General features: G+C 70.3%; 45 protein-coding genes (2 of these 45 cut by a window edge). 15 read left to right on the top strand and 30 right to left on the bottom strand.

The window, feature by feature from the left end:
* From GQR16_RS09195 to GQR16_RS09180, 4 genes are all read right to left on the bottom strand, one after another.
* Window positions 1–1,519: the 5' portion of a glycosyltransferase gene (locus GQR16_RS09195; RefSeq protein ID WP_157414841.1), read on the bottom strand. The gene continues 464 nt to the left of window position 1, outside the view; only the first 1,519 of its 1,983 coding nucleotides appear in the window; it begins with the start codon at window positions 1,517–1,519; its stop codon lies beyond the left edge, outside the window.
* A gap of 52 nt (window positions 1,520–1,571) precedes the next feature.
* Window positions 1,572–2,729, bottom strand: a complete 1,158-nt coding sequence (gene glf, locus GQR16_RS09190) for a UDP-galactopyranose mutase (RefSeq protein ID WP_157414840.1) — start codon at window positions 2,727–2,729, stop codon at window positions 1,572–1,574.
* Window positions 2,730–2,902: 173 nt separating this feature from the next.
* Window positions 2,903–3,769, bottom strand: a complete 867-nt coding sequence (rfbA, locus tag GQR16_RS09185; RefSeq protein WP_157414839.1) for a glucose-1-phosphate thymidylyltransferase RfbA — start codon at window positions 3,767–3,769, stop codon at window positions 2,903–2,905.
* Complete coding sequence (locus GQR16_RS09180) at window positions 3,769–4,377, bottom strand: dTDP-4-dehydrorhamnose 3,5-epimerase family protein (protein ID WP_157414838.1); 609 nt, start codon at window positions 4,375–4,377, stop codon at window positions 3,769–3,771. Before GQR16_RS09180 ends, rfbA begins: the two co-directional genes overlap by 1 nt.
* Window positions 4,378–4,532: 155 nt before the next feature.
* Here GQR16_RS09180 and rfbB point away from each other — a divergent pair, with 155 nt between their 5' ends.
* Both rfbB and rfbD read left to right on the top strand, forming a co-directional pair.
* Complete coding sequence (gene rfbB / locus GQR16_RS09175) at window positions 4,533–5,528, top strand: dTDP-glucose 4,6-dehydratase (RefSeq protein WP_157414837.1); 996 nt, start codon at window positions 4,533–4,535, stop codon at window positions 5,526–5,528.
* A 2-nt stretch (window positions 5,529–5,530) separates the two neighbouring features.
* The gene (rfbD, locus tag GQR16_RS09170) at window positions 5,531–6,379 is read left to right on the top strand and encodes a dTDP-4-dehydrorhamnose reductase (protein WP_157414836.1); all 849 of its coding nucleotides are present in this window, start codon (window positions 5,531–5,533) and stop codon (window positions 6,377–6,379) included.
* Between the two features lie 79 nt (window positions 6,380–6,458).
* Here rfbD and GQR16_RS09165 read toward each other — a convergent pair whose 3' ends face one another.
* Together GQR16_RS09165 and GQR16_RS09160 are read right to left on the bottom strand one after the other, a co-directional pair.
* Complete coding sequence (locus tag GQR16_RS09165) at window positions 6,459–7,298, bottom strand: glycosyltransferase (RefSeq protein ID WP_343032902.1); 840 nt, start codon at window positions 7,296–7,298, stop codon at window positions 6,459–6,461.
* Window positions 7,298–8,245, bottom strand: coding sequence for a glycosyltransferase (locus tag GQR16_RS09160; RefSeq protein ID WP_157414835.1), 948 nt, complete (start codon window positions 8,243–8,245; stop codon window positions 7,298–7,300). The genes GQR16_RS09165 and GQR16_RS09160 overlap by 1 nt, the downstream gene beginning before the upstream one ends.
* Window positions 8,246–8,392: 147 nt before the next feature.
* Here GQR16_RS09160 and GQR16_RS09155 point away from each other — a divergent pair, with 147 nt between their 5' ends.
* Entirely contained in the window at window positions 8,393–9,532 is a 1,140-nt protein-coding gene (locus GQR16_RS09155) for a glycosyltransferase (protein ID WP_157414834.1), read from the top strand.
* A gap of 85 nt (window positions 9,533–9,617) precedes the next feature.
* Here GQR16_RS09155 and GQR16_RS09150 read toward each other — a convergent pair whose 3' ends face one another.
* The 3 genes from GQR16_RS09150 to GQR16_RS09140 form a co-directional block, all read right to left on the bottom strand.
* Entirely contained in the window at window positions 9,618–10,937 is a 1,320-nt protein-coding gene (locus GQR16_RS09150) for an LCP family protein (protein WP_246200675.1), read from the bottom strand.
* A gap of 50 nt (window positions 10,938–10,987) precedes the next feature.
* Window positions 10,988–11,455 (bottom strand): 5-(carboxyamino)imidazole ribonucleotide mutase, encoded by a 468-nt coding sequence (gene purE, locus GQR16_RS09145; RefSeq protein ID WP_157414958.1) that lies wholly within the window; start codon window positions 11,453–11,455, stop codon window positions 10,988–10,990.
* Between the two features lie 161 nt (window positions 11,456–11,616).
* A complete protein-coding gene (locus GQR16_RS09140) occupies window positions 11,617–12,849 on the bottom strand; it encodes a 5-(carboxyamino)imidazole ribonucleotide synthase (RefSeq protein ID WP_157414832.1) in 1,233 nt (410 codons plus the stop codon).
* 22 nt (window positions 12,850–12,871) lie between these two features.
* Between GQR16_RS09140 and GQR16_RS09135 the strand changes: the two genes are divergently transcribed.
* Window positions 12,872–13,537 carry a GtrA family protein gene (locus GQR16_RS09135; RefSeq protein ID WP_246200673.1) on the top strand — a complete coding sequence of 222 codons (666 nt, stop codon included), beginning with the start codon at window positions 12,872–12,874 and terminating at the stop codon, window positions 13,535–13,537.
* Here GQR16_RS09135 and GQR16_RS09130 read toward each other — a convergent pair.
* The 3 genes from GQR16_RS09130 to GQR16_RS09120 form a co-directional block, all read right to left on the bottom strand.
* Window positions 13,524–14,342, bottom strand: coding sequence for a DarT ssDNA thymidine ADP-ribosyltransferase family protein (locus tag GQR16_RS09130; RefSeq protein ID WP_157414831.1), 819 nt, complete (start codon window positions 14,340–14,342; stop codon window positions 13,524–13,526). The two genes, GQR16_RS09135 and GQR16_RS09130, sit on opposite strands and share 14 nt — an antisense overlap.
* A gap of 191 nt (window positions 14,343–14,533) precedes the next feature.
* Window positions 14,534–15,265: a PH domain-containing protein gene (locus tag GQR16_RS09125; RefSeq protein WP_157414830.1), complete on the bottom strand. Its 732-nt coding sequence runs from the start codon at window positions 15,263–15,265 to the stop codon at window positions 14,534–14,536.
* A gap of 7 nt (window positions 15,266–15,272) precedes the next feature.
* The gene (locus GQR16_RS09120; RefSeq protein ID WP_157414829.1) at window positions 15,273–16,124 is read right to left on the bottom strand and encodes a biotin--[acetyl-CoA-carboxylase] ligase; all 852 of its coding nucleotides are present in this window, start codon (window positions 16,122–16,124) and stop codon (window positions 15,273–15,275) included.
* A gap of 108 nt (window positions 16,125–16,232) precedes the next feature.
* Between GQR16_RS09120 and GQR16_RS09115 the strand changes: the two genes are divergently transcribed.
* Window positions 16,233–17,831 carry an acyl-CoA carboxylase subunit beta gene (locus GQR16_RS09115; protein ID WP_246200671.1) on the top strand — a complete coding sequence of 533 codons (1,599 nt, stop codon included), beginning with the start codon at window positions 16,233–16,235 and terminating at the stop codon, window positions 17,829–17,831.
* A 13-nt stretch (window positions 17,832–17,844) separates the two neighbouring features.
* Complete coding sequence (locus GQR16_RS09110; RefSeq protein ID WP_157414827.1) at window positions 17,845–18,090, top strand: acyl-CoA carboxylase epsilon subunit; 246 nt, start codon at window positions 17,845–17,847, stop codon at window positions 18,088–18,090.
* A 295-nt stretch (window positions 18,091–18,385) separates the two neighbouring features.
* Here the strand turns inward: GQR16_RS09110 and GQR16_RS09105 are convergent, their stop codons facing one another.
* Genes GQR16_RS09105 through GQR16_RS09090 form a run of 4 tightly spaced genes read right to left on the bottom strand, consistent with a single transcriptional unit; the run spans window position 18,386 to window position 22,729 of the window.
* Window positions 18,386–19,402: a hypothetical protein gene (locus tag GQR16_RS09105; RefSeq protein ID WP_157414826.1), complete on the bottom strand. Its 1,017-nt coding sequence runs from the start codon at window positions 19,400–19,402 to the stop codon at window positions 18,386–18,388.
* A complete protein-coding gene (locus GQR16_RS09100) occupies window positions 19,399–20,580 on the bottom strand; it encodes a sensor histidine kinase (protein WP_157414825.1) in 1,182 nt (393 codons plus the stop codon). Before GQR16_RS09100 ends, GQR16_RS09105 begins: the two co-directional genes overlap by 4 nt.
* 40 nt (window positions 20,581–20,620) lie before the next feature.
* A complete protein-coding gene (locus GQR16_RS09095) occupies window positions 20,621–21,313 on the bottom strand; it encodes a response regulator transcription factor (protein ID WP_157414824.1) in 693 nt (230 codons plus the stop codon).
* A gap of 45 nt (window positions 21,314–21,358) precedes the next feature.
* Complete coding sequence (locus GQR16_RS09090; protein WP_157414823.1) at window positions 21,359–22,729, bottom strand: class I SAM-dependent RNA methyltransferase; 1,371 nt, start codon at window positions 22,727–22,729, stop codon at window positions 21,359–21,361.
* A gap of 45 nt (window positions 22,730–22,774) precedes the next feature.
* Here GQR16_RS09090 and GQR16_RS09085 point away from each other — a divergent pair, with 45 nt between their 5' ends.
* Entirely contained in the window at window positions 22,775–23,416 is a 642-nt protein-coding gene (locus tag GQR16_RS09085) for a Maf family protein (RefSeq protein WP_157414822.1), read from the top strand.
* A gap of 106 nt (window positions 23,417–23,522) precedes the next feature.
* Entirely contained in the window at window positions 23,523–25,292 is a 1,770-nt protein-coding gene (locus GQR16_RS09080) for an acetyl/propionyl/methylcrotonyl-CoA carboxylase subunit alpha (protein WP_157414821.1), read from the top strand.
* Between the two features lie 16 nt (window positions 25,293–25,308).
* Here GQR16_RS09080 and GQR16_RS09075 read toward each other — a convergent pair whose 3' ends face one another.
* Both GQR16_RS09075 and GQR16_RS09070 read right to left on the bottom strand, forming a co-directional pair.
* Window positions 25,309–26,820 (bottom strand): APC family permease, encoded by a 1,512-nt coding sequence (locus GQR16_RS09075; protein ID WP_157414820.1) that lies wholly within the window; start codon window positions 26,818–26,820, stop codon window positions 25,309–25,311.
* A gap of 42 nt (window positions 26,821–26,862) precedes the next feature.
* Entirely contained in the window at window positions 26,863–28,293 is a 1,431-nt protein-coding gene (locus GQR16_RS09070) for an NAD(P)H-quinone dehydrogenase (protein ID WP_157414819.1), read from the bottom strand.
* Between the two features lie 85 nt (window positions 28,294–28,378).
* Here GQR16_RS09070 and GQR16_RS09065 point away from each other — a divergent pair, with 85 nt between their 5' ends.
* Together GQR16_RS09065 and GQR16_RS09060 are read left to right on the top strand one after the other, a co-directional pair.
* Window positions 28,379–29,206, top strand: coding sequence for a purine-nucleoside phosphorylase (locus tag GQR16_RS09065; RefSeq protein ID WP_157414818.1), 828 nt, complete (start codon window positions 28,379–28,381; stop codon window positions 29,204–29,206).
* A gap of 9 nt (window positions 29,207–29,215) precedes the next feature.
* Window positions 29,216–30,997: a phospho-sugar mutase gene (locus tag GQR16_RS09060; protein WP_157414817.1), complete on the top strand. Its 1,782-nt coding sequence runs from the start codon at window positions 29,216–29,218 to the stop codon at window positions 30,995–30,997.
* A gap of 91 nt (window positions 30,998–31,088) precedes the next feature.
* On the opposite strand, the gene GQR16_RS09055 is transcribed toward GQR16_RS09060, so the two are convergent.
* From GQR16_RS09055 to GQR16_RS09005, 11 genes are all read right to left on the bottom strand, one after another.
* The gene (locus GQR16_RS09055) at window positions 31,089–31,373 is read right to left on the bottom strand and encodes a PTS sugar transporter subunit IIB (RefSeq protein ID WP_157414816.1); all 285 of its coding nucleotides are present in this window, start codon (window positions 31,371–31,373) and stop codon (window positions 31,089–31,091) included.
* Window positions 31,370–31,825 (bottom strand): PTS sugar transporter subunit IIA, encoded by a 456-nt coding sequence (locus GQR16_RS09050; protein ID WP_157414815.1) that lies wholly within the window; start codon window positions 31,823–31,825, stop codon window positions 31,370–31,372. The genes GQR16_RS09055 and GQR16_RS09050 overlap by 4 nt, the downstream gene beginning before the upstream one ends.
* Before the next feature lie 93 nt (window positions 31,826–31,918).
* Entirely contained in the window at window positions 31,919–33,031 is a 1,113-nt protein-coding gene (locus GQR16_RS09045) for an adenosine deaminase (protein WP_157414957.1), read from the bottom strand.
* Between the two features lie 108 nt (window positions 33,032–33,139).
* Entirely contained in the window at window positions 33,140–34,441 is a 1,302-nt protein-coding gene (locus GQR16_RS09040) for a thymidine phosphorylase (protein ID WP_157414814.1), read from the bottom strand.
* A complete protein-coding gene (locus GQR16_RS09035) occupies window positions 34,438–34,887 on the bottom strand; it encodes a cytidine deaminase (protein WP_157414813.1) in 450 nt (149 codons plus the stop codon). Before GQR16_RS09035 ends, GQR16_RS09040 begins: the two co-directional genes overlap by 4 nt.
* A gap of 67 nt (window positions 34,888–34,954) precedes the next feature.
* Window positions 34,955–36,241: an ABC transporter permease gene (locus GQR16_RS09030; RefSeq protein WP_157414812.1), complete on the bottom strand. Its 1,287-nt coding sequence runs from the start codon at window positions 36,239–36,241 to the stop codon at window positions 34,955–34,957.
* Window positions 36,238–37,599 carry an ABC transporter permease gene (locus tag GQR16_RS09025; protein ID WP_211373474.1) on the bottom strand — a complete coding sequence of 454 codons (1,362 nt, stop codon included), beginning with the start codon at window positions 37,597–37,599 and terminating at the stop codon, window positions 36,238–36,240. Before GQR16_RS09025 ends, GQR16_RS09030 begins: the two co-directional genes overlap by 4 nt.
* Window positions 37,596–39,113, bottom strand: coding sequence for an ABC transporter ATP-binding protein (locus GQR16_RS09020; RefSeq protein ID WP_157414811.1), 1,518 nt, complete (start codon window positions 39,111–39,113; stop codon window positions 37,596–37,598). Before GQR16_RS09020 ends, GQR16_RS09025 begins: the two co-directional genes overlap by 4 nt.
* Window positions 39,114–39,289: 176 nt before the next feature.
* Complete coding sequence (locus GQR16_RS09015) at window positions 39,290–40,384, bottom strand: BMP family lipoprotein (RefSeq protein ID WP_157414810.1); 1,095 nt, start codon at window positions 40,382–40,384, stop codon at window positions 39,290–39,292.
* Between the two features lie 189 nt (window positions 40,385–40,573).
* Window positions 40,574–41,629: a BMP family lipoprotein gene (locus GQR16_RS09010; protein ID WP_157414809.1), complete on the bottom strand. Its 1,056-nt coding sequence runs from the start codon at window positions 41,627–41,629 to the stop codon at window positions 40,574–40,576.
* 68 nt (window positions 41,630–41,697) lie between these two features.
* Complete coding sequence (locus GQR16_RS09005; protein ID WP_157414808.1) at window positions 41,698–42,822, bottom strand: mannose-1-phosphate guanylyltransferase; 1,125 nt, start codon at window positions 42,820–42,822, stop codon at window positions 41,698–41,700.
* Between the two features lie 204 nt (window positions 42,823–43,026).
* On the opposite strand from GQR16_RS09005, the gene sdhC reads away from it, so the two are divergent.
* From sdhC to GQR16_RS08985, 4 genes are read left to right on the top strand one after another with little or no spacing between them, the layout of a single operon-like run.
* Window positions 43,027–43,449 carry a succinate dehydrogenase, cytochrome b556 subunit gene (sdhC, locus tag GQR16_RS09000; protein ID WP_157414807.1) on the top strand — a complete coding sequence of 141 codons (423 nt, stop codon included), beginning with the start codon at window positions 43,027–43,029 and terminating at the stop codon, window positions 43,447–43,449.
* A gap of 12 nt (window positions 43,450–43,461) precedes the next feature.
* Window positions 43,462–43,908, top strand: coding sequence for a succinate dehydrogenase hydrophobic membrane anchor subunit (locus GQR16_RS08995; protein ID WP_157414806.1), 447 nt, complete (start codon window positions 43,462–43,464; stop codon window positions 43,906–43,908).
* A gap of 7 nt (window positions 43,909–43,915) precedes the next feature.
* Entirely contained in the window at window positions 43,916–45,727 is a 1,812-nt protein-coding gene (gene sdhA / locus GQR16_RS08990) for a succinate dehydrogenase flavoprotein subunit (RefSeq protein WP_157414805.1), read from the top strand.
* A gap of 2 nt (window positions 45,728–45,729) precedes the next feature.
* A complete protein-coding gene (locus GQR16_RS08985; protein WP_067878535.1) occupies window positions 45,730–46,491 on the top strand; it encodes a succinate dehydrogenase iron-sulfur subunit in 762 nt (253 codons plus the stop codon).
* Window positions 46,492–46,637: 146 nt separating this feature from the next.
* On the opposite strand, the gene GQR16_RS08980 is transcribed toward GQR16_RS08985, so the two are convergent.
* Window positions 46,638–56,240 carry a VWA domain-containing protein gene (locus tag GQR16_RS08980; protein WP_157414804.1) on the bottom strand — a complete coding sequence of 3,201 codons (9,603 nt, stop codon included), beginning with the start codon at window positions 56,238–56,240 and terminating at the stop codon, window positions 46,638–46,640.
* Window positions 56,241–56,497: 257 nt separating this feature from the next.
* Here GQR16_RS08980 and GQR16_RS08975 point away from each other — a divergent pair, with 257 nt between their 5' ends.
* On the top strand, window positions 56,498–57,671 hold the 5' portion of the coding sequence (locus GQR16_RS08975; RefSeq protein ID WP_157414803.1) for a YihY/virulence factor BrkB family protein. Its footprint extends 134 nt past the window's final position; only the first 1,174 of its 1,308 coding nucleotides appear in the window; it begins with the start codon at window positions 56,498–56,500; its stop codon lies off the right edge, out of view.

Here is a 57,671-nt window from a genome sequence, read left to right as displayed (position 1 = left end):
CCCGCACCCTCGGCAACCGATCGAGCATGTCGGCGTGCAGCTGCGCCGGCCCCTCGAACACGTTGCGGATCGCCGCGTGCCGCATCGCGACCGTGTAGTAGTCCATCGTGAAGAGGTTCTTGATGTCGATCGCGAGGTTCGCACGCCAGAGCTTGCCGCCCTTCGCCATCGGCGAGTGCAGCAGGGCGGCGACGAGCCGGTTGCGGGCGTGGAAGAACGCCTGCCAGTCGTGGGAGTCGTCCTTGTCGACCCACGAGACGTGCCAGACTGCGGCGCCAGGCAGGCTCACCGTCGAGTGGCCGTTGGCCCGGGCGCGCAGGGCGTACTCGGCGTCGTCCCACTTGATGAACACGGGCAGCGAAAGACCGATCTCCTCGACGATCGAGATCGGGATCAACGACATCCACCAGCCGTTGTAGTCGACGTCGAATCGACGATGCAGCCAGTTGGTCTGCCGCAGGTTCGACTCCGCCAGGTCATGACGGGAGGGCGTGAACGGCCCCCACATGAACGGACCCCAGTGGATGCCCTCGGCGAACGCGTGCAGCTTCGACTTGTCGTACATGTCGAACATGTGCCCGCCCACGATGGTGGGCTTCGTGCAGTGGTTCGCGAACAGCACGGCCCGACGCAGGCTCTCGGGCTCGATCTCGACGTCGTCGTCGAGCAGGATGATGTAGTCGGACTCGCCGGCCTCGCTGGTCTCGAGCATGCCCCTCGAGAACCCGCCCGAACCGCCGACGTTGGCCTGCTCGATGACCGTCAGGCGGTCGCCGAGCCGCTCGGAGGCGAGGGCGAAGCCCTCGTTCTCGACGATCCTCTCGCTGCCCTGGTCGACCACGAGCACGCGGTCGATGTAGCGCATCGCGTCATCGTCGCCGCCGATCTCGGCGATGAGCTTCGTGCAGTACGCACCGCGGTTCAGCGTCGTGATCGAGACCGTCGCCGACCCGTCGGTGACCGGACCCTCGCCGTCGAGCGCGAGCCAGTCGGCCTGCACGAGCGAGAGCTGCTCGTCGCCCGCGATGAGGTCGAACCAGAGCCAGCCTCCGTCGAGGAAGGAGTTGAACGGGAGCACGAACTCGCTCGTGGTGGTGCCCGCGACCTCGATGCCGTCGACGCGCTGGATCACGCCGCGGGCGTTCGAGCGGAACACGACGACGCGGCCGGGGCCCTCGGTCTGCACGCGGAGGCGGGTGCCGGTCAGCGAGGTCCACGCGTTCCAGTAGCTCGCGGGGAACGCGTTGAAGTACGCCGCGAACGACACCGTCTCGGATGCCGGGAGCCGCAGCCCGCGTCGCCCGCTCAGCCAGCTCAGTCCGTTGCGGCTCGTGACCCGCGACGGGCGCCGGTCGTGTCCTTCGATGAAGAGGCCGCGCGCCTTGGCGAGCAGGTCGTCGTCGTTGTCGCCCGAGTAGGACCACGACCACGTCTCGGCGTCGAGGTAGAGCGGGAGCGCCTGCGGGTCGCCGTGCTCCGGAAAGATCACTCGTTGCAGGACGAGGGGATCGATGCTCATGGTTTCCTTCGAGGTCGGGATGCGGCGTGCGAGTGCTCGGGCGCTCGGCAGCTCAGCCGAAGGCCGGCTTCAGCTTGTTCTCGTACATGGAGAGCGCGGAGCCGATCGCCATGTGCATGTCGAGGTACTGGTACGTGCCGAGGCGTCCGCCGAAGTACACGTCGGACTCGCCCTTCGCCAGCTCGCGGTAGGCCAGCAGCTTCTCGCGGTCGCTCGGGGTGTTGACCGGGTAGTACGGCTCGTCGTCGCGCTCGGCGAAGCGCGAGTACTCGCGCATGATGATCGTCTTGTCGGCCGGGTGCTCCCGCTCGGGGTGGAAGTGGCGGAACTCGTGGATGCGCGTGTACGGCGTCTCGGAATCGGCGTAGTTCATCACCGATGTGCCCTGGTAGTCGCCGATCGGCAGCACCTCGCGCTCGAAGTCGAGCGTGCGCCATGCGAGCTCGCCCTCGGCGTAGTCGAAGTAGCGGTCGACCGGGCCGGTGTAGACGATCGGCACCTTGCCGACGAGCGCCTGCTTGTTGATCGGCTGCGACTCGTCGAAGAAGTCGGTCGACAGGCGCACCTCGATGAGCGGGTGGTCGGCCATGCGCTCGATCCACGCCGTGTAGCCGTCGACCGGCAGACCCTCGTGGTCGTCGTTGAAGTAGCGGTTGTCGTACGTGTAGCGCACGGGAAGGCGCGAGATGATCTCGGCCGGCAGCTCGCTCGGCGGGGTCTGCCACTGCTTCGCGGTGTAGTCGCGGATGAACGCCTCGTAGAGCGGGCGCCCGATGAGCGAGACGGCCTTCTCCTCGAGGTTCGCGACCTCGGCCGAGTCGACCTCGGCGGCCTGGGAGGCGACGAGCTCGCGCGCCGCGGCTGGGCCGTGCGCCGAGCGGAAGAACTGGTTGATCGTGCCGAGGTTGATCGGCAGCGGGAACACCTCGCCTCGGTGCGTCGTGTAGACCTTGTGCACGTACTCGGTGAACGCGGTGAACCGGTTGACGTACTCCCACACCGTCGGGTTCGAGGTGTGGAAGAGGTGGGCTCCGTAACGGTGCACCTCGATGCCCGTCTCGGGGTCGGCCTCGCTGTACGCGTTGCCGCCGATGTGGTCGCGGCGGTCGATGACCAGCACGCGCTTGCCCAGTTCTGCGGCGCACCGCTCGGCGACGGTCAGGCCGAAGAAGCCCGACCCGACCACTACGAGATCGACATCAGTCGTCACGGTTTCTCCTTGTTCATTCACTGCGGCCGCGCGGGGCGCGGCCGACCCCCGATTGTACCCGGACGCCTCTCGCGCAGTCTGCACGCGCGAGTCGCAGGCGGAGCCGCACTGCCGTGCGGCTGCACTGCCGGGCTGCGCTCCCGGACACCGCACCGCACCGCACGGCGCGGTGCTCAGCGCTCGGCGAGCAGCCGGGTGAGGTACGTGCCGTAGCCGCTCTTCACGAGCGGCGCGGCGAGCTCGGCGAGCTGCGCGTCGTCGATCCATCCGGCGCGCCAGGCGATCTCCTCGATGCAGCCGATCTTGAATCCCTGGCGCTCCTCGATGACCCGGACGTAGTCGCTCGCCTGCATCATCGACTCGAAGGTGCCGGTGTCGAGCCAGGCGGTGCCCCGATCGAGCACCTGCACCTGCAGACGCCCGCTCTCGAGGTAGCGCTCGTTGACCGTGCTGATCTCGAGCTCGCCGCGCGCGCTCGGCTCGACGTGCTTGGCGATCTCGACCACGGAGTTGTCGTAGAAGTAGAGGCCGGGCACGGCGTAGTTGCTCTTGGGGTGCTCGGGCTTCTCCTCGATGGAGACCGCGCGGAACTCGTCGTCGAACTCCACGACGCCGTAGGCGCGGGGATTGCTCACGTGGTACGCGAAGATCAGCGCGCCGTCGATGTCGGTGTTGCCGCGCAGCGCGGTGCCGAGGCCCGCGCCGTGGAAGATGTTGTCGCCGAGCACCAGGGCGACGGACTCGTCGTCGATGAACTCCTCGCCGATGATGAACGCCTGCGCGAGGCCGTCGGGCGAGGGCTGCACCGCGTAGTCGAGCCGCATGCCGAGGTTCGAGCCATCGCCGAGCAGCGCCTGGAACTGGTCGGAGTACTCGGGGGTCGTGATGATGAGCACTTCGTTGATGCCGGCCATCATCAGCGTCGACAGCGGGTAGTAGATCATCGGCTTGTCGTAGATGGGCATCAACTGCTTGGAGATGCCCTTCGTGATCGGCCACAAGCGGGTGCCCGAACCGCCCGCGAGGATGATGCCGCGCATCAGCTGGCTCCGCCGAGCGTCGCGTAGAACGCCTTCGCCTGCTCCCAGGTGGGCAGCAGGCCCGCGGCGGCGGCTTCTTCGAGGCCGGGGGCGACCTCGTCTTTCGGCGAGAGCAGCGGGGTGCCGGCCTCGGCCGGGAACTCCAGCGCGATCGCCGGGTCGAGCGGGTTGATGCCGTGCTCTCGCTCCGCATTGAACGGCGCGCTCACGAGGTAGCTCACGGTGGCGTCGTCGCTCAGGGCGACGAAGCAGTGGCCGAGGCCCTCCGAGATGAAGATCGCGCGACGGTCGACGTCGTCGAGCAGCACCGAGTCCCACTGGCCGTAGGTCGGCGAACCGACCCGGATGTCGATGACGAAGTCGAGCACGGCACCGCGCGTGGCGGTGACGTACTTCGCCTGGCTCGGGGCGATGTCGGCGAAGTGGATGCCGCGCACGACGCCGCGCTTGGAGACGGAGGTGTTCGACTGGGCGATCGGGAACCGGCGGCCGATGGCCTGCTCGAGATGATCGGCCCTGAACCACTCGAGGAACACGCCACGGTCGTCGCCGAACTGCTTCGGGGTGATCTCATAGCTGTCGGGGATCTTCAGTTCACGGATCTGCACCGCAGGAGTCTACCAAGCGGGCGCGCCGCGGCTCTTCGGCGATGTCGGCGCACCGCCCGAGCCGACGCGCGGTGGCTCGGGCTAGACTCTCGCAGGCAGCGGGCTTGCGCAGTCGCGCCCTCGATCACCAGGAACTAGCCCAAGGGAAGGCATCCATGAAGATCCTCGTCACCGGAGGCGCCGGGTTCATCGGCTCGAACTTCGTGCACTACGTGCTGGCGAACACCGATCACTCGGTGACCGTCCTCGACAAGCTCACCTACGCTGGCAACCTCAAGTCCCTCGACGGGCTCCCCGAGGACCGGTTCACGTTCGTGCAGGGCGACATCGCCGACGCGGCGCTCGTCTCCGAGCTCGTGCCGGCCCACGACGCGGTCGTGCACTACGCGGCCGAGAGCCACAACGACAACTCCCTCGACGACCCGCGCCCGTTCCTCGACACCAACATCATCGGCACGTACACGCTGATCGAGGCGGCACGTCGGCACGGCGTGCGCTTCCACCACATCTCGACCGACGAGGTCTACGGCGATCTTGAGCTCGACGACCCCGCCCGGTTCACCGAGCAGACGCCGTACAACCCGTCGAGCCCGTACTCGTCGACGAAGGCCGGCAGCGACCTGCTGGTGCGCGCCTGGGTTCGCTCGTTCGGGCTGCAGGCGACGATCTCGAACTGCTCGAACAACTACGGCCCGTACCAGCACGTCGAGAAGTTCATCCCGCGCCAGATCACGAACGTGCTCCGCGGCGAACGCCCCAAGCTCTACGGCACCGGCGAGAACGTCCGCGACTGGATCCACGCGAACGACCACTCGTCGGCGGTGCTCACGATCCTCGAGCACGGCCGCATCGGCGAGACCTACCTGATCGGCGCCGACGGCGAGAAGAACAACAAGGACGTCGTCGAGCTCATCCTCACCGAGCTCGGGCAGCCCGCCGACGCCTACGACCTGGTCACCGACCGCCCAGGCCACGACCTCCGATACGCGATCGACTCGACGAAGCTGCGCACCGAGCTCGGCTGGACCCCCTCGTTCTCCGACTTCGCCGCCGGCCTGGCCGACACCATCGCCTGGTACCGCGACCACGAGGACTGGTGGGTTCCGCAGAAGGATGCCACCGAGGCGCGCTACCTCGCGCAGGGCCAGTAGCCGTGGGCATCCTCATCACCGGCGCCGCCGGCATGCTCGGTCGCGACCTCCAGCTCGCCTTCGAGGGTCGCGACGTCACGGCCCTCGGCCGCTCCGATCTCGATGTGACGGATGCCGCGGCGGTGCTCGATGCGGTGGCCGGCCACGACATCGTGGTCAACGCCGCGGCGTACACGAAGGTCGACGACGCCGAGACGCACGAGGACGAGGCCTACGCGATCAACGCGACGGGCCCCGCGAACCTCGCGGCGGCTGCACGCGAACACGGTGCGAAGCTCGTCACCGTCTCCACGGACTACGTCTTCGACGGATTCGCGACCGAGCCCTATGCCGAGGACCGTCCGCTCGATCCGATCAACGCCTACGGTCGGACCAAGGCGGCCGGCGAGCAGCTCGCGCTCGCAGCCCACCCCGATGGCACCTACGTCGTGCGCACTGCATGGCTCTACGGCGAGCACGGACCGAACTTCGCCTCGACCATGCTCCGCATCGCCGCGCAGCGCGAGACGTGGACCGTCGTCGACGACCAGGTGGGCCAGCCGACCTGGACGCTCGACCTCGCGACCCGCATCCGCGAGATGCTCGACGCCGACGCCCCCGCCGGCATCTACCACGGCACGAACTCCGGGCGCACGAGCTGGTTCGGCTTCGCGCGCGCGGTGCTCGAGGAGGCCGGGCTCGACCCCGAGCGCATCCAGCCCACCACGAGCGCCGAGTTCGTGCGCCCCGCGCCGCGACCCGCGTTCAGCGTGCTCGGCCACGACGCCTGGCGTGCTGCCGGCCTCGAGCCGATGCGCGACTGGCGCGCAGCACTGACCGCCTCGGGAATCGCCGCGCCCGCGGCATCCTGAACCTCGAGGGACTCGACGGCACTCGACGTTCGGCGACGTCTCCGCACCCGACGCTCGACGGAGGGGCGGGTGTCGAACGTCAGTGCTCGGCGATCGCACCGCCGTTGGCGATGAACCGACGGTAGGCGACGCGGCGCACGCGCTCGGGCACGAACCGGTAGACACCGCGCACACTCACGTTGCGGAGGTACTGGCCGCGGGTCGTGAAGCGGATGTCGCGCAGGGCGCGCTGCAGTGCGAGCTCGCTGCGCCACTGCGCACGACCGCCGCGCCTGGCGTAGGCGCCCGCGCCCACGCGGTACATGACGAGCGGTTCGGGCACGTTGCCGACCGCGGCGCCGTCGGCGATCATGCGCGCGAAGAGCCAGTAGTCCTCCATGAGGCCCATGGGCTGGTAGCCGCCGACGCGGTCGACGGCCGACCGGCGGTAGACGACCGTCGGGTGGCTGAACGGGTCGTGGAAGCGCGAGTACGCGGCGATGTCGTCGGCGTCTGAGCGGGGCACGCGCTTGCCGACGATGGTGCCGTCGTCGTCGAGGAACTCGTACATGCCCGTGCCGACGAGATCGAGTCCGTCTTCGACGAGCGGCAGCTGCTTGGCGAATCGCTCGGGCAGCGAGATGTCGTCGGCGTCCATGCGCGCGACGATGTCGTGCTCGCTGAGCGCGAGACCCTCGGTGAGCGCGCGCGAGAGGCCCACGTTCTCGGGGATGCGGTGGTGCACCACGGCGACGTCGGACGCCGCGACCGCCGCCTCGATCGCCGCGGCGAGCTCGTCGCCCACAGGGCCGTCCTGGACCAGCACGACCTGCGCGGGCTTGAGGGTCTGCTGGGCGACGCTCGAGGCGAACGCCTTGGCGAAGTGCGCTGCGTGGTCGCCGCGGTAGACGGGCATGAGCAGCGAGAACGGCTCGGCCATCAGCCCTCCACCGCGCGAACGGCCTCGCTCGCGTCGCCGAGCCCGGCGAGCGCCATCGCGTTCGGCCGCGGCCTGGTGCGGGTGCCGTCGCGGTAGCCGCGCCGCCACCCGTCGCGGAGCACCGCACGGTCGTCGGAGCGCAGGAAGGTCCGGATCCAGCGGCGGATGCTCGACGCGCCGTAGACGGCCTTCTCGAACGGCGAGAGGCTCTGCGAGCGCCGGAACATCCACAGCTTGTTGCGCACCTCGTAGTAGAAGCGCGGCCCGGGGTCGGCGTCGGTGGAACCGAGCACCTTCGTCTTGTGCACGACGACGGATGCCGGGACGTGCAGCCCCCGGCGCCCGCGCAGCACGCGCGTCGAGTACTCGAAGTCGTCGTTCCAGATGAAGTAGTCGGCGATCGGGAGCCCGACCTCGCGGACGACGTCGGCGCGGACCAGCATGGAGACGAAGGAGGTGCTGCGCACCGCGATGCCGCCGGAGTGGGCTGCGGCGACACGCTCGGCCTTGCCGACGAACGGCTTCTGGCGCGGGGTGTTCATGGGATGCTCGGTGCCGTCGGTCCAGACGACCCGCGAACCCGCGGCGACGATCTCGGTGCCGTCGACGGCGGCGAGGAGCGCCGCGAGGGCGCCCTCGGTGGGAACGGTGTCGTCGTCCATGAGCCAGAGCCAGTCGGGTTCGTGCCGCTCGAGCGCGAGGGCCATGCCCGCAGCGAACCCGCCGGCCCCTCCGGTGTTCCGGTGCAGGGTCGTGAGGTCGACCAGATCGCCGGCAGCACGCGCGACCGCGATCGTGTCGTCGGTGGAGGCGTTGTCGACGACCACGACCTTCGCCACCGGCGTGCGCTGTGCGGCGAGGCCGTCGAGCACCTCGACGAGCAGGTCGCGGCGGTTGTAGGCGACCACGACCGCGACGACACGCGGGTGCAGCGGGGACTCGTTCATCTGACTCTCATGACGGGGTGCGGGTGACATTCCATCTTGCCCTGACTCGGGGTGCGCGGCCGACCATGGGGAGGGGTTCCCGTCGGATTCGCAGCGCCGGTGCGGGTAGATTGAACGGGTTGCCGCGCACCGACCGACAGGAGATGCATGCCCATCACGCTCCGGATGATCGTCGATCAGGTCGTGGCCCCGGTACCCGGGCCACTCGGCAGGTACACGCAGGCTCTCACCTCGGCCCTGATCACGAGCGCGCCGAGCGGATGCGAGGTCGAGGGCATCGTCTCATCGTCACCGCCGACGGAGTACGAGTTCGTCGAGGCCGCGTTCCCCGGCATCGCGCGTCTCTACAAGACCTCCCTCGCACGCCGGGAGCTCACCGCGGCGTGGCAGCTCGGGCTGACCACCTCCCCCGGCGGAGGCATGATCCACGCCCCGAGCCTGTTCGCCCCGTTGCGGCGGCACGACCGATCGGTCTCGGGCGACCAGGTCGTCGTCACGGTCCAGGACCTCGCCGCGTGGACGCATCCCGACTCGCTGACCTCGGCCTCCGTCGCGTGGCACCGCGCCATGCTGAAGCGCGCGCTCAAGCACGCCGACGCCGTGGTCGTTCCGACCCATGCGCTCGCCGAGCGGCTGGCGGGCATCGCCGACTTCGGCGAACGCGTGCGCGTGATCGGCACCGCGCCCCGGACCGGGCTCTCCGTCGAGGCGACCGAAGCCGCGCTGCGCCGTACGCGCCTGGGGCTGCCCTCCGAGTACCTGGTCGCCGCCGGCACGCTCGAGCCTCGCACCGGACTCGTCGACCTGCTCGATGCGCTCGGGCGCCCCGGCGTTCCGCAGATCCCGCTCGTCGTCCTCGGCCCCGACTCGTGGGGCGAGGTGCACCTGGCGAGCGTCGCCGAGGAGTCCGGCGTCGATCCCCGGCGCGTGCAGGCGCTGCAGGTCGACGATGCGGTCGACCTGGCCGCCGTGCTCTCCGGCGCGACCGCGGTGGTCGCCCCGAGCCACGAGGACGGCGCGGCGACCGACCTCATCGAGGCGTTCGCCATGGGCATCCCCGTGATCCACTCCGACACGTCGACGCATCTCGAGGTGGCGGCCGAGGCCGGCCTCTCGGTGACCGTCGGTTCGGGCGGGTACGCCGATCGGCTGGCCGCTGCCGTGACGTCGGTCGTCGAACACCCGTCTCTCGCCGACCGCCTCGCCGTGACCTCCGGCGATCGCTCCCGGGCGTTCAGCTGGCGCGATTCGGCCGAACGCATCTGGCAGCTGCACGCCGACCTCTGAGTCGAGCCGGTTCGCGCGGCCGAAGCGCCGCACGCTGCGCAGCGCGAGCGGCGGAGCCCACCGATGCCGATGCGGCTCCCGTCGCCTACCCTTCGGCGGGCTCCTCGGTCGGCGGGATCAGCGCCTGCGCGATGAGCTGGCGCACGTACTCGTAGTCGGGATCCTCGGCCGAGTCGACGCCGTTCTCGGGCGTCAGCGCCACCGAGATGATCGGCAGCTCCTTGGTCTTCATGCCGAGGTTCACGAAGTAGCCGAGCATCGACTGCGGGATGTCGGTCTTGACGGTGTCGGCGCCGGCGGAGGCGATCGCCTGGAACTGCGTGAGCACGTTCGCGGGCGTGAACTGCTGCAGGATCGCCGTCTGGAGGTTGTGCTGGCGCTGCATGCGCTCGTAGTCGCCGCCGGCGACGCCGTAGCGCGCACGGCCGTACCAGAGCGCGTGGTAGCCGTTGAGGTGCTGCTGCCCGGGCTCGATCCAGCCGTCGACGCCGTTGTTGTCCTCGTCGCCGCCGATCGGGATGCGCGTCTCGACGTTGATGTCGATGCCGCCGAGGGCGTCGATGAGCTGTTCGAAGCCCTGCATGTCGATGAGCACGTAGTACTGGATCGTCAGGCCAGTGATGCCCTCGACCGCGTCGCGCATGCCCTCGATGCCGGGCTCGCTCCCCTCGGCCACGGCGTTCGGGTACATGTCGGGCGACTTCAGCTCGACCTCGGTGTAGACCGAGTTGAGCTGGCAGACGTCGACCTCGCAGCCGTCGATCGAGCCGTACCCCTCGGGGTACACCTGGTACAGCGGCGAGTCCTCGTCGAACGGGAAGTCGACGAAGTCGCGCGGAAGCCCGATCGTCACGGCCTGCCCGGTCTCGGCGTCGATGCTGACCAGGCTCATGCTGTCGGGGCGCATGCCCTCGCGGTCGGGCCCGGAGTCGCCGCCCAGCAGGAGGATGTTGTACCGGCCGTCGATCGGGGGCTCGGTCGGACCGGCGACGAACACCGAGGAGATGAACCCGCTCGTCGTCGTCGCGAAGTACGCGCCGTACGCGGCGGTGCCGGAGACGGCGACCAGCGCGGCGATCGAGAGGAGCGCGACCCAGGGCCTGGCGGAGGGCGCCGTCTTCACCAGTCGCACGAGCCGGAGCGTGTCGAGGGTGAGCACGACCCAGAGCACGGCGTAGAACAGCGCGGCCGCGGCGAGGATCCAGAGGGTGATGCTCGTGGAGAGCACGGTGTAGAGCACGGTCGGCCAGAACAGCCAGACGACGAACGCGACGAGCGCGAGCGCCCAGAGCGTCAGCGTCGACCCGAGGCCGAATCGGCCGAGGCGGCGGTCGCCCGCGAGCACCTGCGCCGAGCCGGGCACCAGGAAGTTCAGCACGACGAGCCACCACGCGCGACGCGTCATGACCGGTCTGGATGCCGCGTCGGGAAACCGGATCGGACTTGCGGCGAGCGTCATAGCGTCGACTTCAGCCGTTCGTTCTTCTCCTCGACGAGCGCGGCGAGCGACTCGGCGTACGCGGCCAGCGCTTCGGTGAGCGCGGCATCGGAGGTCGCGAGGATCTTGGCGGCGATCAGGCCGGCGTTCTTCGCGCCGCCGATCGAGACGGTGGCGACGGGCACGCCGGCGGGCATCTGCACGATCGAGAGCAGCGAGTCGAGGCCGTCGAGGCGCGACAGCGGCACGGGCACGCCGACGACGGGCAGCGTGGTGACGGAGGCGAGCATGCCGGGCAGGTGGGCTGCACCGCCGGCGCCCGCGATGATGACCTTGAGGCCGCGCGAGGCCGCGCTCTTGCCGTACGCGATCATCTTCTCGGGGGTGCGGTGGGCCGAGAGCACCTCGACCTCGTGGGCGATGCCGAACTCGGTGAGCAGGGCGGATGCCTCGTGCATCACGTTCCAGTCGGAGTCGGATCCCATCACGACGCCCACGAGCGGGCAGTTTGCTGCAGTCACCCGACGATCTTAGGGTGCCCGGCTGGCAGATCGCCGCAGGGCGCGCACGCGAGGCGCCAGGCGACGCACGGGCGGGAGACGCACGACGCGCACGCGACGCTCACCGGCCGGCCACCGGCATCCGCTCAGTCCTGGAAGGCCGCCGCTGCCGCGCGCGCCTCGTAGACGACGGCGTCGAGGTCGTCGCCGATCGCCGTGACGTGGCCCACCTTGCGGCCGGGGCGCGGCGCCTTGCCGTAGTTGTGCAGCTTGACGGTGGGGTGCTGCTGAAGCGCGGCGACGTAGCGGTCGGCGAGCGAGCCCTCGACGGGCCCGCCGAGCACGTTGACCATGACCGACCAGTCGGCGTGGGTGCCGGTGCCGCCGAGCGGCAGGTCGAGCACCGCGCGCAGGTGCTGCTCGAACTGGCCGGTGGTGGAGCCGTCCATCGACCAGTGGCCGCTGTTGTGCGGGCGCATGGCCAGCTCGTTGACCAGGATGCGCTCGTCGGTGGTCTCGAAGAGCTCGACGGCCATGACGCCGGTGACCTCGAGGCCCTCGGCGACGGCGAACGCGATCTCGGCGGCGACGTCGGACATCTTGCCGGCCGAGTGCGGGGCGGGCGCGATGACCTCGCTGCAGACGCCCCCGACCTGCACGGTCTCGACGAGCGGCCAGGCGGCGATCTCGCCCGACGGGCGGCGGGCGACCAGCTGGGCGAGCTCGCGACGGAAGTCGACGAGTTCCTCGACGAGCAGCGCGCCGTCACGACCGTCTTCGGATGCCGCGGTGAACCACTCGGCGACCTCGGCCGCGGTGCGCACGACCCGGACGCCCTTGCCGTCGTAGCCACCGCGGGGGGTCTTCACGACGGCCGCGCCGCCGTGGGCCGCGATGAACTCGTCGAGCTCGGCGGGCGTCTCGATGCGGGCCCAGTCGGGCACGGGAAGGCCCAGCTCCGAGAGTCGCTCGCGCATGAGCAGCTTGTCTTGGGCGAAGCGCAGCGGGTCGGGCCCGGGGCGCACGGCGACCCCGGCGTCGACGAGCGCGCGCAGCACATCCTGCGGCACGTGCTCGTGGTCGAACGTGACCACGTCGACCTCGCGCGCGAACGCGAGCACCGTCTCGAGGTCGGTGTAGTCGCCGACCCGGTCGGCCGCGATCGCCGCCGACATGCCGTCGGCCTCGGCGAGCACGCGGATGTCGACGCCGAGCTCGATGGCCGCGGGGATCATCATCCGGGCGAGCTGTCCGCCGCCGATCACTCCGACTCGCACGCGGTCGCTCCTTCGGTTCAGGGGGTTCTGCTCACGGGGTTCGCGTGTCGCGGACACCCCGTCGGAGCCGTCTGCGCGGCACCCGTCCAGTCTAGGCGGCATGCCGTCGGCATAGGATGTGCCGGTGCCCGACCACGAGCCCGACCCCGAGCCCAGCCACGCGAACTTCCCCGCGCCCGCAGGTCTGCGGAGCGCCCTCGCCCGCGCGTGGGACGGCCTGCTCGCCTACCTCGTGAAGTTCGGCGTCGTCGGCCTGATCGGCCTCGTGATCGACGTCGCCCTCTTCAACCTGCTGCGCATCGGCGTGTTCGGCGACGACCACTGGGCGCAGTCGGCGATCGGCGCGAAGACCATCTCGACCAGTGTGGCGATCGTGTTCAACTGGCTCGGCAACCGGTACTGGACGTTCCGCAACCACCGCCGCAAGAACTACCTGCGCGAGTTCGGCGAGTACGTCGTGGTCTCGCTCGGCGGCATGGCGATCGCGCTCGGCTGCCTCTGGATCAGCCACCACTGGCTCGGGTACACGAGCCTCGTGGCCGACAACATCGCGACGAACGTCGTCGGGCTCGCGCTCGGCACGGCGTTCCGCTTCGTGCTCTACCGCTACTGGGTGTTCGGGCACCACCGCGCCGACGGGCTCTCGAACCGCGACCGGGTCGAGGAGGCGCAGCGCACGCTCTTCGAGGAGCCCCCGACCGGTGCCGGAACGGATGCCGCGGGCGGCCGCGGCGGGGGCGGCCCCGACGCCGCAGGCGGCCCCGGCCCCGCCGCGCTCAGCCCTCGCTGACCGCGCCGCCGCCGGGCTGGAAGTAGGGCGGGTGCACGGCGACCCGCGTGCGCAGGTCGAAGGTGTCGAGCACGGCTCGCACGCGGTCGCGCACACGGTCGTTGCCGACCGCGATGAGCAGCACGCGCTCGAGCGGCAGGGCGTCGTGCACGAGGAACTCCCCCGATGCGAGCTGGGCGCCCTCGTCGTCGCGGTGGATGCGCTGCAGCGCACGCAGGACGTCGGGCCAGGCCGAGTCGACGACCGAACCGGTGGCTGCGACATCCGTGCCGGTGACCGCGACCGCGCCGACCTGCTCGGTGCGTGCGCCGACGGCCTTCTCGATGGAGGTGACGAAGAGCACGTGGTCGGCTGCCGGACGCGAGGTCGCGTTGTCGGCCAGGCGGGGATCGGGCGACCCCGTGCGAAGCGACTCCCAGACGTGGGCGTCGGTCGAGAGCAGGAACGGCACGTAGTCGGCCACGACGTTGTCGGTGCCCTCGACGGGCGCGGAGCGACGGAACTCGCGCGCGGCGGGCGCGGAGAGGTCGACCTCGGGCTTCGCCCCCGTGGTGTCGGCGAGGATCGCGCCGGCGCCGAAGATCGACGCGAGGTTCTCGACGTGCGTCACGTGGTAGATGCGCACGGTCTTCGGGTCGATGGGCGTGAACGTCGCCGCGGCGCGCGTGCCGGGCACGCGTGCGGGCGGCCGGGTGGACGCGCGGGTCGTCGTGCCGCGCAGCGACGTCGTCGTCCGGGGTGCGCGAACCGGTGCGACCACGGGGCGCGGCGTCGGTTCGGGCGGCGGGAAGCACGTGGCGCACATGCCTGCTTCGAATCCGTGCCTGCATTCGTCCACGGGTGACCTCCATAGGGCGGCTCGCGCTCGGGGGCGCACGAGTCCGACCTTCTAGGGTAAGCCTTGAAACCGGATGCCGCGTGCGAGCCGTCTCGAGACGGGCCCGTCGAGGTCGTCGGCGGCACCCATCGGCCCGCTCGGCGGGGGCTCGGCGGGGCTCAGCGCCGGTGCCAGGCCACGGTGTCGCCGTCGGCGCCCGCCCGCATCGCACGCCGGTGCTCGAGCGCCGCGGGGCTCGACGGATCCATGAGCTCCTGGAGCGCGGCCTGCACGAGTTCGGGGCGCGGCACGTCCTTCAGCACGTAGGTGCGGTCGTGGGCGGTGTTGATGACGACGTCGCCCGAGCCGAACATCGACGCGAACCACCCGGCCCGCACGTCGACATCCGTGGCCCGGCTGTTCAGGATCTCCTGCCGCACGCGCGAGAACACGCCTCGGCGGAGGATCACGCGTCGGGTGGTGATGGTCGTGCGCCTCGTGAGCCAGGCGATGAGCGGCAGCAGGCAGCCGACGAGCACGACGAGCACGGCCGCGGCGAGGATGCCGAGCTGCGCCCACGGGTCGGCCAGCAGGCCGAGCGCGTACGTCGTGCCGCCCGCCACCGCGATGAGCAGCAGCGCCGACGGGATCAGCCGGCGCGCGTGCGATCGCACCCTGGCGACGACGCGCTCCGGTCGCAGCGAGGGCGAGACGCCGCTCGGCGGGAACCCGGTGGACCCGGTCGCCCCGGTCCACGCACCGGAGGCTCCGGCCGACCCGCCGCCCGTCGACGGCACCTGGCCGGTGCGCGCGTCGGCCGAGGGCGCCGAGGCGGTCGTCGACGCGCCGTCGGAGCGCGCGCCCGATCGCGCCGCCCGTTTCACGGCACGCGAACCGCTCCCCCTCGCCATACGCCCATTAATACCGCAGGTGGGTCACATCCCCGGCGGCGACAGCCTGCTCCTCGCCGTTCTCACGGTCGCGCACGATGAGACGGCCGTCGGCGTCGAGGCGCTCTGCGGTGCCGAGCAGCTCCTCGTCGCCCGGAAGTTCGACGCGCACCTCGGAGCCGAGCGTGCCGCAGCGCGAGGAGACCACCTCGGCGACCCCGCTCGCGACCGCATCACCGCCGGCCGCGACGAAGGCGTCGAACAGGCGGGCGAATCCGTCGAGGTAGTCGGCGAGCACGGCGTCGGCGTCGGGCGCCGCCCCCGTCGCGAGCAGCAGCGAGGTCGACGTGAGCGTCGGCAGGTCGTGCTCGTCGAGCGTGAGGTTCAGTCCGGCGCCCACGATCACCGCTCCAGACTCCGGCAGCAGCTCAGAGAGGATGCCGCACACCTTGTAGCCCGACACGAGCACGTCGTTCGGCCATTTCAGCGCGACCTCGAGGCCACCCGACCGGTCGTCGGGGTCGTCGAGCGGTGCGGATGCCGCGGCCGCCGCCCCGACGGCGCGCGAGACCGCCTCGGTCATCGCCGCACCGGCGATGAGCGGGATCCAGCCGTACGCGTCGGCCGGCAGCGGGCCGCCCTCGCTCTCCCTCGGACGCAGCAGCACCGAGATCGCGAGCGTCTTGCCGGTCGGTGCGAGCCACGTGCGCCCGAGGCGCCCGCGCCCCTGGGTCTGGTCGTCGGTGAGGAGCACGGAGCCGTGCGGCCAGGCCGCGGCATCCGCCCCCTCGACCGCCTCGCGGAGCACGTCGTTCGTCGACGTGGCGGTCTCGAGGAACTCCAGGCGGGGGGCGACGGCGCGAGACTTCGGAAGGTCCATGCCGACAGTCTCCCGCAGGCGGCAGGGCGGATCACACCATCACGGGCGTTCGATTTGTAGGAATCCGTCAACGAAGGCCGCCGGATGGGCGACGGTAGAGTGAATCGCGTGACCGAAGCGACTGACGGCCCCGACCTCTTCACCACGGCGGGCAAGCTCGCCGACCTGCGAGCCCGCTACCACGAGGCGGTGACCGCGAGCGGCGAGGCTGCCATCGAGAAGCAGCACGCCAAGGGCAAGATGACCGCCCGCGAGCGCATCGCCGAGCTGCTCGACCCCGGCTCGTTCGTCGAGCTCGACGAGTTCGTGCGCCACCGCACGCACGCGTTCGGCATGGAGGCCAAGCGCCCCTACGGCGACGCGGTCGTCACGGGCACCGGCACGATCCACGGCCGCCAGGTGGCCGTGTACTCGCAGGACTTCACGATCTTCGGCGGTTCGCTCGGCGAGGTCGCCGGCGAGAAGATCATCAAGGTCATGGAGCTCGCGCTGAAGACCGGCGTGCCCATCATCGGCATCCTCGACTCCGGCGGAGCCCGCATCCAGGAGGGCGTCGTCGCCCTCGGCAAGTACGGCGAGATCTTCCGCCGCAACACCGCGGCCTCCGGCGTCATCCCCCAGATCTCGATCGTCTGCGGCCCCGCGGCCGGCGGCGCGGTCTACTCCCCCGCGCTGACCGACTTCGTCATCATGGTCGACAAGACCAGCCAGATGTTCGTCACCGGCCCCGACGTCATCAAGACCGTCACCGGCGAGGACGTCGGCATGGAGGAGCTCGGCGGCGCGCTCACGCACAACTCGGTCTCGGGCGTCGCGCACTACCTCGCGAGCGACGAGTCCGACGCGCTCGACTACGCGCGCACGCTCATCTCGTTCCTGCCCGACAACAACATGACCGACGCCCCGGTGTACGACACCGAGTCCGCGCTCGAGACCACCGACGAAGACCTGCGTCTCAACACGGTGATCCCCGACTCGCCGAACCAGCCGTACGACATGCACGCGGTCATCGAGGGCATCGTCGACCACGGCGACTTCCTCGAGGTGCAGCCCCTGTTCGCGCCGAACATCCTCATCGGCTTCGCCCGCATCGAGGGCCGCTCGGTCGGCATCATCGCGAACCAGCCCAGCCAGATGGCCGGCACGCTGAACATCGCGGCCGGCGAGAAGGCCAGCCGGTTCGTGCGCTTCTGCGACGCGTTCTCGATCCCGATCCTCACGCTCGTCGACGTGCCCGGCTACCTGCCCGGCACCGACCAGGAGTGGACCGGCGTCATCCGCCGCGGCGCGAAGCTGCTCTACGCGTACGCCGAGGCCACCGTGCCGCTGGTGACCGTGATCACGCGCAAGGCCTACGGCGGCGCGTACATCGTCATGGGCTCCAAGCAGCTCGGCGCCGACATCAACCTCGCCTGGCCGACCGCCGAGATCGCCGTCATGGGCGGTCAGGGCGCGGTCAACATCCTCTACCGCGGCGAGATCAAGCGGGCCGAGGAGGCCGGCGAAGACGTCGCCGCCGTGCGCACCAAGCTCGCGAACGAGTACACCTACAACGTCGCCTCGCCGTTCCTCGCGGCCGAGCGCGGTGAGCTCGACGGCGTCATCGAGCCCGCGGCCACGCGCGTCGCGGTGCTGAAGGCCCTGCGCTCGCTCCGCACCAAGCGTGCGAGCCTGCCGCCCAAGAAGCACGGCAACATCCCGCTGTAAGGGGCCGGTCGACATGAGCACACCAGACGAAGACTCCATCGAGGCGGATGCCGCGGCGCGCGCTGCGGCGATCCGGTTCACCACGCGCGGCGTCACCGACGAGGAGGCGGCGGCCGTGACCGCGGTCCTGCTGGCCGCCATCGACGCCGAGACCGAGACGCACGCCGTCGACGCCGGACGCAGCGCCTGGGCGCGCAGCTCGGGGTCGCTGCGGTCCGTCGACCCGCGCGGCACGCGGTGGAGCCGCAGCATCGGCTGACCCGGTCCCCCTCGGCTGTCCCCCGAAGTGCCGACTGTCGTGGACTGCACGGGTTTGTGAATATTGTTCTGCAGGCTCCCTCAGGGAGCTGCCGCCCTCGTCGGTCGGGTAACCGGCGAGTGGTTGGGGGCGAGTCAGGGCGATATTCGGGTTGTCGCCGTGACTCGGGCTTGTTGGGGGGTCGACCATCGGTCGGCCCCCCACCTTCATGTCCGGGGCCTCACTGCCGGCCAAGGCCCGGCCTGCGCGCACGCCGATGCGACGCGGCCCTCGGCCGGGCACGGCACGACCGGCCTCAGCCGCCGATGCGCCGCGGGATCTCGAGCCACAGCTCGACGTCGAGGTCGTCGGGGTCGACGGCCGGCGTTCCGGGCACCGGCTCGACGAGCCCGACCACGGTGACCGCCGCGGCCGACGTGTCCGCCGCGGTGCGCACCACGATCCGGTCGGCCTGCGAGCCGGCGATCGCCTCCGCCAGCTGCGCGAGCACGCGCTCCCGCTGCTCGACGCCGAGGTCGTCGATGCCGCCCTCGTCGAGCAGGGTGACGACGGCTCCGCGCTCGCGCGCCCGCTGCACCTGCACGCGCACGTCGTCGGTCAGCAGCATCCGGCCCCTGATCTCGTCCCTGATCGCCGCCTCGAGCATGCGGCACTCGCGGCGCTGGGGCTCGGTGAGCACCCCGCCCCGATCGGCGATGCGGCGGAGCATGGGCGCGGCGATGCGATTGGTCTGCACGAGGCGCGTCTGGCCGACGAAGAGGTGCGCGTCCTGGGCGGCCTGCCATTCGGCGGCCTCGCGCTCGGCATGGGCGTAGCGCCTCGTCTCCCTGGCTGCCGTGCCGAGCGCGGCCGACAGCATGTGCGCGATGGCGACCCAGGCGATGCTGCCGATGACGCCGAGCGTGCCGAGGGCCAGCGGCCCGGCCCAGATCACCGTCTGCACGGCGAGCGCGACGACGCCGAGCCAGGCGGCCACGAGCTGGCGGCGCGCGGCCGCGATGGTCATGAGCGTTCCGACGGCGGCGACGTACCAGGTGGCGTAGCCGTTGGCGTTCGCGGGGTCGAGCTGGCTCGTCACGAGCACCGGCAGTACGATGCAGACCGCGAGGTCGAACGCGGCGAGCCAGTCGGGCATCCGCACCCGCGACCCGACCGAGAGGCTCGCGATCGTCGCGGCCATGTAGAGGACGAGCGCGACGACCGTCGGCCACGGCGATGCCGGCACGTTCAGGGTCGAGAGCGCGAGCGCCACGTGGTAGGCCGAGAACAGCGCCGCCAGGACGAGCAGGAGTGAGCGCGGGATCGCGATCATCGGGTCCCCTCCATTCCGGCCGGCCAGACGAGGGACACCGTGGTGCCGACCCCGGGAGTGGAGTCGATCACGGCGGACCCTCCGACGTTGGCCATGCGCTCGATCACCGAGACGCGGACGCCGAGGCGCTCGGACGGCACGGTCGAGACGTCGAACCCGACCCCGTTGTCGGACACCTCGACCACGCACCCGCCCGTGCGGATGCCGCGCACCCTGAGCTCGCGCCGGACCGTGCGCCCCGGGTCGTCGGCGTGCTGCATGCTGTTGACCATCGCCTGCACGGATGCCGCGTACAGCGCCTCGCCCGCATCGGCCGGCAGGTCGACCCCGCCCGTGTTCACCACGCGCACCGTGAAGGGGGCCGCGAACGATGCCAGGGCCGCCCTGAGCCGTCGCACGAGCGCCGGGAGCCGCATGCGGTCGTCGGCGGGCGACTGCGCCGCACCGGCCTCGTCGAGCCGGTGCATCGCGTCCCTCGCCATGCGTGCGGCGAGCGCCTGCTCCTCCGGCGCATCGGCCGCCGCGGCGGAGAGCAGCGTGGTCAGCACGCTGTCGTGCACGAGGGCGTCGACCTTCGCGCGCTCGACCTCCGAGGCGTGCAGGCGCACGGCGTGCTCGTAGCGCTGCAGTGCGCCCTCCTGCGCGACGTCGACGGCCTTGGCCGCGTTGCGGAGCATGGTGACGATGATGAGCACGACTGCGCCGAGGATGAGCGCGTACATGGCGTCGAGCACCGCCACGAGGGGCGTCACGGCCCCGCCGGTCGGCAGCAGCCGCACCACGCAGTACAGGGCCGGCACGAGCACGGTGTAGGCGGCGGCCCACGGCATCGGCAGCGCGACGACCGCGGCGGTCGTCGCGACCGTGCAGAGGTAGTAGAGCCAGGGCGGCGACGACGAGACGATCCCGACGTCGTCGACGACGAACGGCCAGATCACGATCGACGCGGCGTAGAGCACCGCGAACGTGAGTGCTGCGCTTCGCACGGCCGTGCGGGTGAGCGCGGCGAGGGCGATCGCGAGGATCGCGCCGTAGAGGAACGCGATGATCGACGCGCCGGCACCGGGGAGGAGCCCCGCGGCCTGCGTGAGCGCGAGCGGCAGCGCCTGGAGTCCGAACACGACGCCGAAGATGCCGAGCGCGCGGCTCGCGACGGTCTCGACCTGCTCTCGGGTCACCGCCGTCCGGCGCCGCACCACTGCCCGTGATGCGCGCTCCTCAGCGGCGGGCATCCCCGCCGTCACCGTCGAGCCCCGGAAGGATGCCGTCTTCGACCGCCCGCCGAAGCAGGTCGACCTTGGTGGGCGCGGGGCGCCCGACCTCGACGTACTTCGCGCGGATGCGGTCGAGGTACTCGCGCGCCGTCGAGTGCGCGATGCCGAGCTGCGTGGCGACGAGCTTCAGCGGCAGCCCAGACGCGTACAGGTGCAGCACGTCGTGCTCGCGCCGCCCGAGCTGGGCCTTGGCGAAGTCGCGGTCGGCCTCGATCGCGCTCGCCCACTCGACGTTGGTGAGGGCCTCCCCACGCGCCACGGTCGCGATGGCGGCGATGACGGAGGCCATCGGCGAGGCCTTCGGGATGACGCCGGCCGCGCCGGCGGCGAGCGCCTCGCGGACCGCCGCGACCCGGTCGGCGATGCTGTGCACGAGCACGGCGCTGCCGGTCGCGAGCACGCTCCGCACGTTCTCGGTGACGCTCGATCCGTCGCCGAGCGAGAGGTCGAGCACGACGACGTCGCAGCGACCGCCCTCGCGTGCGGCGAGCGCGGCGAGGAGGGTCGGCACGTCGGCCGTCTCGGCGACGACGTCGTAGCCCGCGTCGCGGCACGCCGCACGGAGTCCGAGGCGGACCGCCTCGTGATCGTCGACGATGGCGACGGTCGCCTGCTCCCCCAGCACTGCACCCGACACGGATCCCCCTTCAGCCCGGTCGGTCGCACATTCGTGACCGGTCAGTCACACGATAGCGGCCAGCCGGGCCACCGCCTCGACGTGATGCGTGTTCGGGAACAGATCGAACGCCTGCAGCTCCTCGAGCTCGTACCCGTGGGCGCGGAGCAGGCCGATGTCCCTGGCGAGCGCCACCGGGTCGCACGCGACGTAGACGAGCTGGCGCGGCCGCAGTGCGGCGAGGCGGTCGACGACGTCGCGCCCGGCGCCCGAGCGCGGCGGGTCGAGCACGACGGTCGCGTCGCGGAGCCTGGCGCGCTCGCCCTGCCCGGCGTCGGCCTCGAGCGAGGCGAGGTAGCGGTCGACCCTGGCGGTCACGGCGCGCGCACCGACCCACTCGGCGAGGTTGTCGCCGGCGTGCATCGTGGCCCGCTCGTCGGACTCGACGCTCGTGATGCGCACGGTCTCGCCGAACCGGTCGCCGACGGCCGCGGCGAGCAGCCCGACACCGCCGTACAGGTCGAGGTTCGCGGCGCGGGGGTCGAAGCGATCGGCGTCGATGAGCTCCTGCACGGCCCTCGACAGCGTCGCCGCAGCCCCCCGGTGCACCTGCCAGAACCCGTCGCGATCGACGGCGAAGCGGCGGTCGCCGACGACCTCGGTCGTCACGGGGCGCTGGCCTCGCGGCATCCGCTCGCTCTCGTCGGTGACGATCACCTGCGGGTCGGCACCGCTCGGGGCGACGAGGTCGATCGTGCGTGCGCCCTGGAAGCGATCGGCGAGCGGCGCGAGATCGGCCAGCTCGTCGACGGCGAGCGGCAGGGATGCCACGGGCACCACGGTGTGGCTGCGTGCGGCGTACGGGCCGACGGCGCCGTCCTCGGCGACCTGCAGGCGCACGCGCGTGCGCCAGCCCGTGCCGTCGGCGCGGACGCCCGGGGCGAGCTCGGGATCGACCGCGCGCACCTCGACCTCGCGCTCGACGCCGCCCATGCGGCGCAGCGCGTCGGTCAGCACCTCGGCCTTCAGCGCGCGCTGGCGCTCGGGCGCGATGTGGCCGAACTCCGCGCCGCCCGCCCGGCGCTCCGGAGCGCGGTCGACGGAGGCCTCGGCCCACACGTGCGCCTGCCGGTCTGCCGACGCGGTGAGCACCTCGAGCGTGTCGGCGCGCCAGAAGCGCGTGTGCGCGGCATCCGTGACCCTGGCGCTGACCCGCTCGCCGGGGATCGCGTCGGCGACGAACACGACCCTGCCCTCGTGGTGCGCGACCGCGATGCCGCCGTGCGCGATGCGCTCGACGTCGAGCTCGAGCACGGGCCCGTCGGTGCTCACCGGGGTCGACGGGCGCCGGCCGCGGGTGGCGCGCCCGCCGGTGTCGGCCGGGCGGGCGCCGCGGCTGGCGGAGTTCTTGCGGACGGGGCGGTGCGGTCGAGGCATGCACCGAGCATTCCACAGCCCGCCTGTGAGCGGCAGGATGGGGGTATGCGCCTCTACCTCGCCTCGACCTCGCCCGCCCGCCTGCAGACGCTCCGCGCAGCCGGCATCGAGCCGATCGCGATCTCGCCGGGCGTCGACGAGGAGGCGCTCGTGGCGGCGCACGAGGCGGCGGCCGGGCGGGAGCTCACGGCGCCCGAGATGGTGCAGTTGCTCGCGCAGGCCAAGGCGGAGGCGGTCGTCGGCTCGCTCGTCGACGGCGAGCCGATCGACGGGCTCGTCCTCGGCGGCGACTCGGCGTTCCTCGTCGGCGGGCGCATCCACGGCAAGCCGCACCGGCCCGAGGTCGCGAAGGCGCGCTGGCTCGAGCAGAACGGCGCGCACGGCGACCTCTGGTCGGGGCACTGGCTCATCGACCACCGCGGCGGTCGCGTGCACGGCGCGGTCGGGCGGGCGGATGTCGCGACGGTGCGCTTCGCCGCGCTCGACGAGACCGAGATCGATGCCTACATCGCCACGGGCGAGCCCCTGCTCGTGGCCGGCGCCTTCACGGTCGACAGCCTCGGCGGACCCTTCATCCGCCGCGTGGAGGGCGACCCGTCGACCGTCGTCGGACTCTCGTTGTCGACCCTGCGCGACCTCGTGCGCGAGCTCGGGGCCGACTGGACCGGGCTCTGGAATCGCGCCTGACCCCGGCCCGATCGTCCCGGCCTTTGTCGACACCCGAAAGGGTCGAGCCGCTTTCTTGTGGGATCAACCCAAAGGCAATGCAACGCAGTTGAATAGGCTGAAAGGCATGCCGCGTATCACGAAGGTCCTCATCGCCAACCGCGGCGAGATCGCCGTCCGCATCATCCGCGCCGCCCGCGACGCCGGACTCGGTTCCGTCGCGATCTACGCCGACCAGGACCGCGACGCCAGGCACGCCAAGCTCGCCGACGAGGCCTACGCGCTCGAGGGCACCACGAGTGCCGGGACCTACCTCGTCATCGACAAGATCCTCTCGATCGCCCGCCGCTCGGGCGCCGACGCCGTGCACCCCGGCTACGGCTTCCTCGCCGAGAACCCCGACTTCGCCCGCGCCGTCATCGCCGCGGGGCTCACCTGGATCGGCCCGTCGCCCGAGGCCATCGAGCGCCTCGGCGACAAGGTCTCCGCGCGCCACGTCGCCGAGAAGGTCGGCGCCCCGCTCGCGCCGGGCACCCTGAACCCCGTCGCAGACGCCGCAGAGGTGCTCGAGTTCGTCGACGTCCACGGCCTGCCCGTGGCCATCAAGGCCGCGTTCGGCGGCGGCGGCCGCGGCCTCAAGGTCGCCCGCACCCGCGAAGAGGTGCCCGAGCTCTTCGAGTCCGCCACGCGCGAAGCCGTCGCCGCCTTCGGCCGCGGCGAGTGCTTCGTCGAGAAGTACCTCGACCAGCCGCGCCACGTCGAGACCCAGTGCCTCGCCGACGAGCACGGCAACGTCGTCGTCGTCTCGACCCGCGACTGCTCGCTCCAGCGCCGCCACCAGAAGCTCGTCGAGGAGGCGCCGGCACCCTTCCTCACCGAGGCGCAGACCACAGCCCTCTACGAGTCGTCCAAGGCCATCCTGAAGGAGGTCGGCTACGTCGGCGCCGGCACCTGCGAGTTCCTCATCGGCCAAGACGGCACGGTCTCCTTCCTCGAGGTGAACACGCGCCTCCAGGTCGAGCACCCCGTCTCCGAGGAGGTCACGGGCATCGACCTCGTGCGCGAGCAGTTCCGCCTCGCCGAGGGCGGCGTGCTCGACTACGCCGACCCGGTCGCGGTCGGCCACTCGATCGAGTTCCGCATCAACGGCGAAGACCCCGGTCGCGGCTTCCTCCCGGCCCCCGGTCCCGTGCACCAGCTGCGCTTCCCGGGCGGCCCCGGCATCCGCATCGACTCGGGCGTCACCTCGGGCGACGAGATCTCGGGCGCGTTCGACTCCCTCCTCGCGAAGCTCATCGTCACGGGCGCGACCCGCAAGGACGCGATCGAGCGGGCACGCCGCGCCCTCGACGAGTTCGAGGTCATCGGCCTGCCCACCGTGCTGCCGTTCCACCGCGACATCGTGCGCAACGAGGCCTTCGCCCCCGCGGGCGACGAGCCGTTCTCGGTGTACACGCGCTGGATCGAGACCGAGTACGACAACCAGCTCGAGCCGTGGTCCGGAGAGCTGGCCGCGCCGACCGCCGCGACCGCGCGCACGAGCCTCGTCGTCGAGGTCGGCGGACGCCGGATCGGCGTCACCCTGCCCGCGAAGCTCGCCGGCGGCACGTCGGCCTCCCCCACCGCCGGTGCAGCCCCCCGCCGCCGTACGACCTCGCACGTGACCGACACCGCCACCGGCGACGCCGTGAAGGCGCCCATGCAGGCGACCGTCGTCAAGGTCGCCGTCGCCGAGGGCGACAAGGTCGTCAAGGGCGACCTCGTGCTCGTGCTCGAGGCCATGAAGATGGAGCAGCCGATCGTCGCCCACAAGGACGGCATCGTCGGCCTCGTGAACGCCGAGCCCGGTGCGACGGTCTCGAGCGGCCACCTGCTGCTCTCGATCGCCGACGCCTGAGCGGTCGCCCGCTCGATCAGCGCTCGACGCCGCCCTGCGGGGTGGGCAGCTCGACCTCGCTGACGCCGCCGCCGGCGAGGCGCGAGTGGCGTCGGCCGTAGAGCAGGTAGACGACGATGCCGATCGCGAGCCAGACCAGGAACCGCACCCACGTGAGCGTCGTCAGGTTCAGCATGAGCCAGAAGCAGAGCACCGCCGAGAGGATCGGCAGCACGGGCGAGAACGGAACGCGGAACCCGCGCGGCAGGTCGGGGCGGGTGCGCCGGAGCACGACGATGCCGAGGCTGACCAGCACGAACGCCGAGAGGGTGCCGATGTTGATCATCTCCTCGAGCAGTCCGACATCCGTGAACGCCGCGACGAAGGCGACCGTCGCGCCGCCGATGATCTGGATGCGCGCCGGCGTCTTCGAGTGCGTCGTCGTCTTCGACAGCCAGCGCGGCAGCAGCCCGTCGCGGCTCAGCGCGAACACGATGCGCGAGAGGCCGAGCAGCAGCACCATGATGACGGTCGTGAGTCCGGCGAGCGCGCCCACCGAGATGACGGCCGACGCCCAGTCCTGACCGACCAGCCGGAACGCGGTCGCGAGCGACGGCGACTCCTCCTCGGCGAGTTCGGTGTACGAGACCATGCCCGTCATCACGATCGAGACGAGCACGTAGAGCACGGTCACGATGCCGAGGCCCAGGAAGATGCCTCGCGGCAGGCGCTTCTGCGGCTCGCGCACCTCCTCGGCGCTCGTGGCCACCACGTCGAAGCCGATGAAGGCGAAGAAGACGAGGGATGCCGCGGCGAGCAGCCCGAAGATGCCGTACTGCGCCGGCGCCGCACCCGTCGCCCATGAGACGAGCGACTGCGTCCAGACATCCGACGAGCCGCCCTCGGTCGGGACCGCCTCGGGGATGAACGGCACGTAGTTGGCCGCGTTGACGAAGAAGAACCCGACGACGATCACGAACAGCACGATCGCGACCTTGATGATCGTGAAGACCGCGCCGACGCGAGCCGTGAGCTTGGTACCCGCCACGAGCAGCGCCGTGAACACCGCCACGACGAGGAACGCCGGCCAACTCACCTCGACGCTGCCGATCGTGAACGTCGACGGGAACGGCAGCCCGAACGCGAGCAGCGCCTCGCCGAGGTAGACGCCCCAGTACTTCGCGATGACCGCGGCGGCGGTGAACATCTCGAGGATGAGGTCCCACCCGATGATCCAGGCGAGCAGCTCGCCCATCGTCGCGTAGGTGAACGTGTACGCGCTGCCCGCGACGGGCACGGTCGAGGCGAACTCGGCGTAGCACATGATCGCGAGCCCGCACGTGACGGCCGCGAGCACGAACGAGACGATCACGCTCGGGCCGGCGAAGTTCGCGGCAGCCTGCGCGCCGACCGAGAAGATGCCCGCGCCGACGGCGACCGCGATGCCCATGAGGGCGAGGTCCCACGTGCCGAGCGAGCGCTTGAGGCTGCGCTCGACGTCATCGGCATCGGCCAGCGACGCCTCGACGGACTTCACCCGCAGGTTCATGTCGTTCCCCCGAACCGCGCCGCCCCCGCGACGCTCGTGGGCCTAGCGTACGACGTGCATGGCCCGCGCGGCATCCGTCAGCGAACCTGTGAGCGACGGGTAGACCGGGAACGCCTCGGCGAACTGGTCGACCGTGAGCCGGTGCTCGACCGCGAGCGCGAGCGGGAAGATGAGCTCCGACGCCTTCGGAGCGACGATGACGCCGCCGATGATCGACCCCGACCCGTTCGACGCGAAGAGCTTCACGAACCCGTCGCGGATGCCCATCATCTTCGCGCGGGGGTTCGACGCGAGCGGCAGCTTGTAGACGACGCCGGGCACGACGCCCTCCTCGATGTCGCGCTGGGTCCAGCCGACGGTCGCGATCTCGGGCTGCGTGAAGATGTTCGACGTGATGTTGCGCAGCTCGGGCGGGTTCACGATGTCGCCCATGGCGTGGAACACGGCCGTGCGCCCCTGCATCGAGGCGACCGAGGCGAGCGGCGGGAACGTCGTGCAGTCGCCGGCGGCGTAGATGTTCGGCATCGACGTGCGCGCGACCCGGTTCACCCGGATGTGCCCGCCCTCTGCGAGCTGCACGCCGGCCTCGGCGAGGCCGAGGTCGGCCGTGTTCGGCACCGAGCCGACCGCCATGAGGCAGTGGCTGCCGCGCACCTCGCGACCGTCGGACAGGGTCGCGACGACCTCGTCGCCGTCGCGAACGACGGACTCGGCGCGGGACTTGTTGAGCACCTTCATGCCGTTGCGCGTGAAGACCTTCTCGATGACGGATGCCGCGTCGGCGTCTTCGCCCGGCAGCACCTGGTCTCGGCTCGAGATGAGCGTCACCTTCGCGCCGAGCGCGCGATACGCGGACGCGAACTCGGCGCCCGTGACGCCCGAGCCCACGACGATGAGGTGCTCGGGCACCTGCTGGAGGTTGTAGAGCTGGGTCCAGGTGAGGATGCGCTGGCCGTCGGGCACGGCGGAGGGCAGCACGCGCGGCGTCGCCCCCACCGAGATCACGATGGTGTCGGCCTCGATGCGGTCGAAGTCGGTGCCGCCCTTCGCGGTCGACACGATCACGCCGTTCGGCCCGTCGAGACGGCCCTCGCCGTGCACGAGGTGCACGCCGGCATCGAGCAGGTTGCGGCGCATGTCGTCGGACTGCTGGGCGGCGAGGCCCAGCAACCGCTTGTTCACGGCGGCGAGGTTGATCGCGACCTTCGGCTTCACGGCCTTGTCGGCGTCGCCCTTGGCGTAGAACTGCACGCCGAGGTCGGCGGCCTCCTTCACGGCGTTCGAGGCCTCGGCGGTCGCGATGAGCGACTTCGAGGGCACGACGTCGGTGAGCACGGCCGAGCCGCCGACGCCCGCCCGTTCGACGAGCGTGACCTCCGCCCCCAGCTGCGCGCCCGCGAGTGCGGCCTCGTACCCGCCGGGGCCACCTCCGAGTACGGCGATCCGTTGCGTGCGCTCGAACTCGTAGACCATGCTCATATTCTGCCAGTTCGCGCACCGCGGGCGACAAACGAGCAGCGCCCTGCCGCGGCATCCGCCCCCTGATTAGAGTGGTGGGATGACCGAAGCAAACGTGCTCGACGACCCCTCCGCAGATCCCTTCGCCGTCGCCGCCGACGCCGCGGCCCGCATCGCGGAGCTCACCGGGGTCGAACACCACGACATCGCCCTCACCCTCGGCAGCGGCTGGGGCCGCGCTGCCGAACTCATCGGCGAGACCACGCACACGCTCGCCGCCACCGACGTGCCCGGATTCTCGAAGCCCGCACTCGAGGGCCACGTCGGCACCCTGCGCTCCGTGCTGCTGCCGAGCGGCAAGCGCGCGCTCGTGATCGGCGCCCGCACCCACTACTACGAGGACCACGGCGTGCGCCGGGTCGTGCACTCGGTGCGCACCGCGGCCGCGACGGGCGCGAAGACGATGATCCTCACCAACGGCGCCGGCGGCATCAAGGAGCACTGGAAGCCCGGCACGCCCGTGCTCATCAGCGACCACATCAACCTCACGGCCGACTCGCCGCTCGAGGGTGCGACGTTCATCGACCTCACCGACCTCTACTCCAAGCGCCTGCGCGACCTCGCGCACACGATCGACCCGACGCTCGACGAGGGCGTCTACTGCCAGTTCCGCGGGCCGCACTACGAGACGCCCGCCGAGGTGCAGATGGCGAAGATCATCGGCGGCCACATCGTCGGCATGTCGACCGCGCTCGAAGCCATCGCCGCGCGTCAGGCCGGCATGGAGGTGCTCGGCATGTCGCTCATCACGAACCTCGCCGCCGGCATCCAGAAGACCCCGCTGAGCCACCAGGAGGTCATCGAGGCCGGCCAGGCCGCCGAGCCCGTCATCTCGTCGCTGCTCGCGAAGATCGTCGCAGAACTCTAGGAGCGCCGGATGTCGCAGACAGACGCCACCTCGCCCGCCGACGGCTCGTCGGCCGACGGGTCGACCCCCGCCGTCCCCGCCGTCCCCGCCGTCCCGTCCGCCGACGACGCGCGCCGCATCGCGCTCGCGCAGGCGTGGGTCGCCCAAGACCCCGACCCCGAGACGCGCGTCGAGCTCGACGACCTCGTCGCCCGGGTGCAGGGCGGCGACGCCGATGCATCCGCCGACCTGGCCGACCGGTTCGACCAGCGCCTCGCCTTCGGCACCGCGGGGCTCCGCGGCGAGATCGCGGCCGGCCCGAACCGCATGAACCGCGTGCTCGTGTCGCAGGCCGCGGCCGGGCTCGGGGCGTTCCTGCTCGAGCGCGCGCCCGGCACGACCCCGTCGGTCGTCATCGGCTACGACGGGCGCCGCAACTCTGCGGTGTTCGCGCGCGACTCGGCCGAGGTCCTCGCCGGCGCGGGCATCCGGGCGATCCTGCTGCCGCGACTGCTGCCGACCCCGGTGCTCGCGTTCGCCGTGCGTCACCTCGACGTCTCGGCCGGCATCATGGTCACGGCCTCGCACAACCCGCCGAACGACAACGGCTACAAGGTCTACCTCGGCGGCCCCGACCACGGCTCGCAGATCGTCTCGCCGTCCGACGCCGAGATCGCCGCGCACATCTCCGGCGTCGCCGCGACGCTGCTCGTGACCGACCTGCCCCGCGGCGAGTTCGAGACCGCCGACGAATCCCTCGTCGACGCCTACGTGCAGGCGACCGCGCACGAGGCGGGGTACGCTCCGCCGGCCCAGCCCAAGGTCGTCTACACCGCCATGCACGGTGTCGGGTGGGAGACCGCCTCGCGCGTGCTCACCGCCGCCGGGTTCGACGCCCCCGCGCTCGTCGAGGCGCAGATCGAGCCCGACGCCGCCTTCCCGACCGTGTCGTTCCCGAACCCCGAAGAGCCCGGCGCGATGGACCTCTCGTTCGCGCGGGCCCGCGAGGTCGGCGCCGAGCTCATCGTCGCGAACGACCCCGACGCCGACCGGCTCGCGATCGCGATCCCCGATGCAGGGGCGGCCGACGGCTACCGTCGCCTCACCGGCAACGAGGTCGGGCTGCTGCTCGGCTGGCGCGCCGCGCGCAAGGCCGCCGAAGAGACGGGCGACGGCGCCTCCGACGGCTCGCTCGCGTGCTCGATCGTCTCCTCCCCCGGGCTCGAGGCGATCGCCCAGGCGTACGACCTCGACTTCGAGGCGACGCTCACGGGCTTCAAGTGGATCTCGCGCGCGCCGAACCTGCTGTTCGGCTTCGAGGAGGCGCTGGGCTACCTCGTGAACCCCGGCACCGTGCGCGACAAAGACGGCATCTCGGCCGCCGTCGCGTTCCTGTCGCTCGCCGCAGACCTGCACGCGACCGGTCGCACCGTCGCCGACCACCTCGACGAGTTCGTCGAGCGATTCGGATGCCACGACTCCGGCCAGATCTCACTGCGCGTCACCGACCTCAGCCGCATCGGCGCGATCATGGCGCGCCTGCGCGCCGAGCCGCCGTCGGAGATCGGCGGCATCACGGTCGAGCGCATCGAAGACCTCTCCGACGGGTTCGGGGCTCTCGCCCCCAGCGACGTGCTGCGCATCTTCCTCGAGGGCGGGTCGCGCGTCATGGTGCGCCCGAGCGGCACCGAGCCGAAGCTCAAGGTCTACCTCGACGTCGTCGCCCACGAGGGCACGGTCGCCGAGCGCCGCGCCGCGGCATCCGACACGCTCGCCCGCCTCGAAGCGGGCATGCGCGAGCTCACCGCCTGAGCCGACGCCGGTTCGGGCGGCTCGCGATGCGGGCGGCCCGGGCCGGCTTCGGGCCGCCCGGCGAACAGGGCGGGCCCGAACGGAACGCGATTCAGCCGAGCGAGCGTTCGAGCTTCGAGCCGATCTCCTCGACGTCGAAGTAGTTCACGATCTCGATGATCTCGGCGAACGAGCGCCCGAGCTTCGCGCGAACGTCGGCGGCGAGCTCGGTCGACGTGAGCACGACCTGGGCGTCGGCCGCGGCATCCGCTACCGAGGCGAGGTCGCTCGCGTCGACCGAAGCGCTGAGTCCGAGCCGGTCGAGTGCGCGCTCGGCGTTGACCTTGAGGATGGCCGAGGTGCCGATGCCCTCGCCGCAGACCGCGATGATCCTCATGCCTCACCGCCGGCCGGAACGCCGAGGAGCACGCGCACCTCGTCGGCGTCGGTCGCCTGCGCGAGGCGATCGATGACGCCCAGGTCGTTGAACACGTTCGCGAGCCTCGCCACCGAGGCGACGTGCTCTTCAGCGTTCGCGACCGCCAGCCCGATCACCACGCGAACGGGATCGTTGTGCGGGTGTCCGAAGTCGACCGGGGTCGCGAGCGTCACGACCGAGAGGCCCTCGCCGAGCACGTCGGGCCCCGGGCGCGCGTGCGCGAGCGCGAGACCGGGGGCGATGACCACGTAGGCGCCGAACTCCTCGATCACCCCGATCATGCGCTCGGTGTACTCGGGCCTGGTCACCTTTGCCCGCGTGAGCGCGCGACCGGACTCGCGGACCGCGGTGCGCCAGTCGGGGACGTCGGCACCGAGGACGACCGCCGTGTCGGGCAGTGTCGTGGTCATGTGTGGTCGTTCCGTTTCAGCACGGGTTCGCGCGATGGCTGGAGGATCGGGTGTGCTCGTGACCGCGGCGCCGGGATGCGCCGCGACATCCGTTCAGGCTTCGTCGAAGCCCTCGCGGATGACCTCGGCGAGCTCCTCGCGGTCGTCGAGCGGGAGGAACGTCGCCGCAGCCGCGTTCAGCTGGAACGTCTCGAAGTCGTCGAGGTCGTACCCGAAGGCATCGGCGAGGAGGGCGAGTTCGCGCGTGAGGCTCGTGGCCGACTGCAGGCGGTTGTCGGTGTTGACCGTGACCCGGAAGCCGAGCTGGTAGAGCAGGTCGAAGGGGTGGTCGATGAGCTCATCGCCCCAGGCCTCGATCGCCCCCGTCTGCAGGTTGGACGACGGGCTCAGCTCGAGCGCGATCTCGCGGTCGCGCACCCACTGCGCGATCGGGCCGAGCGAGACGTACGTGTTCTCGTCGTCTTGGCGCTCGATCGTGAGGTCTTCGGCCAGGCGCACACCATGGCCGAGGCGAAGGGCGCGGCCGTCGAAGAGCGCGCTGCGGATGGACTCGAGGCCGTCGGCCTCGCCAGCGTGCACCGTGACGGGCAGGTACTGGCCGGCCAGGAAGTCGAAGGCCGTGCGGTGCCGGCTGGCCGGGAACCCCGCCTCTGCTCCGGCGATGTCGAAGCCGACGACGCCCCGGTCGCGGTGGCGCACGGCGAGCTCGGCGATCTCGAGACCCCGATCGGCGTGGCGCATGGCCGTGACGAGCTGGCCCGTGCGGATCGCGTGGCCCTGGCTGCGGGCGTCGTCGATGCCCTCGTCGAGGCCCGTCTGCACGGCCTCGACGACCTCGTCGAGGCTGAGGCCCCGCGCGAGGTGCTGCTCGGGCGCCCAGCGGACTTCGCCGTAGACGACGCCGTCGGCGGCGAGGTCCTGCACGAACTCGCGAGCGACCCTGGTGAGCCCCTCGCGCGTCTGCATGACGGCGGTCGTCAGGTCGAAGGTCTTCAGGTATTCGACGAGCGAGCCCGAATCGGCCTTCTCGGCGAACCACGAACCGAGCTCGTCGGCGTCGTGGACGGGAACGTCGACGCCTGCGGCGTCGGCGAGCTCGATGATGGTCTGCGGGCGCAGACCGCCGTCGAGGTGGTCGTGCAGGGACACCTTCGGCAATGCCTGGATGTTCGCGCCGTCGCCCTCGAGCCGGTACTCCGTCGGAATCGTGTTCACGAGTCCACGATAGCGGCGAGGCCGCCGCGAAGTCTCGGCAATCTCGAAGCTACGCCTGCCGAGGCTGCGGGAGGCACTCGGCAGGGCGTCGTCGGGAGGTCAGCCGCCGATGCGGTCGGCGATGAGCGGGCCGCCGTCGAGCACCGGCTCTCCGGCATCGCCGATGCGGTACGCGCCCTCGACCGCGGCGAGTGCACGGGCGAACCGGGCGGGCTCGTCGGCGAGGAGCGTGAAGAGCGGCTCGCCCTTGCGCACCGTGTCGCCGGGCTTCGCGTGCAGGTCGATGCCGGCCGCGTGGTGCACCGGGTCCTCCTTGCGCGCACGACCCGCGCCGAGGCGCCAGGCGGCGATGCCGAAGGGCAGCGCCTGCTGCTCGACGAGCACGCCGTCGCGGTCGGCGACGACCGTGTGGGTCTCGCGAGCGACTGGCAGGGCCGCGTCGGGGTCGCCGCCCTGGGCCACGACGAACGCGCGCCAGCTGTCCATGGCGCGACCGTCGTCGAGGGCCGCCTCGACGTCGGCGTCGCGCACCCCGGCGAGCTCGAGCATCTCCTTCGCGAGCGCGACGGTGAGCGCGCGCACGTCGGCCGGACCGCCGCCGGCGAGCACCTCGACCGACTCGCGAACCTCGTTCGCGTTGCCGATCGTGAGCCCGAGGGGGACGTTCATGTTGGTGATGAGGGCGGATGTCGCGACGCCGGCGTCTTCGCCGAGCGCGACCATCGTGCGGGCGAGCTCGCGCGAGCGGTCGATGTCCTGCAGGAACGCGCCGGAGCCGAACTTCACGTCGAGCACGAGCGCACCCGTGCCCTCCGCGATCTTCTTCGACATGATCGAGCTCGCGATCAGTGGGATCGCCTCGACCGTGCCCGTGATGTCGCGCAACGCGTAGAGCTTCTTGTCGGCCGGTGCGAGGCCGGACCCGGCGGCGCAGATGACGCCGCCCACCTCGCGGAGCTGCGCGAACATCTCCTCGTTCGTGAGGTCGGCGCGCCAGCCCGGGATCGACTCGAGCTTGTCGAGCGTGCCGCCGGTGTGTCCGAGACCCCGGCCGGAGAGCTGCGGCACCGCGACGCCGAAGCTCGCGACCAGCGGCATGAGCGGCAGGGTGATCTTGTCGCCGACGCCACCCGTGGAGTGCTTGTCGGACGTCGGCTTGCCCAGGCCGCCGAAGTCCATGCGCTCACCCGAGGCGATCATCGCCATGGTGAGGTCGCGGATCTCGCGGCGGCTCATGCCGTTCAGGAAGATCGCCATGGTCATGGCCGACATCTGCTCGTCGGCCACGTACCCGCGCGTGTAGGCGTCGACGAGCCACCCGATCTCAGGGGTCTCGAGTTCGTGCCCGTCGCGCTTCGCCCGGATCAGGTCGACCGCGTCGAATGCCTCGATGCCGCTCATGCTCCAGCTCCCTTGCTTTCGGCGCCCTTGTACTCGACGCCCTTGAATTCTGCGAGCTGCCTCGGTCCGAACGCGTCGGGCAGCACCTCGTCGATGGTCTTGATGCCCGAGACGGTCTCGAGCAGCATCCCCTCGGACGAGTGCTCGTAGAGCAGCTGACGGCAGCGCCCGCACGGCATGAGCACGTTGCCGTGCCCGTCGACGCACGAGAACGCCACGAGGCGCCCGCCGCCCGACATGATGAGCGCCGACACGAGCGAGCACTCGGCGCAGAGCGTCACGCCGTACGAGGCGTTCTCGACGTTGCAGCCGCTCACGATGCGGCCGTCGTCGACGATCGCCGCGGCCCCCACCGGGAACTCGGAGTACGGCACGTAGGCCTTGGCCATGGCTTCGCGTGCGCGCTCGCGAAGATCGGTCCAGTCGATCGCATCCGTTGCGGTCATGGTGCTCCCCCGTTCGTGGATGGGTGTTCCGCCGTGCTCGTGCGCGCCGACGCCGGCGCGCACGAGGTCAGGACTTGATGTACGGTTTGCCCGCCGCGGCCGGGCCGCGCACCTTGCCCACCAGCCCGGCGACGGCGAAGATCGTCACGACGTACGGGAGCATGAGCATGAACTCGCTCGGCACGGGCGACCCGATGACCGCAAGGGTGTTCTGCAGGTTCGACGCGAATCCGAAGAGCAGCGCCGCGAAGGTCGCCTTGATCGGATCCCACTGGCCGAAGATGACCGCGGCGAGGGCGATGAAGCCGGCTCCGGCCGTCATCTCCTTGTTGAACGCGATGCCTGACCCGATGGTGAAGAACGTGCCGCCGAGGCCGGCGATCGCGCCCGCGAGGGCGACGTTCCAGAACCGCGTGCGGTTGACCTTGATGCCGACGGTGTCGGCGGCCTGCGGGTGCTCGCCGACCGCTCGCAGGCGCAGTCCCCACTTGGTGTGGAAGAGGCCGATGTACACGAGCGCGACGGCCACGTACATGAGGTAGACCACGAGCGTCTGTCGGAAGAGCACCGGTCCGATGATCGGGATCTCGCTGAGCACCGGGATCGGCAGCCGGTCGAAGCGCGGCGGCGTGTTCAGCTGCGCGGCGTTCGGCACGAGCACCTGCGAGTAGAAGAAGCTCGTGAGGCCGAGGACCAGCACGTTGAGCACGACGCCGACGATGACCTGGTCGACGAAGTACTTGATGGAGAACGCCGCCAGCACGAACGAGACGAGCATGCCGGCGACCATCGCGGCGAAGAGCCCGGCGATGGGCTGGCCCGTGATGCTGGCCACGACCGCAGCCGTGAAGGCACCCGCGAGCAGCTGGCCCTCGATCGCGATGTTGATGACGCCGACCCGTTCGGAGAGCACGCCAGAGAGCGATCCGAAGATGAGCGGCACGGCGAGGCTCAGCGAGCCGAAGAGCAGTCCGACCACGGGGATCGTCGCACCCGCGGCCGCCCAGGTGAGGAAGCCGACCATGAACAGCACCGCGAAGACGACGATGAGCCAGAGCGGCACGCGACGCTTCGAGGCGACGATGAACACGGAGTACGCGGTCGCGAGGGCGAGCAGCACGATGACGACCCAGAGGGTGGGCATCGCGGGCGTGGTGATCGTCGTGATCTGGATGACGTCCTTCGCCTCGGAGAGGCGGAACCCGGTCTCGCCCTCGCGCGGGGCGAACACCGCGAGCAGGAGGGCGATGAGCGTGAAGGCTGCGAAGGCGATGGGCGCCTTCCAGCTCGTGACGACGGTCGTCGCGAGGGCGGGGACGTCGGATGCAGGCGTCTGCTGCACGGTCGTGCTCATTTCGCCTTCACCTCCTTCGTGACGATCGGGCGAGGTCGCTTCGCGGCTCGGGACGGGTCTGGCAGGCGGAAGATCGTGCGCACGAGCGGCGGCGCGGCGATGAAGAGCACGATGAGCGACTGGACGACGAGCACGATCTCGACGGGCACGCCCTCTGCGGCCTGCATCGAGAAGCCGCCGGCCTTGAACGCGCCGAACAGGATGCCGGCCACGAAGATGCCCCACGGCGTCGAGCGCCCGAGCAGCGCGACGGTGATCGCGTCGAAGCCGATGCCCGCGTCGATGCCGGCCGTGAAGCCCGTGGTGACGGTGCCGAGCACCTGGCTGACGCCCGCGAGACCGAGCAGTGCACCCGCGATGAGCATCGCGTAGACGTACATCGACTTCACGTTGATGCCCGCCACGCGTGCCGCGTTCGGGTTCTCGCCGACGGCGCGGAACTTGAAGCCGAGGCTCGAGCGGCTGAGGATCCACCAGACGAGCACGGTCGCACCGACCACGAGGATGAAGCCGAAGTGCAGGTTGTACTGCGGCCCGAGGAGGGCCGGGAAGATCGCGGTCTCCTTCATGGCGGGCGTCTTCGGGTTGCTCGAACCCGGGGCCTGCAGCAGGCCGGGGGTGCGCAGCATCCATGACACGAGGTAGAACGCGACGTAGTTCAGCATGATCGTGACGATCACCTCGTGCGCCCCGGTGCGGGCCTTCAGGAGGCCCGCGATGCCGGCCCAGAGCGCGCCGCCGAGGAGTCCGCCGATGAGCGCGACGAGCATGTGCAGGCCCCACGGCAGATCGAAGCCGAAGCCGATCCAGCCCGCGACCGACGCCGCGATGAGCATCTGCCCGCGACCGCCGATGTTGAACATGCCGACGCGGAACGCCAGGCCGACGCCGAGGCCGCCCGCGATGAGCGGCGTCGCGAACGTGAGCGTCTCGGTGAGCGGGCGGATGCCGGCCGCGAACGTGTCGCGGTTGAAGTTGTAGACCGAGCCCTGGAAGAGCGCGGTGTAGGCGCCGGAGACCGACTGCCAGACCGCGACGACGGTGTCGCCGGGGCGGGCGAAGAAGTACACGCTCGCCTTCTGCACGTTCTCGTCGGTGAAGGCGATCATGATCGCACCCACGATGAGCGCGAGGATCACGGCGAGCACCGAGATGATCGCGTTGCCGGTCGCGATCTGGTGCAGCATCGTGTGCCAGCGCGACGGCGGCTCGACCTCGGGCGCTGCAGCCCGGGCGGCGGCGGTCGTCGTCGTGGTGGTGCTCGTGGCCGCGACGGAACCGGGCTCCTCGATCGCGACGTCGGCGTCGGGTTCGCGGGAGTCGGCTCCGCCGGAAGCGGGTTCGCGGGGGTCGCTCATGCGGCGGCTCCTTCGGTGGGGACTTCTCCGGCCATCATGAGGCCGAGGACTTCGCGGGGGGTGTCGCCGGGCACGATGCCGACGATGCGGCCCCGGTACATGACCATGATGCGGTCGGCGAGTGCGGCGACCTCGTCGAGCTCGGTCGAGACCACGACGACCGGCACGCCGGAGTCGCGCGTCTCGACGATGCGCTTGTGGATGAACTCGATCGAGCCGACGTCGACGCCTCTGGTGGGCTGTGCGGCGACGAGCAGCCGCAGGTCGCGGCTGAGCTCGCGGGCGAGCACGACCTTCTGCTGGTTGCCGCCCGAGAGCTGCCGCACCTTCGAGTCGATGCCCTGGGTGCGGACGTCGAACTCGGAGACCTTCTCGCGGGCGAACTGCTCGAGCGCGGCCCGCTGGATGTTGCCGGCCCGCACGAACGGCGCGCCGTTGCTGCGGTCGAGCATGAGGTTCTCGGTGATCGTGAACTCGCCGACCAGGCCGTCTTCGTTGCGGTCTTCGGGCACGAAGCCGACGCCCGCGTCGAGGATGCGCCGCGGGCTCGCCGAGCTGAGCTCGATGCCGTCGATCGCGATGGATCCGGTGATGCGCGGCTGGAGGCCGAGGAGCGCCTCGGTGAGCTCGGTCTGGCCGTTGCCCTGCACGCCCGCGACGGCGAGGATCTCGCCCCGGCGCACGGTGAAGCTGACGTCGTTGACGACGAGCTGGCCGATGGGATCGATGACCGTGAGGCCCTCGACCACGAGCGCGGCCTCGCCGAGGTTCGGCTCGTCCTTGTGCACCGTGAGCTCGACCGCACGGCCGACCATGAGCGATGCGAGCTCGGCGTTCGAGGCGGTGGGCGAGGCCTCGCCGACGACCTTGCCGAGGCGGATCACGGTGATGCGGTCGGCGACCTCGCGCACCTCGCGCAGCTTGTGCGTGATGAAGACGATCGACGTGCCGCTCTCTTTGAGCTGGCGCATGATGCCCATGAGCTCGTCGGTCTCCTGCGGGGTGAGCACCGCGGTGGGCTCGTCGAAGACGAGCACGCGGGCGTCGCGCGAGAGGGCCTTGATGATCTCGACGCGCTGCTGCACGCCGACCGGCAGGTCGTCGACGAGGGCGTCGGGGTCGACGTCGAACCCGAACCGGTCGGAGATCTCGCGCACCTTCGCGCGAGCGCTCGCCAGGTCGAGGATGCCGCCGGCCTTGGTCGACTCGTGGCCGAGCATGACGTTCTCGGCGACCGTGAACACGGGGATCAGCATGAAGTGCTGGTGCACCATGCCGATGCCGGCGGCCATCGCGTCGCCCGGGCCGGCGAAGTGCTGCACCTCGTCGTCGAGGAGCACCTCGCCCTCGTCGGCCTGGTACAGGCCGTAGAGCACGTTCATGAGTGTGGATTTTCCGGCGCCGTTCTCACCGAGCAGGCAGTGGATCTCCCCTGCCTCGACGGTGAGGTCGATGTGGTCGTTGGCGACCAAGCTGCCGAAGCGCTTCGTGATGCCGCGCAGTTCGAGCTTCATGTCCTGATCCTAGTGAAGATGGCGCATCTGCAGCAGATGTCGCTCGGATGTCGGAGCGAGCGGAGGCCGCATGCTCACGTGTTGGCCGAGGGCCGGACGTGCGCATCGGCAGCACCCGGTGAACGCGCGGCGGGGAGGTCGGCCGAAGCCGACCTCCCCGTCGCGCGTGTCGTGGATTACTCCGCGAGGTAGGACTTGACCTCGACGTCGCCCGCGATGATCGCGGCCTTGAGCTCGTCGAGCTGACCCTGCAGGTCGGCCGGGACCTTCGACTCGAAGTCGTGGAACGGCGCGATGCCGACGCCCTCGTTCTCGAGCGTGCCGACGAACGGGGTCGGGTCGAACTCGCCGTTGCCCGCCGCGAGCACGGCGTCGTACGTGCCGACGTCGATGCCCTTGAGGATCGAGGTGAGCATGAGGTCGGCGACCGACGGGTCGGTCTCGGTGAAGTCGGCGTCGACGCCGATCATGGCGATGTCCTTGCCGGAGTCGCGAATCGCGGCGGCAGCCGACTGGTAGATCGGGCCACCGACGGGCAGGAGCACGTCGACGTTCTGGTCGATGAGGCCCTGCGCCGTGTTGCGCGCGGTGTCGTTGGCCTCGAAGCCGCCCGTGAAGAGGCCGTCGGTGCCGTCCCAGCCGAGGACCTTGACCGCGGTGCCCTTTTCGCTGTTGTGGTAGTCGACGCCCTGCTTGAAGCCGTCCATGAAGATGGAGACGGTCGGGAAGTTCATGCCGCCGAAGGTGCCGACGACGCCGGTCTCGCTGTACGCGGCAGCCGCGTAGCCGGCGAGGAAGGCGGCCTGAGCCGTGTTGAACAGGATCGGCTTGATGTTCGGAGCATCGACGGTGCCGTCGAAGTCGTTGTCGGCCGCGTCGTCGATGATGACGTACTCGACGTCGGGGTTCGCCGTGGCGGACTCGACCGTGGCGGCCGAGAGCGCGAAGCCGACGGTGACGATGAGGTCGCAGCCCTGGTCGACGAGGTTCGTCAGGTTGGGCGCGTAGTCGGTCTCAGCCTCGGACTGGACGCTCTTGAGCTCGACGCCCAGTTCGTCGGCGGCCTTGGTGGCGCCCTCGAAGCCGAGCTGGTTGAACGACTTGTCGTCGAATCCGCCGGAGTCGGACACCATGCAGGGCTGGAAGTCGATGGCCTCGCCACCGTCGCCGCTGCCCGAATCCTCGGGAGCGGACGCGCAACCGGCGAGCAGTACGACGCTGCCGAGCAGCGCGAGGCCGGCGAATCCGGCCTTCTTGGTCGTGACCTTCACTGTGTCCTCCAAATAGTGCGCCCCTGGACGAGAGAGCGGGGCTGTGGGCACACGTTACCGAATGTTGCGCGCGCCGCCCCAGCACTTTGCGGACGCGCAATGCAATGGTTATGAAGACGCGACATTCTGCTCATATGAGCACGGGTCGACGCCCCCGCGCGGGGGTCGGCGTCGCTCCGACCGGTCGGATCAGGGCGCGCTCGGCGACTCCACGACGATCTCGCCGGCGATGATCGCCTGCCGCAGCCCCTCGATCTCGCCGTCGAGTTCGGGCGAGACGAGCGACGCGAGGTCGTGGTACGGCGCGATCTCGACGCCGCCGTTCTCGAGCGTGCCGATGTAGGGCTCGTTCGTGAACGTGCCTTGCTGCACCTCGTCGACGATCTGCACCATCGCGTCCTGGGTGTTCTTCAGCACGCTCGTGAGGATCACCGGCCGGAACGACGCCGAGAGCGTCTCGTAGCCGTCGCTGTCGACCCAGATGACCGAGACGCCGCCGCGCTCGACCGCGGCCGACGCCGCGCCCTCGCCGACCTGGCCGGCCACCGGGAGGATCACGTCGGCCCCCTGGTCGATGAACCCGTCGGTGAGCGTCTTGCCCTTGTTCACGTCTTCGAAGTCGCCCGTGAAGGCGCCGTCCTGCGCCTCCTTGCTCCACCCGAGCGCACGCACGCTCGTGCCGTGCACCTCGTTGTACTTGGCGACGCCGTCGACGAACCCGTCCATGAAGAGGGTCACGGGCGGCTGGTTGCCGCCGCCGAAGGTCGCCACGACCCCGGTCTTCGTGACGCCGGCCGCGAGATACCCGGCGAGGTACGACGCCTGCGCGGTGTCGAAGACGACGGGCTTGACGTTCTCGGCCTCCACCGTCTCGTCGACGATCGCGAACGCCGTCTCGGGGTTCGCGCCCGCCTGCTCGAGCGTCGGGTCGGCGAGCTCCCAACCGACCGTCACGACGAGCCCGCAGCCCGAGGCCACGGCCTGCTCGACGTTCGGCGCGAGGTCGGTCTCGCCGGTCGAGACGATCGCCTCGGCCTCGACGCCGAGTTCGGCCTCCGCCTGTTGCAGGCCCTCCCAGCTCGACTGGTTGAACGAGCGGTCCTCGAGGCCGCCCGAGTTCGTCACCATGCGCACGCAGCCCGCGCTCTCGGTCGGCTCCGCCTTCTCGGGCGCCGCCTGGCACCCCATCAGGACCACGGATGCCGCGACGAGCGCGATCCCGAATCCGAACCCCTTGCGCGACATCCGATGCTCCTTCGCGTTCTCGACCGCGTTCCGCGGCCGCTGATCTCGTTGCGCCGACCCGGGAGCGGCTAGAGCACGTCGCCGGAGCCGCCGAGCCGGAGGGCGTCGACGACGGCCTTCACGCGCTGCGCATGCTCGCTCGTGGTCACGAGCAGGGCGTCGGGCGTGTCGACCACGACGATGTCCTGCACGCCGATCAGGCTGATGACGCGCTTCGAGCGGCTGACCACGATGCCGCTGGATGCGTCGGCGAGCACGCGCGCGCCCTCGCCGAGGATCGCCAGCTCGCCCGACCGGCCCGACGAGTTCAGCTTCGCGAGCGAGGCGAAGTCGCCGACGTCGTCCCACTGGAAGTGGCCGCGCACGACGACCAGGCGGCCCGCGTCGGCCGCGGGCTCGGCCACCGAATAGTCGATGGCGATCTTCTCGAGCTTCGGCCAGATGCGGTCGACGGCCGGGCCGCGGGTGGACGTGTCGTCCCACGCCTCGGCGAGCTCGACGAGTCCGGCGTGCAGGTCGGGCTTGTTGCGCGCGATCTCGTCGAGCAGGGTCGACGCCTTGGCGATGAACATGCCCGCGTTCCAGAGGTGGGATCCGCCGTCGACGTACCGGCGCGCGGTGTCGAGGTCGGGCTTCTCGACGAAGCTCCGCACCTGCTCAACGCGCGACGCGCCCTCGACCTGGAGCTCGCTGCCGCACTCGATGTAGCCGAAGCCCACGGCGGGTTCTGTCGGGGTGATGCCGATGGTGGCGATGTAGCCCGCGCGGGCCGCGGCCACCGCGTCGGAGACCGCGGAGCGGAACAGCGCCGCCCCCGAGATGACGTGGTCTGCCGCGAACGAGCCGATGATGACCCCTGGCTCACGACGCTCGAGGATCGCGGCCGCGAGCCCGATGGCCGCCGTGGAGTCGCGGGGCTCGCTCTCGAGCACGACGTTCTCGTCGACGAGGTCGGGCAGCTGCGCCTCGACGGCGGCGCGGTGCGCACGACCCGTGACGACCATGATGCGCTGATCGCCCGAGAGCGGGGCCAGTCGGTCCCACGTGTCCTTCAGGAGCGTCTGCCCCGAACCCGTGAGGTCGTGCAGGAACTTCGGGGCGTCGGCGCGCGAGAGCGGCCAGAGCCGGGAGCCGACGCCTCCCGCGGGGATCACGCTGTAGAAGTCGTCGAGGGGTTCGGCGCGCGTAGACATGCCTCAGAGGATACCGGGAGGCATCGACATCCGTCCGGATGCGGCATCCGGCACTCGGACACCCCGCGCAGATATCTCGACATCGAGAGAGTTAGGCAGCCCTAAGCGGCGGCGCGACGGGCCCGGGTCTACAATCGCATCGGGCCGTCTGCCCGTTCGCGCCCTTCGAATCAGGGCTCTTCACACAGCCAGGGAGGGTTGTTCATGCCAGAGAACTCGGCAGGAACCCTGGCCGCACCCGCGAAGCCGGCGAAACAGAAGCCGGGTGGCACGCTGTATCGCGGCCGCGAGGGAATGTGGTCGTGGGTACTGCACCGGATCACCGGTGTCGCCATCTTCTTCTTCCTTCTGGTTCACATCCTCGACACCGCCCTGGTGCGCGTGAGCCCCGAAGCGTACAACGCCGTCATCGGCACCTACCAGACGCCCATCATGGGTCTCGGCGAGGTCGCCCTCGTCGGCGCGATCGTGTTCCACGCCTTCAACGGCATCCGCATCATCCTCGTCGACCTGTGGGCCTGGGCCACGCGCCACCAGAAGCTGCTCTTCTACATCGTCATCGCCCTCTGGGTCGTCACGATGCTCGGCTTCGCGCCCCGCCACCTCATGAACGTCTTCAGCCACTAAGGAGCCGCCGACATGTCCGTCATCGAAGCGCCTCGCAGCCAGGCACGACCCGCACGCAAGCGCGGGCTCAACCTGGAGAAGTGGGGCTGGATCTACATGCGCGCCAGCGGCGTCGTGCTGCTCGTGCTCATCTTCGGCCACCTGTTCGTGAACCTCCTGGTCGGCGAAGGCGTCAAGGCCATCGACTTCGGGTTCGTCGGCGGCAAGTGGGCCGACCCGTTCTGGCAGTGGTGGGACGTCGCGATGCTGTGGCTCGCGCTCATCCACGGCGCCAACGGCATGCGCACGATCGTCAACGACTACACGAACCCGGGCACCGCCCAGAAGGTACTGAAGGGCGCGCTGTTCCTCGCGGCCACCGTGCTCATCGTGCTCGGCACGCTCGTGGTGTTCACGTTCGACCCCTGCCCCGCCGGCTCCCCCGCCGACCTGCTTCCCTCGTTCTGCCCCGCTGTCTAGGAGAAACGTGACGTCCCAGAGCGCACCCGTCGAGACGAAGATCGTCGACGGAGTCCACTACCACCAGTACGACATCGTCATCGTCGGCGCCGGCGGCGCGGGCATGCGCGCGGCGATCGAGGCGGGCCCCGGCGCCCGCACGGCGGTCATCTCCAAGCTCTACCCGACGCGCTCACACACGGGCGCCGCGCAGGGCGGCATGGCCGCCGCCCTCGCGAACGTCGAGGAGGACAGCTGGGAGTGGCACACGTTCGACACCGTCAAGGGCGGCGACTACCTCGTCGACCAGGACGCGGCCGAGATCCTCGCGAAGGAGGCCATCGACGCGGTCATCGACCTCGAGAACATGGGCCTGCCGTTCAACCGCACGCCCGAGGGCAAGATCGACCAGCGCCGCTTCGGCGGCCACACCCGCGACCACGGCAAGGCGCCCGTGCGCCGCGCCTGCTACGCGGCCGACCGCACCGGCCACATGATCCTCCAGACGCTGTTCCAGAACTGCGTCAGGCTCGGCATCGAGTTCTACAACGAGTACTACGCGCTCGACCTCGTCATGACCGTGGTCGACGGCGTCGAGCAGCCCTCCGGCATCGTCGCGTACGAGCTCGCGACCGGCGAGCTGCACGTCTTCCAGGCCAAGGCGATCATCTTCGCCACCGGCGGCTTCGGCAAGATCTACAAGACCACCTCGAACGCGCACACCCTCACCGGCGACGGCGTGGGCATCATCTGGCGCAAGGGCCTGCCCCTCGAGGACATGGAGTTCTTCCAGTTCCACCCGACCGGCCTGGCCGGGCTCGGCATCCTCCTCACCGAGGGTGCGCGCGGCGAGGGCGCGATCCTCCGCAACGCCTCGGGCGAGCGCTTCATGGAACGCTACGCCCCCACCATCAAGGACCTCGCGCCCCGCGACATCGTCGCGCGCTGCATGGTGCAGGAGGTGGCCGAAGGCCGCGGCGCAGGTCCGCACAAGGACTACGTGCTGCTCGACTGCACGCACCTCGGCGCCGAGGTGCTCGAGACGAAGCTCCCCGACATCACCGAGTTCGCGCGCACCTACCTCGGCGTCGACCCGGTCTACGAGCCCGTTCCCGTGATGCCCACCGCGCACTACGCCATGGGCGGCATCCCGACCAACGTCTCGGCCGAGGTGCTGCGCAACAACGACACCGTCGTGCCCGGCCTCTACGCCGCCGGCGAGTGCGCGTGCGTCTCGGTGCACGGCTCCAACCGCCTCGGCACCAACTCGCTGCTCGACATCAACGTCTTCGGCAAGCGCGCCGGCCGCAACGCGGTCGAGTACGTCAACTCCGGCGTCGACTTCACGCCGCTGCCCGAAGACCCCGCCGCCGGCATCCGCGACATGCTCCAGCTGCTGCGCGACTCCAACGGCACCGAGCGCATCGCCGCGATCCGCAAGGAACTGCAGGACGAGATGGACAAGAACGCGCAGGTGTTCCGCACCGACGAGTCCCTCGCCCACGTCACGAACGTGATCGCCGGCCTCCGCGAGCGCTACAAGAACATCGCCGTCCAGGACAAGGGCAAGCGGTTCAACACCGACCTGCTCGAAGCCGTCGAACTCGGCTTCCTGCTCGACCTCGCCGAGGTCGTCGTCTACTCCGCGCGCAACCGACAGGAGAGCCGCGGCGGCCACATGCGCGACGACTTCCCGAAGCGCGACGACGAGAACTTCATGCAGCACACCATGGCCTACCTCTCGGGCGATGCGCACTCGGCCGACGCGGCCGATCACATCCGGCTCGACTGGAAACCCGTGACCATCACCCGGTACCAGCCGATGGAGAGGAAGTACTGATCGTGAGCACCACCACGCTCGAGCAGCCGCCGGCAGCAGAAGCCGCCATCCAGTCGTTCACCGTCACGTTCCTGATCCGCAGGTTCGACCCCGACGTCGACACCGAGCCGCGCTGGCAGGACTTCGACGTCGAGATGTACGCGACCGACCGCGTGCTCGACGCCCTGCACAAGATCAAGTGGGAGCAGGACGGCTCGCTCACGTTCCGTCGCTCCTGCGCGCACGGCATCTGCGGCTCCGACGCGATGCGCATCAACGGCCGCAACCGGCTCGCGTGCAAGACCCTGATCAAGGACCTCGACATCTCGAAGCCCATCTACGTGGAGGCCATCAAGGGCCTGCCGCTCGAGAAGGACCTCGTCGTCGACATGGAGCCGTTCTTCGCGAGCTACCGCGAGGTGCAGCCGTTCCTCATCGCCAACTCGAAGCCCGAGTCCGGCAAGGAGCGCGTGCAGTCGATCGCCAAGCGCGAGATCTTCGACGACACCACCAAGTGCATCCTCTGCGCCGCGTGCACCTCGTCGTGCCCCGTGTTCTGGACCGACGGACAGTACTTCGGCCCGGCCGCGATCGTGAACGCGCACCGCTTCATCTTCGACGACCGTGACGACGCGGCGAACGTCCGCCTCGACATCCTGAACGACAAGGAGGGCGTGTGGCGCTGCCGCACCACCTTCAACTGCACCGACGCGTGCCCCCGTGGCATCGAGGTGACCAAGGCCATCGCCGAGGTCAAGCAGGCGATCATGCGGGGCAAGCCCTGACGATCCCCCACGCGACCTCGTCGCACTGAAGAAGGGCCGATGCGATTCGCATCGGCCCTTCCTCGTTCCCGGTCGCGTTCCCCCTCGCAACCCGGGTGCCGGTCACGGCGGCCCGGCGGGTTCACCCACCGCCGGGCCGCCGCGGATCAGTCGGCGGCCGCCTCCCGACGCCGTCGGATCACGACCCAGGTCACGGCCAGGCTGCCCAGGATCAGGAGGCCTGCGGCCCCCCAGACCCACGGTCCGCCCGCGAACCCGGTGATGGCGGTCCCGCCCAGGAGCGTCACGGGAACCATGTCCTCCGCGCACTCCGTCGCCGGGTCGGGGTCGTCGGCCGTCTGCCAGCAGACCTCACCGGTGTTCTCGATCGTCGAGACCGTGGTGCCCTCCTTCACGTGCACCGCCAGGTCGATGACCGGCGCCGTCGTGAAGTTCGGTCCGAGCTGGCCGAGCAGGTCGCAGTGGAGCGTGCCACCGTATCCGCTCGAGTCCTTGCCGGTGACCTCGCAGTCCTCCCAGCGCGGGAACGCGGGAGCCGGGGCCGTCGTGATCGAGTCGACCCGGAGGTTCGCCGGGATCTCGTCGAACACCTCGGTCGGGTTGGTCGCACCCGTGCCGACCGACGTCACCTGCAGCGAGTAGCTGAAGTCGCCGCCCGCCTTCGTGCTGGTGACACTCGCGGTCTTGTCGATCTGGAGCTCGGCCGGACGGTCGATCGCACAGGTCGGAAGAGCCTGCGGGTAGACCGCCAGGACGCTCTGGCTCGGGTTCACCGAGAAGGTGATCGTCGCCCCGTTGTCCATGTCGCGCCACGGGTACGTGTCGACCGTCTCATCGAGGATCAGGTCGAGGAACCTGGTTCCGGGAACCACCGAACCGGGGTTCGCGAGATCCTCCTCGGTGATCGGACGCCATCCCGGGAACTGATACGGAATGCCGTTCGCGTCGACCGCGGCGCCCGGCCAGAGGAGCCGGCCGGTGCGAGCGTCCCACGGAATCGTCTGCACCTTGGTGAGCGTGCCGTCGGCCGACTTCCAGGTGACCGTGATGTCACCGGGGGTGACGTTGTCGGTCGCCTGCACGTCGAAGTACAGCCACGGGACGTCCGCGATGCATCGGACGTACACGCCCGCATCCACCCGCTTGACCGGCACCTCGGCATCAGCGCAGTCGTTCGTCACGTCGAGGTCGAGGAGGTCGGCGTCCACCGGCGCATCTCCGAGATCGACGGCGGCGGCGACCCGCTCCGGCGAATCCTCGATGCCGAGGATGGCGACGCACGCCTCGTTCGGAATCGGATCCGTGTTCAGCGGCGGCAGGACCGGCGCCGGGTCGTCGGGACCGACGGCCGGCGGGGCCTCGACCTCAACGGGCAGGACCTTCACCGGGATGCGGATCGTCGTGACCTGGCCGGCCGCGTAGATGCCGCTGTAGGTGGCACTGAAGGCGTTGCCCGTCGTGTCCTCCGTCCAGTTCTCAGCGGGATCGAACGTCGCCGGCCCGGTGATCTCGAGCTGGTCGTCGATCAGGTCGGTGACCTCGAGGTTCGCGACCGCACGGCCGTTGTTGGTGACCGTGAGCACCCAGTCGAAGGTGTTGTCCTCGGTGTCATCCACCGCGGTCACGCCCTCGGGCAGGTCGGCCTCCTTCTCGATGCCGACGTCGACCGGGAACACCGTGTTCGTGATCGTGCACGTCACGTCGTCACCGGCTACGAGCGTCACCGACGCCTCTGCGGCCTCGGTGGGCTCGCAGCTCCAGTCGGATGCCTCGTAGTAGTCGGGCACGAGCGGGCTCGACGGGTCGGCGATCGCCGCCTCGGAGAGGCTGTAGTCGCCGACCGAGACGATCGTCGACACACCGTCCTCGTTGCCGGCGACGTCGACCAGGGTCGTGGGTCCGTCCGCGGAGAGGTTCCAGTCGCTCGCCACGCCGCCGGTGATCGGCAGGTTGCCGAGCGCCGAGTTGTCGACGTGCTTGACGAGCGTCAGCTTCGCCACCGGGATGTCGACGCAGCCCTCGAGCGGCGTGACGATCGTCCCGGAGGTGAACTCGCCTCCGTTGTAGAAGCCGCGCCCGGTCTCACCCTTCACGCACTTCACGGTGTCGATGTCGGTGATGGTCGAGACATCCACCACGGCCGTGATCGTCCACGTCTCGACCGTCGGGTCGTCGCCGGCGGCCGGGATGAGCCGGCCCTCGGCGAGCACCGTGTCGGGGTCGACGCCGGTCCAGTCCGCGACGGGGTTGCCGTCGGGGTCCGTGGCCGTGGCCGTGAACGTCGTGCCGGCCGGGAACTCCGGGGTGTCGCTCAGGTCGTAGTAGAGGTCCTTTCCGCTGGCGTTGGTCACGGCGATCTCGTACTCGACCGTGAACGTGCCGTCGTTGTTGTCGACCGGCGAGCCGACGACGGACTTCAGGGCGTCGGCGCGGCCGGGCTCGTCACAGGCGGTGCGAACCGTGGGCAGGCCGTCGATCGTGACCGTGGCCACGTTCCGGAATCCGCCCTCGCCGAACATGTCCCCGGTCGTGCAGGCCGTGGTCTCCTCGGTCCAGGCGTCCTGGGTCACCGTCGCGACGACCTCCACCTCGAAGGTGTCGGTGTCTCCTGCGCCGAGCGGCTGGTCGGTCGCGAGCGTCTCCTCGAGCGTGTCGGGGAGTCCGTCCCACGTGCCGTCGTCGCCGTACGACGAGCTCCACGAGGCCTCATCGATGGTGATGCCCTCGCCGAAGTTGGAGAGGTCATCGGTCAGGTCGTACTCGAGGGGCGAGACGCCGCTCGTGTTCTCGACCGTGATCGTGTAGTCGATCAGCCACGTGCCGTCGGGCTGCTGCTCGGCCGAGTCGACGGTCTTGTCGACGACGTAGGTCGCCGGCTTGGCCGTGTTCGTGATCGAGCAGTAGACGTCCTGTCCGGGCTGCAGCGTCACTGCGTCGTCGTCGAGGATCACCGGTGCCGGCGGCTCCTGACTGTTGTCGACGCAGATCCAGTCGCCGGCCTCGAACTCGTCGGCTTCGGGGAAGTCGGCGGACTCCGCGAGGTCGTACGGGGTGTTGGACTTCACCTCGCCGCTCGCGCCGCCGTCGCCCTCGATGACCGCGGTCCCGTTGTCGCTCGCACTCAGGTGCCAGAGCGTCGGCGGGAAGTCCTCGGCCACCTCGTCGGGAGCGACGAACTTCTCGATCTCGAGGTTCGGCGCGATGTCCGAGTTCTCGATCTCGCAGTCGACGCTGGCGCCGTAGGTGTTCACCGTGAGCGTCGCGTTCACGGAACCGGGCGTGCTCACCAGGGTGAACGCGTCCTCGCCGCTCTCGGACTCACAGGTCCAGGTCGCCGTGACCTCGTACTGGACGCCGTTCACCCAGACGAGCGAGACCTCGTTGAGCGTGTAGCCGACGCCGACCTCGACCGGCCCGCTCGCGGTGCCGGGACCGCCGAAGCCGTCGTCCGTTCCGCTCACGGAGACCGTCCAGTCGGTCGCGACGCCATCGCCGCCGTTGGGGTTCTGCACGACCTTCGTGACCGTGACCGTCTGGGTGCACTCGACGATGTTCGTCACCGTGAAGGTGTTGTACGCGTCGACCAGCTCCTGGTCACCGGTTCCGGTCGTGTCCTCGAGCGTGCAACCCTCGGGGATCACGACGTCGCTCTCGTCGACGTTGACCTCGTCATGCAGCGCATAGGGGCCGTACGAGGTGTCCCACGCGACTGGCTCGCCGTCGAGGACCGCCTGGGCCGTGAAGCCGTCGGGCAGGTCATCGCTGTCCCAGGCGATCGGATCGCTCCCGTTGATCACCCAGTCCTTATGCAGCTCGACGACGATGGGGACGTCGTAGCAGGCGTCGTCGGTGTAGGAGTCGCCGGAGACGACCTCCGCCCCGTTCAGCAGACCCTTGCCGCCGTCGCCCTCGCAGAGCAGCTCATCGCTGCCGGCGACGTCGTCGACGGTGAACGAGACGACCACGGTGAACGTGTGCGTCGCGCCGCCGGGCAGCGTCTCGTCTTCGACGATGGTGTCCGTCGAGGGCGATGCGCCGTTCCAGGCCGGGTTCACCGTGACATCCGCACTGGAGACCTCACGATCGGTGATCGTCACGTCGCCCGCGAAGTCGGGGGTGTCGTTGAGGTCGTACACGAGGTCCTGATCGGCGCTGAGGTTCGAGACCGTGATCTCGTACGTCGCCTCCCAGTGGTCGCCGACCTTCGCGACGTCGCCGACGGTGCTCTTCTCGATCTCGGGTTCAGCGGGAAGCCCGCAACCCGTGTCGGTCGAGACGATGCCGTTCGACGTCAGTGCCGCCTCGTTGAGGAACCCGACGTTCGGGTCGTTCTCGGTGAACGAGCAGGTGTTCGTCGTCGGGTCCTCGAAGGCCGCGGCGTCGACCGTGGCCGTCACCGTCACCGTGTACGTGTGCACGGCGTCGATGCCGATCACCTTGTTCGTCGGAACGAGCTCTGCGGTCGGGTCGGCGGTCGGGTCGGCCCACGAGCCGCTCGTCTCGCCGGTCCACGAGGCCGACTGGATGTCGATCTCGGGGCCGAAGCGGAGCGTGTCCTTCAGCGTGTACCGCGACACGAACTCCGAGTTGCCGGTGACCGTGACGTCGTAGACGATCGTCCAGACGCCGTCACCGTCCTGGGTGACGGTCGGGTCGTCCTTGACGACCGTCGGCTCGCCGCCTCGGCTGATGTTCGTGCAGTCGTCGTCGGAGCGCGTGATCTCGCCCGACGTGACCGTTGCGTTGTTCAGGAATCCGACGCCGTCGGGGTTGTTCTCGGTCGCGCACTCCAGCTGCTCGGGCTCGATGTCGCCCACCGGGGCGTCGACGTTGAGCAGCACCGTGTAGACGTCCGAGGCGCCGGCGGCGATCGCCTTGTTCGAGGCGACCGTGAACGGCGACCCGTCGTACGGCGTCACCGGCGCGTTCGCGTCGATCTGGTAGCTGATGTAGGCGACACCCGCCGGGAAGGCCGGGTCGTCCGTCAGCGAGTAGTACGAAGCCTTGGCACCCGGGTCGGTGTTCGACACGGTCAGCTTGTACGAGACGTTCCACGTGCCGTCGAGCTGCTGCACCGAGGTCGCGTCGGACTTGACGATCTTCGGAGCGCTCGGCGAGTCGCAGGCCGACTTGTCGGTCGAGACGCCGGCGACCTTGAGGGTCGCGGTGTTGTTGAACGCGCCGTTCGAGCTGTCCGACGGACAGGCGGACTGCGCCGGCGTGAGGTCGGGCCCGACGAGCGCGATGCCCGCCACCGTGATGCGGTAGGTGGTCGCGGTGCCCGCGGCCAGATAGGCGTCGACCGCGAGGTTGCCGCTGCCGGCCCATGGCGTCACGTACGGTGCGCCGTCCTTGGTCACGACGTAGGTCGCGCCGCTCAGGTTCACACCCGTACCGAAGTGCAGCGAGTCGGCGAGCGAGTAGGTGCCGCCGACGGCGCCGCCGTTCGTGACGACGATGTCGTACGCGATCGTCCACTTGCCGTCGCTGCCCTGCACGACCGAACCGGGCACGACCGTCTTGGTGTGCGTGATGGTCGGCGGGTTGACGGTGACGCAACCGGTGGCGTCGGTCGTCTGGTTGCCCGAGACGAGGGTCGCCGTGTTGTTGAGGCCGTCGGGGTTCGGGCACGTGTAGGCCGGGTCGTCTGCGCCGAGGCGCACCTTCACCGAGATCTGGTACACGTGGGCCGCGGCGCCGCCCGCGAGGGCGATGTCGTTGGCGAGCAGGTCGTTCGGCACCGCACCGGTCCAGCCCGGCTCGGTCGTCACGCCGGCCGGCTTGGAGACGACCGTGGGCAGGCCGACCTGCTCGGCCGAGGCCGGGAGGTCGAGCGTGTCCTTGAGGTCGTACACGACGCCGGTCGTGGCGGACGGGTTCGTCACGGTGATCGTGTACGGGAGCGTCCACGTGCCGTCACCGTTGTCGACGGCCGTGCCGCCCACCTTGGCGATCGTCGGCTTCACCGGGACCGAGCAGTCCTGCGCGGGGTAGTCGACCCCGCTGACCGTCATGGTCGCGGTGTTGAGGAACCCGACGGTGCCCGGGGTGCCCGCGTCGCACGCGGTGGGGCTGGTGCCGCCGAAGTTCGCTCCCGGTGCGACCGTCGCGTTGACCGTCACGTGCCAGGTGTGCGTGGTGCCCTTGACGAGCAGGGGCTCATCGGCGAACGCCTGAACGTTCGCGAACGGCACGCTCCATGCCGTGCTCGCTCCGGGCGGGGCCGGGAGCGTGCGCTGGTAGGACGCGCTGTTCACCGTCACGTTGCTGCCGAACTTGAGCTGGTCGGTCAGGGAGTACGTGAGGTCGAGGAAGTTGCTCGGGTTCGTCACGACGATGTCGTATCCGACGGTCCACGAGCCGTTCGCGTTCGGCGTCGGGATCGCGGCCGTCTTCGTGATGGTCGGGACGACCGGCTTGAGCGTGTTGGTCACGACACAGGCGGCCTGATCGCCCGGCGCGAGCGCCGGCAGCAGCGGGCCCCCGATCGGTGCCCCGCCGTTGACGGTGCACTGCCAGGTTCCGGCCTGGAACTCACCCGAGTTCGGCAGTCCGGTGGTCTCCGCGAGGTTGAACGCGACGCCCGAGGGCACGTCCACGTACCCGCCGGTTCCGCCGGCTCCGCTCGCGACGACCGCGGCGTTGTCGGCTCGGCTCGCGCTCAGCGTCCACGACGTCTTGTTCGCGACGCCCGACGGCGACACGACCTTGTCGAGGGAGAGCTTCGGCAGCTTGGCGATGTTCGTGAACACGCAGATCGCCGAGTCGGTCGCGGGGAGGTTGACGCTGGTCGCGTCGACGTAGGTGTCGTTCGGACCCGTGTTGCACTGCAGCGACTTCTGGTCGTAGCCGGCAGGTCCGTTCAGCTCCGAGAGGTTGTACGTCGAGCCGGGGCGCAGGAAGACCGTCGTGCCGCTCTTCACGGTCGAGGTCACCTCGCCGTTCGACGTGCTGGCGGGGGTGGTGCGCAGATCCCAGTTGTTCGGGACGGCGCTGCCGCCGTTGCTCGGGTCGACGACCTTGTTCAGCTGCACCTGCGAGGTCTGGTTGACCGCAGTACAGCCGACCCAGGTGCCGAAGGGCACGCGCACGCCGCCGTTCAGGCCGCCCGCGTTGTTGCCGGCTCCGCCCGTGCCGCCGTTCGCGTTCAGGGTCACGCAGTTCCAGGTGCCGCTCGATCCGGGAACCCGCTGTGCGGGGTCGCCGTTGAAGGGCTGTACGTAGAGCGCGGTGTTGGCCGTGTTGCCCGTCTCGGTGAGCGGGTAGTAGGCCGTCGGCGTGACGTTCGCGACCACGCCGGAGCCGCTGTCGGCACCCGTCGGGCCCGGGAGGTACGGTCCGCCGGGGCCGTCGACCGGGGGCAGCGAGGTGAGCGTCCAGTCGCCCTTCGCGGCCGGGCCGCCCTGCACGGTCTTGAACAGGGTCAGCTTGGTCGGGCACGAGACCGTGTTCGTGATCTCGTAGGTGTTCAGACCTGCGATGAGCGTCGCGGCGTACGTCTTGCCCGCGGACACGTCGACGTTCTGGCCGACGCCGTTCGCCTTCGTCAGGATCTGGCTGGTGATCGTGCAGAGCAGGGGCAGCTGGCCGAGCGACTCGCCGACCGGCACGACCTGGCCCTGCGAGAAGCCGCCCTGCTGGTTGCCGAAGCCGACCTGTCCGCCGTTGATGGTCGAGATGCCGGTCAGGCTCGGGTCCTGCGACCCGTGCGGCACGGCGGGCGCGCCGTTCACGGCCCAGAGTTTGTTCACCACGACCTGTGCCGCGGGGTTCGGGGCCCGGTTGTAGAAGGTGCAGCTGATGGCGGCTGTCGCGGACACGGGTACCACGACGCCCGGCTGCCCATTGACGACCGGCGCGTTCGTGACCGCGACGTTCGTCGCCGGGTTCGTCGAGAGGTCCCGACAGACCGCGTTGAAGCCGCTCTGCTGCTCGTTCGTGTACCCGGCCTGCTGGGTCTCGCGGATGGTCACGGTGCCCGTGGTGCCGCCGGGGATGTTCAGCGGGTAGTTGATGGCGCCGGTGCCGTCGGTCTGGCCGTTGGCGGGGTTCGGGGCTCCGACCGTGATGCCGTTGGTCGGGTTGCTCGCGCCGATCGCCCAGCCGGCGGCCGGCTGCGCGTTGGCGATGGTGCCGCCCGGCGGGATGACCTGCTTGACGACGCTGACGCCGCCCTGGCAGTTGCCGAGGGCGAGTGCGCGGAGCGCTGCGGCGGCGGCCGTGTAGCTGGCCTCCTGGTAGTAGTCGGCCGTCGCCGAGTTCGACCCGTTGTACTTGGTCGGGCCCGAGATCGCCGCGAGGTTCAGCGCGGTCGAGGGCGCCGTGACACCGCTGCCGACGCCGAGGGCGATGACGCGCGTGCCCTCCTTCTTCACGGCGTTCGCCGAGAAGATGGCGTTCTCGACCTCGCGGATGCGGGTGAAGTCGCCGGGCGCGGTCTCGGTGCCGTAGACCGTCGGGTTTCCGTCGGTCAGGACGATGGCCACGTCGTAGGACGCGGCGCTCGTGGCGACCTGGTAGATGCCGCGGTCCCAGTTGGTGGAGCCGGTGGCGGTGAGGCCGTTGATCCAGCCGGAGACCGTGGAGACGCCGGCCGGCGTCGAGACCGCGGTGATCGGGCGGTTGATGTTGTTGGCGCCGGCCTGCGGGGCGGTTGGGCCGAACGTGAAGAGTCCGACGCGGGAGGGCGTGCCCTCGAGCGCCTGCACGAGGCTGACGCCGGCGGCGCGAGCCTGCACGATCGAGGGGCTCACCGAACCGGAGAGGTCCATGACGAGTGCGACGTCGAGGCCGCACTGCTGGGGAAGCGCGATGTTGTTGCGCGAGGTCTGCCACGTGCCGCCCGAGGCCGAGCGGTTCGAGTTGCCCGTGCCGACCATGAACTGCGAGGTGCTGTTGTAGGTGGTGTTGCCGCGCAGCTGGTAGGAGTTCGACGCGTTGCCGATGCGGAAGCTGTAGGGGGTCTGCTGGCTGCTGCCGCCGTCGGCGTCACCCGTGCGGATGAGGGTGTTCGCGAAGTAGCCGGACGGCGTGCCCACCTGACGGACCCAGAGCTCGCGGTCGCGGTTGGCGTTGTTCGGGGCCGTGCCCGTGTTCGGGATCTGGAACCAGCAGTCGCCCGCCGCGTCGGACACGCAGGTCGCCCACGCGTCGGCGAGCTGGGACCCGCCGGTCTGCGTCGGGAACAGCGCGAGCGTGACGCCCGCGAGCGGGTTGATCGTGCCGGCGTTTCCGAGGTCGCGGTCGTCGCCGACCTTGACGACGACCACCGAGTTGTTCGCGGAGTTCGCAGGCGGGGCCGCGAGGATCGCCGCAGCCTGCTGCTCGATCTGCGGGGCCGCGGCCTTCGCCGACTTGAGCGGGGGCTTGGTCGGCTCGGGCTCCTCACTCGGCGTCTCCTCGACGGGGGCCTCGCTCGGCTCCTCGCTCGGCGTCTCGGACGGAGTCTCGGACGGCTCCTCGCTCGGCGTCTCCGTCGCGGGGTCGGTCGCCGTCTCCGTCGCGGGGTCGGTCGACTCGGTCGCCGTCGTCGGATCGGTCGTCTCCGTCGTGACGCTCGGGTCAGCGGCCGGGTCGGTCGCCTCGGCGAACGCCATGGTCGGCAGTCCGACCACGAGCAGTGCGCCGACCGCGACCGACGCGATGAGGCCGCGCAGTGATCGAGAGCGTTCGGCTTCGCGTTGACGTCGGGAGCGGCGCGGGTGCTGTGCGCGGTCGTCGTCTCGGGTGCCGAACCAGTTGCTCTTCATCATTGAACCTTCGCGTCGGGTCAGACTGCTGAAAAATTGAGGAATACGCAGGTGTGCCGAGTCAAGCACTGCTGAGGGAAACTCCGACAGGGTCGGCGCGTAACCAAAACGGGGGGCACTTCGGGCGAAAACCCCGGGTTGATCGGGGACTCGCGCCCGGTGTCACCCGAAAGCGGGGTCGACTGAGGCACCCTCATTTCCATACGAACGCATCGCCACGTCCCGGCGCGGCCCGACCCGCTCGATACTGTTGGTGCGTGAACGCGCGCACCTCGAATGGCCGCGGTGCAGGGCGCCGCTCGGGCCGGAACGCGTCCGACGCGCCCGCTGTCGACGGGGCGCCGTCCGCGACATCCGCCGCTCCTCCGCTCGAGGACCCGACCCCGCTGACCGCGCGCGAGCGCTTCGACGAGCTCAGCAGCCCCATTCGCGACCGGTTCGAGGAGCCGATCAACCGGGTCACGCGCATCACGACCCGCACGATGGAACTGTTCCCCGTTCGCGTGTGGCGGTACTTCCTGGCGCAGAACGGGTTCATCCTCTCGTCGGGCATGAGCTACCAGGCGCTGTTCGGCATCTTCGCGGCGATCTACGTCGCGTTCGCGGTATTCGGGATCTGGCTGACCGGCAACCCCGACACGATGAAGGCGTTCGCGACGTTGCTGAACACCTACGCCCCCGGCCTCATCGGGCCCGACGGCATCATCACCCCCGATGACCTCGTCTCCATCACGACCTCGAGCACCAGCGCGCTCGGCATCACCGGCGGTGTCGCCCTGCTCGGCTTGGCCTGGACGGCGATCGGCTGGGTGACGTACACGCGCATCGGCGTGCGTGCGATGTTCGGGCTGCCGAAGGACGAGCGCTCCTACATCCTGCTCAAGGCGCGCGACCTGCTCGCGGGCCTCAGCTTCGGTCTCGTGCTCATCTTCGCGGCGGCGCTCTCGGTCGTCACCACTGGGTTCATGCAGTGGCTCATGGGGCTTATCGGGCTCGACCCGAACTCGAGCTGGACCGCCTTCTTCGTGCAGCTCGGCGCGATCATCGTCGTCTTCGTCATCGACACCGTCGCGCTCGCCGTGCTGTTCCGGTTCCTCTCGGGGGCCGCGATGCCGTGGCGGCGCATGGTCATCGGCTCACTGCTCGGGTCGGCGGCGCTCTCGGTCGCGCAGCTGCTCGGCGGGTTCCTCATCACGTTCGCGAGCGACAACCCGCTGCTCGCGACGTTCGCGGTCTTCATCGCCCTCCTCTTCTGGTTCCGCATCACGAGCATCGTGATCCTCGTGGCCGCGAGCTGGATCTCGGTCGAGGCCGCCGACTCGAACGAGAGCCTGCGCGAGCTCACGCCGGAGCAGCTCGAGGCGGAGCGCCGCGCGCTCGAGGCGCAGGCCGCGGTCACCGTCGCCCGGGTGCGCCTTCGCGAGGCGGAGG

This window comes from Agromyces allii (assembly GCF_009749385.1).
GTDB lineage: Bacteria > Actinomycetota > Actinomycetes > Actinomycetales > Microbacteriaceae > Agromyces > Agromyces allii.
Note: the sequence above shows the minus strand (reverse complement) of the source record. Positions and strands in the feature narration are given on the sequence as shown.

Coding starts and splice junctions, on each gene's coding strand:
- GQR16_RS09010 (WP_157414809.1), bottom strand. CDS start 41,629: ATGTCGCGCAAGGGGTTCGGATTCGGGATCGCGCTCGTCGCGGCATCC.
- GQR16_RS09080 (WP_157414821.1), top strand. CDS start 23,523: ATGCCGCGTATCACGAAGGTCCTCATCGCCAACCGCGGCGAGATCGCC.
- GQR16_RS09085 (WP_157414822.1), top strand. CDS start 22,775: ATGCGCCTCTACCTCGCCTCGACCTCGCCCGCCCGCCTGCAGACGCTC.
- GQR16_RS09155 (WP_157414834.1), top strand. CDS start 8,393: ATGCCCATCACGCTCCGGATGATCGTCGATCAGGTCGTGGCCCCGGTA.
- GQR16_RS09090 (WP_157414823.1), bottom strand. CDS start 22,729: ATGCCTCGACCGCACCGCCCCGTCCGCAAGAACTCCGCCAGCCGCGGC.
- GQR16_RS09110 (WP_157414827.1), top strand. CDS start 17,845: ATGAGCACACCAGACGAAGACTCCATCGAGGCGGATGCCGCGGCGCGC.
- sdhC (WP_157414807.1), top strand. CDS start 43,027: ATGCCAGAGAACTCGGCAGGAACCCTGGCCGCACCCGCGAAGCCGGCG.
- GQR16_RS09165 (WP_343032902.1), bottom strand. CDS start 7,298: ATGGCCGAGCCGTTCTCGCTGCTCATGCCCGTCTACCGCGGCGACCAC.
- rfbB (WP_157414837.1), top strand. CDS start 4,533: ATGAAGATCCTCGTCACCGGAGGCGCCGGGTTCATCGGCTCGAACTTC.
- GQR16_RS09025 (WP_211373474.1), bottom strand. CDS start 37,599: ATGAGCGACCCCCGCGAACCCGCTTCCGGCGGAGCCGACTCCCGCGAA.
- GQR16_RS09070 (WP_157414819.1), bottom strand. CDS start 28,293: ATGGTCTACGAGTTCGAGCGCACGCAACGGATCGCCGTACTCGGAGGT.
- GQR16_RS09150 (WP_246200675.1), bottom strand. CDS start 10,937: ATGACGCGTCGCGCGTGGTGGCTCGTCGTGCTGAACTTCCTGGTGCCC.
- GQR16_RS09060 (WP_157414817.1), top strand. CDS start 29,216: ATGTCGCAGACAGACGCCACCTCGCCCGCCGACGGCTCGTCGGCCGAC.
- GQR16_RS09055 (WP_157414816.1), bottom strand. CDS start 31,373: ATGAGGATCATCGCGGTCTGCGGCGAGGGCATCGGCACCTCGGCCATC.
- GQR16_RS09075 (WP_157414820.1), bottom strand. CDS start 26,820: ATGAACCTGCGGGTGAAGTCCGTCGAGGCGTCGCTGGCCGATGCCGAT.
- GQR16_RS09065 (WP_157414818.1), top strand. CDS start 28,379: ATGACCGAAGCAAACGTGCTCGACGACCCCTCCGCAGATCCCTTCGCC.
- GQR16_RS09030 (WP_157414812.1), bottom strand. CDS start 36,241: ATGAGCACGACCGTGCAGCAGACGCCTGCATCCGACGTCCCCGCCCTC.
- GQR16_RS09120 (WP_157414829.1), bottom strand. CDS start 16,124: ATGGACCTTCCGAAGTCTCGCGCCGTCGCCCCCCGCCTGGAGTTCCTC.
- GQR16_RS09035 (WP_157414813.1), bottom strand. CDS start 34,887: ATGACCGCAACGGATGCGATCGACTGGACCGATCTTCGCGAGCGCGCA.
- GQR16_RS09105 (WP_157414826.1), bottom strand. CDS start 19,402: ATGATCGCGATCCCGCGCTCACTCCTGCTCGTCCTGGCGGCGCTGTTC.
- GQR16_RS09005 (WP_157414808.1), bottom strand. CDS start 42,822: ATGTCTACGCGCGCCGAACCCCTCGACGACTTCTACAGCGTGATCCCC.
- GQR16_RS09050 (WP_157414815.1), bottom strand. CDS start 31,825: ATGACCACGACACTGCCCGACACGGCGGTCGTCCTCGGTGCCGACGTC.
- rfbA (WP_157414839.1), bottom strand. CDS start 3,769: ATGCGCGGCATCATCCTCGCGGGCGGTTCGGGCACCCGCTTGTGGCCG.
- purE (WP_157414958.1), bottom strand. CDS start 11,455: ATGGGATCCGACTCCGACTGGAACGTGATGCACGAGGCATCCGCCCTG.
- GQR16_RS09140 (WP_157414832.1), bottom strand. CDS start 12,849: ATGCCGCCTAGACTGGACGGGTGCCGCGCAGACGGCTCCGACGGGGTG.
- GQR16_RS09040 (WP_157414814.1), bottom strand. CDS start 34,441: ATGAGCGGCATCGAGGCATTCGACGCGGTCGACCTGATCCGGGCGAAG.
- GQR16_RS09160 (WP_157414835.1), bottom strand. CDS start 8,245: ATGAACGAGTCCCCGCTGCACCCGCGTGTCGTCGCGGTCGTGGTCGCC.
- GQR16_RS09130 (WP_157414831.1), bottom strand. CDS start 14,342: ATGTGCGCCACGTGCTTCCCGCCGCCCGAACCGACGCCGCGCCCCGTG.
- GQR16_RS09020 (WP_157414811.1), bottom strand. CDS start 39,113: ATGAAGCTCGAACTGCGCGGCATCACGAAGCGCTTCGGCAGCTTGGTC.
- GQR16_RS08980 (WP_157414804.1), bottom strand. CDS start 56,240: ATGAAGAGCAACTGGTTCGGCACCCGAGACGACGACCGCGCACAGCAC.
- GQR16_RS09125 (WP_157414830.1), bottom strand. CDS start 15,265: ATGGCGAGGGGGAGCGGTTCGCGTGCCGTGAAACGGGCGGCGCGATCG.
- GQR16_RS08995 (WP_157414806.1), top strand. CDS start 43,462: ATGTCCGTCATCGAAGCGCCTCGCAGCCAGGCACGACCCGCACGCAAG.